This is a genomic window from Pseudoalteromonas sp. C8 (assembly GCF_011378685.1).
Classification (GTDB): Bacteria; Pseudomonadota; Gammaproteobacteria; order Enterobacterales; family Alteromonadaceae; genus Pseudoalteromonas; species Pseudoalteromonas arctica.
Map to the genome: position 1 here is coordinate 57,672 of NZ_WTKT01000004.1, position 57,671 is coordinate 115,342.

Genomic DNA, 57,671 nt, shown 5'->3' on the forward strand with positions numbered 1-57,671 from the left:
TTAGTAGCGACGTGGGGAAGTATATAATAAGTATATTTATACGTTATACCCGCCGCGTCCATATCGACAAAATCACCTAGGCCCATTTCTCGCAGACCCGCAAAGTCTGGCTTTGGTATTTGGTCTACAACAACGTAATACGCGTTTTTTAAAACGCTCGGTAGGATAAAACCCATAAAATTCATTACTGAATTTATCACAACTCACTTTTTGACTACTGTATTTTAAATTTGTAGCGTCAATCCAATTTTCTATTTGTTCTAGCACAGCTCCTCTCCTAAAGTACAAATGCAACACACCATGTGTAAACCTTAATCTAATATTGTAGTAAGTTTTTTAACCAGCACTTTTAGTATTAACACCTCGCAACTAGCGAAGAAAATAGAACGCATAGAGTATCTAAACAAAAAGCTCTAAATCAAAATTATCATATAAGCATAACCAGTCTATAAACAGTAAAAACCTTTTTTATACTTTTTAAAGTGTTATTATTTGTAACTAAAACAGTAACACTTAAAATCATATATAATTTTACTAATACACTCTTTCGCATGAAAATAATGCGTTTCAGTCCCATTGTCTTACTTGTCATATTAAGTAATACAGCAAATGCTGAAAATATAAAACCGTTCACATCAGATGGCTGTAGTGCTTTTCCGGACGGCACGACAAAAGATAAAAAGTTGTGGCTTGCATGTTGTAAAGCGCATGACTACGCCTACTGGCAAGGTGGCACTTATTGGCAACGTTTAGAAGCAGATAAAGCCTTGCAACAGTGTGTTATTGAAGCCGGCGAAACGAGTATAGCGAACCTTATGCTTGCTGGAGTTCGATTTGGTGGCAGCCCTTATATACCATCGACTTTCAGATGGGGCTATAGTTGGCCCTATCCTAGGTTATATAAAGCATTAACAGCTGATGAAATTAAGCAAATTGTTGCTTTAAAAACGGTATTAACTCAAACCAATTAACACATTGTGAAAAACTGGGTTATGCAAATAATATCAAAAGGAATTGAATCACTATGCTTATACTGCTAAGTATCATTTTAACTTTGTTTCCAACGGTAATATCTTATTTTGTTTCACGTAATTACGCTAAAAAGGCTAAAGCGACTAATAAAGGTGCTTACATCAGAGCAGTGCTTTGGCCTAGTGTTTTCTCGTGGACACTATTTGCTGCTGTTGGGCACGGCGCAATCATCTTCCCCTTACCTTCAACGTTTGCGGTCGTGTTATATGTGTTTCTATATGACGAACGTGGTATCTATTTTCATCCTCACATATTTTTAAGCCCAACGATTCCAATAGCCGTTTATTTAATAAGCTATTTCAAATACAAAAAAGCGGCCAATAAAGAGCTAACGCCCTAGCCCACTGTTGGCTCATAAGTATCTTGTAAGGTCCAAAGCTGCACTTACTCCTGCTGTACACTTCTTTGCTGTGAAACTACAACGTTATTATCTGAATACAATTGTGTAAATAACGGGTCTGGTAAATTAATAAAGCGTCATTACCAAAAATAACGAGTTTACTTATGCACCCAGATATACAAAAAAATCTTAAAGTAAAACCTGCTCACATCGTCTCTTTTATTGTGTTTTTACTAGTTTCAATGTCTACGCTTACCGCTCAGGTATATGCCGCTGATGCTGTATGGCCTTCAAAAACCGCTTACAAATATGCAAATGTAAACGGTAAAAAGATATTTTACCGAGAAGCTGGCATCCAGCATAAGCAAACCATTGTGCTTTTACATGGCTATCCGTCGTCTTCACACAGCTACCGAGAATTGATCCCGCTTTTATCAGGTCGTTATCATGTAATTGCACCCGATTATTTAGGCTCAGGATACAGCGAACGCCCAAACCCAGAAACTCAAAAATATACTTTTGAATTACTAGCTCAATACGTTGAAGGGTTACTAACAACGCTTAAAGTAAAGCGCTACAGCCTATATATACAAGACTTTGGAGCACCTGTAGGCTTTAGAATGTTGTTAAATAATCCTAATAAACTTGATGCACTTATTGTACAAAATGGTAATGCGTATTTAGAGGGGCTAACCCTACCGAGGCAAGCATTTTTTAAAGCCGCGAATGAAGATAGTTCAAAAGCGCAGAGTGATAAAATTTATTCGTTCACATCCGAGCAAGCCATTATTAATAAGCAGTATTTACGAGACGTACAAAGTAACCCAGAAGTGATGAGCCCAGATAGCTGGACGCACGATCTTCACTTTTTACAAACCAAATCCGATAGATTAATTCAGGTGCAATTGCTACAAGATTACTACAACAACCTTCTCGACTATCCAAAGTGGCAAGCTTATTTACGCAAGTACCAACCACCAACGTTAATTGTATGGGGTAAAAACGACCCTGCGTTTATAGCCGCAGGCGCTAAAGCATACTTAAAAGATATACCGAACGCTGAACTGCATTTACTCGATTCAGGGCACTTTAGCGTTGAAGAAAAACCAGTAGAAATTGCAAAGTACATTGTCGATTTTATGAATAAGCTAGCTCAATAGTAAGCCTTTTCTTTTGGTTTAGTATTTATAGCAAACATAAAAAAGCGCTGAGGGTATAAACCATCAGCGCTTTATTAAGCTCAAGCTAAATCCACAAAAATCACATTTAATATGGATAAGTTATGCTTTTATGTATTTAACCTTCTTCTTCAATAAGCGACTCTAGTAGGTCGTGTATTTCAGCTTTAAGCTCTTTGTCTTCAATTTTATTGGCGCTGACTTTAGCATTTTGAAGGTTTTTAATAGCTTCATCTTTTTGTCCAAGCTCAAGCTGTAATGTAGCCATTGAAAAAGAAACCGACGACATGTGATCTTTGTTATTAATCGCAATCGACTTTTCTAATGCTTTTTCGTAAGTAGTAATTGCCTCTTCTAACTCTTCGGTAAAATCAGCTAAGGTTTCCCATTGTACAGGGTGATCTTTTGAGGTGTTTTCGTTTTCAATACAAATAGCTTTTAATTGAGCAAATAACGACTCAAACTTTTCACGGTTATTTTTGTTAGCCGCCGCCATTAAATCTTCTGCAAGGTCGTGTACCGCTTTGTATATTTTTGTATTCATCATCACTGGTTATCCTTTAATGCAGCTAAACTCATTTACTCACTCAATTTAGCTAAAATGTATCATTACAGTCATTATAAAACGTATTTAAACAACTGATTTATTTAATTTGGTGTATAGCGTAATAATACATTAATAATGAACATCGCGTAGGCGTTAAACACACTGCAATTAAACTTTATCGAAATTACTCTTGGTAAACTTACACACTGAATAAACTTGCAACCCAATCCAACGTAAAAATGGTCGTAAACACTTTAAGTGCAATGACAACTAAAAATAATAGGATGATTGCCGCTTTAGCTTTGCTACTTTTAAGATTGTTCCAATACAATAACTTTGCATTAAATTCTGTTTTTAACTTAGTGACAGCCTCTTTCATAATAACGCCCTGCTTAGGTATCCGCGCTCAGCAACATTTAACAATCACACAGTTGCTCAAGCGGGGTTTGTAACATTTTTCGCTACCTTTAGAGTAAACCATTAAATAAAGCCTGTACTATATAAAATGTAACAAGGGGTTTTAACAATAGTTATTGTATCTAACTATTGTTTACACACCCAAAAATTAAAGGATGGGTAAATTCAGTAGAGCGTTAATAATAAATTTGGTGCTACACTAATAACTAACTTAAATTCGTTAACAGCCAACTAAATTAGCCAATTATGAAAGAATGCAACCAGTGTGGTAAATGCTGTATTAAATATGGCGGCGGCGATTTAAGCGCAACAAAAGAAGAAATAGATTTATGGGAGCTTTTTAACCCCGAAATTTATGAATACGTTAAAAACAACGAAATTTGGTTTGACCCAAAAACAGGCTTAAGACTTCAAGTGTGCCCATTTTTAGAAATTGCGCCTAAAAAAGATCCTCTCGCTAAAAACATGTACACCTGCAGTATTTACCTCGACCGCCCAGAAGACTGCCGCCACTACCCTAGTCTTATTTCAGAGATGATCCGCGACGAATGCGAAATGATTGAATCTGTAGATATAACAAATCAGACAAGAGCGCAGCATAAACTAGATGCGATAATGATAGATAGCCGCTATTAAATACATAGATTTACCGGCTAGCGCTATGAGTTCTTCGGTCAAATAGATAAGTTTCCTATTCACAAACCTATTATTTGAATTTTTATAATATTGGCTTAATCGTCATTTTTAGATTATTCATCGCAAAATACAAAGTTATACTATAACATTGTTGATTCGTTAATTTTGCGGTGTTATATTATATCACAACATAATAACCACGAACCAATATATCCATGACAAAGTTAACATTAATCTCCTCTGCTATTTTTTCTGTTTTATGTTCTCAATCAGCTTTGGCTGCAACTGTTACTGGCAAAGTAATGGATGACAAAAATCAACCAATTAAAAATGCCTCTATCCATGTGCATGGCAAAAACCAAAGCGTTAAAAGTAATGATTTAGGCGAGTTTGCTATCGATATAGATGCAAACAGCCAATTACATATTAGTAAAGACAACTACATAGACTCTCGTATTGCTGTTACCGAATCTTCAAATAATCTGTCTGTGTCACTTAAACCAACATCGGTTGAAACAGTGGTTGTTTATGCCTCTGCACTTCATAAGAACAGCCTAGAAATGATATCGCCAGTAAGTGTGCTCTCAGGTGATGAATTAAGAAATAAATCTAAACCAACACTTGGCGAAACTCTTAAAGGTTTACCAGGCGTAAATGCAAGTTACTTTGGCCCTGTATCATCAAGCCCAATTATACGTGGTTTAGATGGCCCTCGCGTTAAAATCACACAAAATGGATTAGATGCCAGCGATGCGTCGCGAATTGGCCCAGACCACGCGACATCAAGCGACAGCCTAGCGGCAGAGCAAATTGAAGTGTTGCGCGGTCCAAGTACCCTACTTTATGGCTCTGGTGCAATTGGTGGCGTTGTAAACGTGGTTGATAACCGTATTCCTACTAGCAATATCGACGAGCTTACAGGCGCTGCTGAATACAGCCACGATACGGTGTCAAATTCAAACACCGTAGCAGCAAAACTTGAAACAGGTAATGAAGGCTTTAACTTTCATTTTGATGGTACTAAGCGCAGCGGCGATGATTACCAAACACCGACCTTTACTATTGCCGACGATGATGGCGATGTTGAAACCGAAAGCTCGGTAGAAAATACTTTTATTGATAGCGAAACACTCAACTTTGGTACCAGCTATGTTGGCGATCACTTAACGATTGGTTTTTCTTACGGTAGCATTGATACTGATTACGGTATTCCTGGGCATGAGCATCATCACGATCACGAAGGTGAAACTGAAGAAGAGCATGCAGAACATGAAGATGAAGCTGCTGAAGAGCCAGTTTACGCACATTTAGAGCAAGACCGCTGGCAAGGGCTTGTAAGTTACGCTCTTCATAATAACTGGATTGAAACCATCAACCTACGTGTTGGCTATACAGATTATTCACACAGCGAAATTGAAGATGGCGAAATTGGTACTACTTTTAAAAATAAAACGACTGAAGCACGTTTAAATGTAGAGCATAAGTTTGCTGATTGGCACGGAATGATGGGCTATCACTACAGCGATTCTGACTACGATGCAATTGGTGAAGAAGCATTTACACCCGCGAGTGTAACTACAACTAACGCATTATATTTACTAGAAGAGCGTGAATTTGGCGACGTGACAATAGAGCTTGGTGCACGTGTAGAAGATTACAAAATTGAAAGCAAAATCACGGCACACGAACATAGCCACGATGAAGTAGAAATAGATCATAGCGACGAAGAAACTATTGGATACAATAGAAGCTTTACCAATTTAAGCGCCTCTGCCGGTGCCATTTGGCAATACAAGCCGGGTCATAGTATTGCGACAAGTATTTCTCATTCAGAACGAGCACCACTTTCGGCAGAGCTTTTATCAAACGGTTTACACATTGCAACTGGCACTTACGAGCTAGGCCTTGGTTACAACATTGAAGATAATGAAGCGCATTTTGAGCCAGAAAATATTAAGCAAGAAACCTCAACAAACCTAGATTTAAGCTTTAGACGTTTTAGCGGAGACTTTGGTTACACCGTTAACTTTTTCTATAACGATATTAAAAACTTTTATTTCCAAGAAAATACGGGTTTAGTTTACGATGAAGAAGATGGTTTAGAATCAGCTATTGGTGCACATGACGATGCTGTTGCGGTTTATCAGTTTACAAGTAAAGACGCAGAGCTTTATGGAATTGAGTTTGACGCACATTACCAAGTAACCCCAAGCGCTATGGTTAAAGTATTTGGTGACTCAACCCGTGCAAAACTAAAAGACGACGAAGGCAACTTACCGCGTATCCCTGCCAATAAATTAGGCTCTGAGTTACAGTACGATTTAGGTGACTTACAACTAACACTGACGGGTACTCATTACTTTGATCAAAACGATGTAACTGCATTTGAAACAAAAACAGACGGCTATACGTTATTTGATGCACAAGCTAATTACCAATTAGGTTTAGGCAGTGTAGATGCACAGCTTTATATAAACGTGGATAACATTACTGATGAGTTAGGCTTTGTGCATAGCTCATTTATTAAAGATAAAGCCCCACTACCAGGCAGAAACTTCCGCTTTGGTGTTCGTGGTTATTTTTAATAATTAAAAATAGTTTTTAGTTTATATATTTACAAACCGCATTTTATTAATGCGGTTTTTTTATTTTTAGAATATATAATATCAACACGCAGTTATACTTAATCGATTTGAAGGATTAAACCTGATGCTAACTGCGTTAAGAATTTCTGATATACGACTGCATGGATGCAGGAAGTAGAGCAATGCAAGAGCAATTAGTGGTAAAAACTAAACAACGAAATTTTTGCCCTGTTATCGACACAATTTTCTTAGCGAAAAACAGATCACTTAATTAAGCTAATTGGTATAAAACTCTTAAATTACAAACACAAAAAAGCCGTATTCAAGTTGAATACGGCTTTTTAAATTCTTAAATTAAAATTTATTTAATTTAAGAAATGATTTCGTGTAGCTCAACATCAAATACAAGCGTTGAGAAAGGTGCGATTGCAGCACCTGCGCCACGTTCACCATAAGCAAGCTCATGAGGAACGTAGATACGCCATTTAGTACCTACAGGCATCATTTGTAATGCTTCAGTCCAGCCTTTGATCACGCCACCAACTGGAAATTCAGCTGGTTGACCGCGCTCGTATGAGCTATCAAACACAGTACCATTAATAAGTGTACCGTGGTAATCAACACGTACTGTAGACTCAGCTGTTGGCTTTTCGCCTTCGCCAGTTGCTAGTACTTCGTATTGAAGACCAGACTCAGTTACTGTGATTTCAGGACGTTTTGCGTTTTCTTCTAAGAATGAAATACCTTCTGCAGAAAGTACTTTAGACTCTTCTTCACGACGAGCTTGAATCTCTTCGTTTATTTTTTCAAATGCAGCTTGGATCTCAGGGATCTCAACTTGAAATGCGCTACCAGCGTACGCATCTTTCATGCCTTCAAATACTGAATTTAGGTTTAAGCCTTCAAAAGGATTAGACTTAAGTTGCTCACCCATTTGTAAGCCAATACCGTAACTTGCTTTTTCAGCATCTGTAGTAAAATTATCTGACATAATGTGTTTTTCACGTTTTGTTAGTTAAAAGACGCGACTATGCTATCACAAAATAAACCGCGTTTGGGGCTAGTTTTTGCTGAGTTTTAGCTTAATTAGGCCAACAATATAACTACAAAGCGGCAAACTGAATAAAATTCCAACAAGTAGAGGCATTGTTAGTAATCCTGATTCACCAAACAGTAAAAATGGCACTACAAGCAGCCCTATACAACCAATAAAAACAGAGCCAATAACTGGCCAATGCTTATCGTATTTGGTAATAAGATGGGCAGCTAAAACATTAAAACCAACACCATAAATTAAACCGGTAATTAATGGATACTCTGGTTGAGCATCTATAGCCATTTTTACTAATAAGCTAATAGCACTTTGATAGCAGTAACCAAATACAGTCCATAATAAAAGATGTTTTATTAATTTCTGCGAGGTTGGTAGGTTTGTTGCTTTAGTCATTTAGAAACTCCACAAAGCAAAAAACCGCCCATAAGGCGGTTTTTTTAAATAATGGTGGAGAGATAGGGATTTGAACCCTAGATGGGCTATAAACCCATGCCGGTTTTCAAGACCGGTGCATTCGACCACTCTGCCATCTCTCCGCACGGCGCGAATAATATGGCTAAATACATAACTTGTAAAGAGCTAAATAGAAATTAATATAAAATATTAACATATTGGATAAAATAGACCCACTTTGTTCTTTTGTTAAGCTCTTCACTTTAATAAAAGTGTAGTTAATGGACTAAAGTTAAACACATTAATAATATTGTTTAGGTCTACGTGCAATCCAAGAGCAGATTAAACAAGCCAATATACTCAGTGCGGTAAAGGTAACGCCTTGAAAAATTAAATCGAATCGATTTAAATCATCACTTGGTACTACAACAAACATAAAAGCTGGTAGCACACTAAGCGATAAAACGTAGCAACATACTTTAAATGCACGCCCAAAGTCGAAACGTTTGGACTGGTGCATCCACCATGTTAACAACACAAGCATACCCATCGCTGAACCGGCTATAAAATGTGATGCATTTGTGCTCATTGCAACATACAGTGTTACAAAAGCACCAATGATTCCCCAAATTGACCATGCTAGCCAATTCTCTTTTTCACGTAAAAATAAATTTCCCATAGTTTTCGTCTTCTTTATCGTTATTTTTATTAAGACTTTCCATAATGTATCAAAAAACAACCGATTAAAAAACAAACTGAAGAAGATTTAGTAAATTTAGTGCTTCCAAGCGCTTCTTACAGCCAAGTCATTAACTTTTAAATAATACTCTTTGTAACCTTAATGAATTATGACTATGTAAGTTGCGCAAAGTTCATACTATTTCACAAATTACTAAAATAGTGTTCTGGCTTATGGCGAGGCGACTTTTTACAATCGACTTCGGGTGTACCTATATATAAATACCCTACTATTTCATCTTGCTCATGTAAGTTAAGCGCTTTTTTAACCGCGCTACTTTGTGCAAAGTAGCCTGTGCGCCAAACACCGCCTAACCCTTGGGCAAATGCAGCTTGTTGCATCGCTAATACACTACAGCCTGCGCTTTGTACTTGTTCTATTCGAGGAACTTTTGGGTGTTCTTGATATTTAGCAATTGCTATTACAATCATAGGCGCACGAAGGGGAAGCTCTTTAGCACGGTTAATTACTTTTTCTTCTTGTTGCTCTGCCACTGCACTTTGATGGTAAATTTCACCCAGTTTATTGCGTGCATCACCTTGAGCAACAATGAACTGCCACGGTGCTATACAGCCATGATCAGGAACACGTAATGCTGCTTGCTTAATTATGTCGAGCTGCTCAGGCGTAGGGCCCGGCTCTGTTAGTTTAGAGTCTGATTGGCGGGTAAGTAAAAGCTCGATAGCGTTCATAACGATTCCTCAAAATTCAAAACGCTAGAGTAACATTTAAACCCTTAAAAAATAAATACCGAGAAATTAAAATGCAAAACGGCCGCAAAGGGTTAAGCTATGCGGTCGTTAGTAAAGTAGATTAAATACGTTATTCTTTTACAATATTTCGCCTTAACCAGTAATCTATACTAACAAAACGCCCACCGCCCATAAAAAACAAGCTAAGAAGCATAGCAAAATAAATTGCCGAAAATTCTATACCGTTGTTTAAAATAGACGGCTTGCCCTTTTCGTATAGATAATCAGGAAAACCGTGTTCTTCAACTAAGCCACGAATTTTACCTATTCGGTCTTGTACTTCTAGTGAGTTTTCAAGGCTCTCTTTAGCGCCCGGAATTGATAACCAATCGAGCACTTGCGCAGCACTTGTTTCTGGATTAGTTGGTGCTATTGCAAACCAACCATTATGCCAATGCACTGAGGTTGCAGCGACAACCATTGTGAACATAAGTGGGATACTGACCAAGCGAGTTAAAAGGCCAAGTAATAAAAACCAACCTCCTAAAAATTCACTCCAGCCAGCTAAAAAAGCTAGTAAGTCAGGAAACGGTAACCCTAAACCCCATTCATTATTACCAAACCATTGAACTACATCTGGAGATGCTAAAAAGTTATCAAAGAAACCTTCTGTCTCACCGCTTATAGCAAGTTTGTTATAACCTGCAATGATCATAACAGGGGCTAAAATCAAGCGAAATAGCAATGCAGGTAAACCATCTAAAAATGATAGTTTACCCAATATTGCATCATAAAGATTGGTTAGTTTATTCATGCGTATCCTGTGTGTTCAATGTTTATTAAGTTATAGACTATAAACAGCAAAGACCACACGAATTAATAAACTATTTCAATTTGTTTACAAAGCTTAAATACTTCTAGCGACCTGAAGTGCTTCAAAAATAGCGCGTTTGGCATCAATAGCAGCAGCTAGTTTAGCGCCGCCTATAACATGTACCTTTGCGTTATCTGTGTAATTTTCTAGCACTTCGTTATTAGAAACCTGGCCAATACAGGCAATAACAGTGTCTACTGGCAGTACTTGAGTTTCACCAGCAACATTAATAGTTAGTCCGCTTTTATCAAAGCTTTGGTATTGGCAATCAGCAATTTGCTTAACGCCATGCTGCTTAGCAACTTGGCGATGTATCCAACCCGTTGTTTTACCAAGCTCGCTACCAAAACGACCCGCACTGCGTTTTAACATATACAATTGACGTTCGTCTTTATGTGGTTGGGCTTCACACTCAATACCCCATTGCGTTTTAAACTCGCTAATAGTTTGCGATTTATGTTCGCTTAAAAACGCAACCATATCAAAACCAATACCACCGGCACCTAAAATGGCAATTGATTTACCAAGCTCTACTTCGCCGCGTATAACTTCGTCATAAGCAAACACACGCTTATCATCGCTACATTTAATTGATGCTTCACGTGGGCGAACGCCAGTTGCAAATACAATATCGTCATAGTTTTTAAGCATTGAATCGTCGTAAGCTTTACCAAGCTCTACAGTTACTTTTAATCGCTCAAGCTCATTAGTGAAGTAAGTAAGAGTATGGTTAAAGTCTTCTTTACCTGGTATTTGCATAGCTAAATTAAATTGGCCACCCATTTGCGGTTTTTGGTCAATTAGCGTGACGTTATGCCCTTTTTGAGCCAAGTAACAACTTGCCGATAAACCAGCAGGGCCTGCGCCGACTACTAATACATTTTTAGCTTTGGTTGCTTGCTCTAACGGGTAATCTAGCTCAAATGCAGCTTGTGGATTAACTAAACACGTAGCACGTTTATTTTTAAATACGTGATCTAGACAACCTTGGTTACACCCTATACAAATATTAATTTGCTTAGATTGATTATTTGCGTATTTATTAAAAAACTCTGGATCGGCAAGTAGCGGCCTTGCCATAGAAATTAAATCAGCCTCGCCTGCATTTAAAATATCGTTAGCTATTTCTGGAGTATTAATTCGGTTAACAGCAATAACTGGCACGCTCACCACGTCTTTTAAACGTTTTGATGCTTCTTTAAATGCACCTGGCGGCACCATACTCGCAATAGTCGGTACACGCGCTTCGTGCCAACCAATACCTGTGTTAAAAATATCAACGCCCGCTTTTTCAAGCTCGGTAGCTTGAATGACAACTTCCTCTGGCGTTGAGCCGTTTGGAATTAAATCAATAACCGACAATCTAAAAATGATTAAGAATTGCTCAGATACTTTTGCTCTTACAGCTTTAACTATTTCAAGCGCAAGTCGCATTCTATTTTCTAGGCTGCCACCAAATTCATCTTCACGTTTATTGGTGTGCGGCGCCATAAACTCATTAATCAAATACCCTTCAGAACCCATAACTTCAACGCCATCGTAGCCGGCTTTTTCAGCCATATAGGCAGAGTGCGCAAAGTCTTTAATTGTTTTTTTAATCGAGCCAAGCGTCATAGCTTTAGGTTTATAAGGATTAATAGGTGCTTTTATTGCACTTGGTGCCTGATTGAATGGATGGTACGCATAACGTCCAGCATGTAATAATTGCAAACAAATTTTTCCGCCGTGTTTATGCACAGCATCTGTGTAAGCGCGGTGCTTAAATACATCGTAATAACTATTAAATGAAGATGAAATAGGTGTTAATTTGCCACGTAAATTAGGGCTGTATCCGCCCGTAATTAACATTGCAGTGCCGCCTTTTGCACGTGCTTCGTAAAATGCACGTAAGCGTTTGCGGTTATGCCATCCCTCTTCAAGGCCTGTATGCATTGAGCCCATAACTAAGCGGTTACGTAATTGTGTGTGTTTTAATTGTAATTGTTGTTCTAACATCTTGTGTCCCGTTAACTGGTCTAACCTGTATACATTAGCTAATTCTGCTTTAATGGCAAGTAATAAGCAATATGTGCCTTCATTTAATTAAAAAAAGCTATAAAAACATGTATTAATAGCACCTCATAAACACTTCGTTACGATTTAGCAGTTAAATTTATTTTTATTCTAGGCTAAGATGGAACTAATGTATTAACTGTACCAAATTAAGGAGCTATTTTGATAGCAAAGGTATTTAAAGGTATTTGGGCTGGAATTAACTTTTCTCGTCGTTTAATACTCAACATTCTGTTTTTATTACTGGTAATTGTTTTCTTAGTGTCACTCTCAAGTGACGACGATAAAATAATAGTTGAAAATGGCTCTGTGCTTAGGCTTAACCTAAATGGCCCTATTGTTGAAGAAAAAACATACATAGATCCGGTCGAAGCTGCAATTAGTGATGCTACTTCTGGTTCTGAAGCGCCAAGCGAAATATTACTCGACGATATTGTTGAAGTAATAAACGAAGCGACTAAAGACGATCGCATTACGGTGATGCTGCTTGATTTACAAGAAATGCCTAAAGCGCATTTAAACAAACTTAAGCAAATTACCAATGCTATCGATGCATTTAAACAAGCTGGCAAAAAAGTGATTGCATCGGGTTATTACTATACCCAAGCACAATACTATATTGCATCACATGCTGATGAAATAGCTATGCACCCATACGGTAGCATAGGTATTGAAGGTTACGGCATGTATCCGCTTTACTTTAAAGATGCACTTGAAAAGCTTGAAGTAACGCAGCATATTTTCCGTGTTGGTACATTTAAGTCAGCAGTAGAACCTTTCATTCGTAACGACATGTCTGAAGCAGCCAAAGAAGCTAACCGTGTTTGGTTAGGCGCTCTTTGGAGCGAATACAAACAAGATGTTGCTGCGGTTCGCCCATTTGATGAGTCAAATTTCGACGAGACAATGGACGTATATCTTGAAAAAATGAAAGCTGCAGATGGCGATGCAGGTAAATATGCACTTGACCACCAGTGGGTTGATTCTTTAAAAACAAATCAACAAGTTCGCAAACAATTAATTGATTTAGTTGGCGCACAAGAAGATGGCAAAACATTTAAGCAAGTTTCATTTCGTGAATACTTAAGCTTGGTTAAACCACCGATTGAATTTGATAACCCTATTACCGAAAAAGTCGCCGTTGTAGTTGCTAAAGGTACAATTGTTGATGGTGAGCGTAAAGCTGGCGAAATTGGTGGCGACTCTACAGCAGCCCTACTTCGTAAAGCACGCCTTGATGACAAAGTTAAAGCGGTTGTACTGCGCATTGATTCAGGTGGCGGTAGTATGTTTGCCTCTGAAGTTATTCGTGCAGAAGTATTAGCGCTTAAAGCTGCTGGTAAGCCTGTTATTGCCTCTATGAGCTCTGTAGCTGCATCAGGTGGTTATTGGATTGCCTCTGCTGCAAACGAAATCTGGGCAGCACCGAGTACTATTACAGGTTCAATTGGTGTATTTGGTACGTTTATGACATTTGAAAAAACCTTATCTAAAATTGGTGTTTATTCAGATGGCGTTGCAACAACCGAAATGGCTGGTTTTTCTATCACTCGTCCCCTAAACGAAAAAATGGGTCAAGTAATTCAGATGAGCGTTGAAGAAGCATACGGTCGCTTTTTAAACGTTGTCGCTGATGCCCGTAATATGACGCCTGAGCAAGTTGATAAAATTGCCCAAGGCCGCGTATGGATTGCATCTCAAGCACTTGAACTGGGTTTAGTAGACAAACTTGGTGATAAACAAGATGCTATAAAAGCAGCCGCAGCACTTGCAAAACTTAATCACTATGAAGTTAAAACCATTAAACAAGATTTAAGCTCGCAAGAAAAAATGATTCAAAACATTTTTGGTAACGCGTCTATTAAATCGATGCTTGGTTTACAAACACAAAAAACATCTGTGTTAGCAACGCAAGCTAACTTGCAAAGCGTTATTAACCAATTAAGTACTGAAGTTGAAAACCTTAAAGATTACAACGATCCACAAGGTGTATATGCACGCTGTTTAGTGTGTAACGTTGCACAATAAAAGTGCATAGCTTTACCTAATCAGCTGTATTTAAAGTTACTTAACGTTATACTAAGCCCAGTTTTTTTACTGGGCTTTTTTTATGAAACGTAAACGCATTTATATCGCTTATACTGGCGGTACTATAGGTATGAAAAAATCGAGTCGAGGTTATATTCCTGCTGAAGGTTTTTTAACAGAAACCGTAGTGAACAACGCAGAGTTTAACCGTGATGAAATGCCTTTGTTTGATATTCACGAATACTGCCCTCTTATAGATTCTTCAGATATGTCTCCTGAGCATTGGCAACTTATTGCTGATGACATTAAAGATAAATACCAAGATTATGATGGTTTTGTTGTGCTTCATGGCACCGATACAATGGCGTATACAGCCTCAGCACTATCGTTTATGTTCGAAAATCTAACTAAACCTGTAATTGTAACTGGCTCACAAATTCCGCTTTCTCAATTACGCTCAGATGGCCAAGTAAACCTTCTGAATGCAATGTATCTAGCGGCAAATTATCCAATTGCAGAAGTAAGTCTATTTTTTAATAACCAACTGTTTAGAGGTAACAGAGCAACTAAAGCCCACGCCGATGGATTTAATGCATTTGCGTCGCCTAATCTTGACCCCTTAGCGTTATCGGGTATTAGTATTCAACTTATTAAAGGCCAACTTAGTCCTTATGTTGAAAATGAGCTGCAAGTTACCCCTATTACACCTCAACCCATTGGTGTGCTTTATTTATACCCTGGTATTAGTCAAGAAGTGGTTAAAAGCTTAGTTAACGGCAATATTAAAGCCCTGGTGTTGCTTAGTTTTGGTGTAGGTAATGCACCGCAAGATCCTAACTTTTTATCAATACTTGAAGAGGCAAGTAAACGTGGCGTCGTTATTGTTAATTTAACCCAGTGCTTAAAAGGCCATGTAAATATGGGCGGCTATGCAACGGGTAATGCACTGTTAAATATTGGTGTTATTAGTGGGTACGATATGACCCTTGAAGCATGTTTAACTAAATTACATTATTTATTTAGCCAAAAGCTAGAAGTAGAGACGATTCGTCATTTAATGCAAGACAATTTACGTGGTGAGTTAAGCCGTTAAATTTCGCAGGACTAAAATACAAAAGGCACGCTAAATAGCGTGCCTTTATCGTTTTAAACAACTGTTTATTATCTAACTTTAGCGTCGATATCTACTAGGTCAGTTAAATGGCATGTTTCACCGCTATGGGTTTTAACGCCGTGCTCACCAAAGTAATCACGCTGGGCTTGAACTAAATGCCCATTACTCGGTGTGGTTAATGTTGCTAAATACGTTTGTGTAGCACCCAATACAGGGAATGCTAAACCAGTCATTATTGCTTGTCCGGTAATTTTGCGCAAAGAGTTAGACTCTTTCTCAAGGGTATCAATAAATTCAACACCTTGTGCAACGCTATCAAGGTAGTCAGCACGAATAATACAACCAGCACGCCACGTTTGAAGCGTTTTAGATAAATCAACTTTCCACTGATGAGTACGTGATGCACCTTTAATTAACGCTAAACCTTGGCGATACGCTAGTAAGCTTGCAAGTAAGAACGCTTCTTTTAGCTCTTCTAAATCAATTTCAACATTGTTAGTTGATTTAGATGCATACGTCATCTCTTGTGCAGCCGTTGTATTACATGCATTAGTTAAATGACGAGCTTGTACAGCAGCAACAAGTGAAGGAACTGCAATACCAAGTTCTAGTGCATTTTGCGCAGTCCAAAGACCAGTACCTTTAGCGCCAACTTTATTATCAATTAAGTCCGCAAGCGGTACATTATTATGATTTTCAAGTGACAATATGTGGCTAGAAATAGACAGTAAGTAGCTATTTAATTGACCTTCTGACCAGTCATTAAATATCTCAGCCACTTCTTTTGGAGAACGATTAGTGCCTAAACGAAGTAATTGGTACACTTCTGCAATAAGTTGCATAAGTGCGTATTCAATACCGTTGTGAACCATTTTTACAAAATGACCACTTGCTGATTGACCAACACGTGCAAAACACGAGTCGCCATTATAGCTAGCAGCTACTTTTTCAAACCATGGCTCAATACGTTCCCAACCACCCTCAGAACCACTTGCCATCATTGCAGGACCATGGCGAGCGCCTTCTGCACCGCCAGAAATTCCCATAGTGGCAAATTCAAATTTATTTTGGTATTTAAGTTTACGCGTTATACCGTCTTTATAATTACTATTACCGCAATCGACTATCATATCGTCACAGTTAACGCCGGCCTCTACAAGTTCATTACAAACTGTATCAACTAACTCACCAGCAGGAACAAGTAATAAAATAGAACGAGGTGCCTCTAAACGCCTTACCATGTCTCTTAAATCAGAGACAATGTGAAGCCTATCAGCCATGCCTTGAGATTTAGCACAACTTAGTAACTCTTCACCCGCATGTGGGTTTTTGTCATAAGCGACTAGCGTTATCCCTTTTTCAATCAAGTTTAGGGCAAGATTTTTTCCCATAACGCCTAACCCTACTAATGCAACTTGCATCTAGTGTCCTCCTCGGTAACAACTATTTGGTTAGAAAATTCAGTGTATAAATTAAATAATACCGCGTACATTATACTCATACAGTCATAAAATACTAATTATGAGTCAATACAACATGCTTTTTTATTACAGATAAATAAGCTACGTAATTATATCAAACATCAATGGTCTCGGGGTGACTAAAAGCAAAGCTAATTGAAATTAAGATCATTGACGCATTCTGACACCGGTGTCATAATGATGACACAATAGTTTTGTATAAAATAGTGGCAAACCTTTGAAGTTTGCACATAACTAAAATATTTTATTCTAATATAGATATTTTAAGTCAACAAAATAACGTCAACATGCTTTCACCAAGCAAACAGGAGAAATTGATGCTAAGACGCACGAAAATAGTCGCTACCCTTGGACCTGCTACCGATAGAGATAACAACTTAGAAAAAATTATTATCGCTGGGGCTAATGTAGTACGTTTAAACTTCTCACATGGTGTTGCCCAAGATCATAAAGACCGTGCACAAGCTGTACGCGATATTGCAAAAAGATTAGGCAAGCATATTGCTATCCTTGCTGACCTTCAAGGCCCTAAAATCCGCGTTTCTACTTTTAAAGAAGGTAAAGTAACGCTTGCTGTGGGTGCAAAATTTACCCTTGATGCAAAAATGGAAAAAGGCGAAGGCGACATAAACTCTGTAGGTATTGATTATAAAGAATTACCTAACGATGTAAGCCCTAACGATTTACTACTTCTAAACGATGGCCTTATTCAATTAAGTGTTGATGAAGTAGCTGGCCATTTAGTGCATTGTACAGTCACTGTTGGCGGTGTTTTATCTAACAATAAAGGTATTAACCGTTTAGGTGGTGGCTTAACTGCTCCAGCATTTACTGAAAAAGACAAAGAAGATTTAATAACTGCCGCTGAAATTGACGTAGATTACATTGCCGTATCATTCCCACGTAGTGGCGACGATATGCGCTACGTACGCTCACTTGCTGAAGCTGCTGGTTCAAAAGCACAGTTACTTGCTAAAATTGAACGTGCTGAAGCCGTTGAAACCCAAGAAGCTGTTGATGACATCATTTTAGCGTCTGACGCTGTAATGGTTGCTCGTGGTGATTTAGGTGTTGAAATTGGTGATGCTGCTCTTATGGGCAAGCAAAAACTAATTATTCGTCGTGCTCGTTCATTAAACCGTACTGTAGTAACAGCAACGCAAATGATGGAATCGATGATCGATAACCCTATGCCTACACGTGCAGAAGTTATGGATGTTGCAAATGCTGTTCTTGATGGAACAGATGCTGTAATGCTTTCAGCTGAAACAGCTGCAGGTGATTATCCTGAAGAAACAGTTGCGACTATGGCACGCGTTTGTTTAGGTGCTGAATCGCAAAAAGAAACGCACGTTTCTAAACACCGTTTAGATAGTCGCTTTTCTAACAATGCTGAATCAATTGCGCTTTCTGCTATGTATGCAGCTAATCACTTAGATTCTGTTAAAGCAATTATCACACTTACTGAATCTGGTAGTACGGCTAAATTAATGTCGCGTATCAGCTCAGGCTTACCAATCTACTCGCTTTCACGTCATGCGAGTACATTAGGTCAAACAGCACTTTATCGTGGTGTTTACCCAGTATTTTTTGATTCTACAAAAACTGAAAAAGACGGTATGGTAAAAGCCGCGCTTGATACTTTAGTTTCTCAAGGGTCTTTACAGTCTGGCGATACAGTAATTATTACTCACGGTGACTCAATGGAAACTGTGGGCGCAACTAACACAATGAAAATTGTAACTGTTGCGTAATTAAACGCCGAATATAAAAAATGCGAGCTTAGCTCGCATTTTTTGTGTCTGTAATAAAAGCGTTAGCCTTAACTTGCTAACGCCGCTTTAACCTTATCTCGGTAGCTACGGCTCACTTTTAATTCTTGGCCATTTTCAAGTACTAATAAATACTCACCACTTACTTGTGTAACCAGTTTACTAATTTGTTTTGTATTTACTATTGCGCTGCGGTGCACACGCACAAATAACTGAGGGTCGAGCTCTTGCTCAAGCTCTTTCATTGTTTTACGTAGAATATGCGTTTGTCCGTCTTCACAGTGTAAACACATATAGTCACCTGCTGCATCAACCCATTGGATAGTCGCTACAGGTACCCGTATAATTTCACCCTGCTCTTTTACAGCAAGCGATTCTGGGTAACGTCTGTCTGTTAGCATATCGCCAGTGGCTAATTTTTTAAGTATTTCTTCGCAATTGTTACCAGTAATACCGGCTACAAAACTCGCTAGTTTTTTCTTATGGGCGTTGTCTTGCTGCGTTTTTAAGTAGGTATGCACTTTTTCTACCGCCTGTTTTAGTCTGTTATCATCAACGGGTTTTAAAATGTAATCGAGAGCATGAATTTCAAACGCTTTTACAGCAAACTGGTCAAAGGCCGTTACAAATACAATCGCTGGTAATGCTTTTGAGCTTTCGCTAAGGGCTCTTGCTACTTCAAAGCCATTCATACCTGGCATTTGAATATCTAAAAAAACCAAATCAATTTTCTCGCTTTGACACATTTCAATTGCATCAGCGCCTGAACTACACAATTTAATTACTTCAATATCAGAGTATTCTTCGAGCCTTACCGCTAAACCTTTTCGTGCTAACGGTTCGTCATCAACAATGAGTGTTTTTATTTTAGTCATTTTTCACAGCCTTCTCAAAAGGTACTCGCAGATTAACTTTTAATCCACTTGGCGTATTATGTGATAATACAAACGAATAATTATTTTCATACAACGTTTTTAATCTATCTTTGGTATTAGCGACACCTACGCCTTGAGCGTTAACTAATTGGCCATCGAGTATGTCAGTACCTGGGCCGTTGTCGCCCACTTCTAGTAATAACTCATTCGCAAATACCTGTGCTTTTATATCAATTACTCCACCTTCTGTTAGATGGGCAATAGCATATTTAATCGCGTTTTCTATAATAGGTTGCAAAATTAAGCTCGGTACTAAAGCCTCTTTAGCCTGCTCGCTTATATCTACATTTACCTTTAATCGCTCATCAAAACGTACACGTTCTATTTCTAAGTAAAGCATGAGTGCATGTAACTCTTGCTCTAGCGGTACTTTCTTTATTGGATCGGTATTTAATGTATAACGTAGAAAGTCACTTAGCCTTGCTACCATTAAGTTAGCATCTTTGTTTTCTTTAACCAAAATTAAAGTAGAAATAGCGTTAAGTGTATTGAATAAAAAATGGGGATTGAGCTGATACCTGAGCATTTTTAGTTGCGCTTCGTGTGCCATAGTTGTGGCCTTTAACGCTTTTTGTCGCTCACTTTGTAATAACTGATAATATTTAACGCCAAAGTACAAACCACTCCAACATAAAATAATATATACAGAATCTAAGCCTTGCTGCAGGTAATAAAACCACTCCTCTGGTCTATAACCATGGCGGTATATTTCCCACAAATTAAATTTTTGAACGACAGCCCATAGAGTGCCCGTTATATAAGAGGCACCAAATACTACAATCATTAATACCCAAGGCGAGGCATTCCAAATTTTACGGTAAATATACCTAAGCGGTACTGTCATTAAGCAACCAGCGTAAGCATTTAATAAAATAACAAATACGTATATATCACGCATTTCAAATACTTTAGAGCCAATATAATTTACTAACGCATAACCAATCCAGCCTGCAATTTGCAAAAGCCAAAAAAAGCGCTGTCTGTTATCGACTAAAGATTGCCAGTTCAAAATAGATGTTTACTCCGTATAGTTAAAGACTAATTCCATAAAATAGGCGCTTGTTATTCTTTATTATTTTTACCTATGTAGAGCTAATTTCAATAAAATCAGATAGTCTTATTATATAGATTTATGAGTTTGCATAGCACTACAGCCTACCTTGCTTTTTAATAGTCTTACCGCAAACAAATAGTAGATACACTAAAAAAGCGAAAGGTTATTCACCTTTCGCTTTTTAAATATAAATAGCTTTGTGTAAATTAAGCTAGTTTGTCTGATGCTACTTTGTATGTTGGATCTTCAATCACATTCACTTCAACCAAATCACGTGCTTTATGCAACAACTGCGTACAGTCTTTACTTAAGTGACGTAAGTGAAGTTGTTTACCTGCTTTTGTGTACTTATCAGCAAGTGTGTCAATTGCTTCTATTGCACTGTGATCAGATACGCGGCTATGCTTAAATTCAACAATTACATTTTTAGGGTCATTTTTAACATCAAATAACTCTGCAAAGTTTTTAACTGAACCAAAGAAAAGCGGGCCATGTAACTCATATACTTTAGCGCCTTCTTCATCAATATAGTTAGTTGTGTATATGTGCTTAGCATGCTGCCAAGCAAATACTAATGCAGATACAATAACACCTACACATACTGCAATCGCTAAATCGGTAATAACAGTCACACCCGATACAAGTACTATTACGAAAGCGTCTGATAGAGGCACACGCTTCATCATTTTAAAGCTGGCCCATTCAAACGTACCTAATACAACCATAAACATAACACCAACAAGTGCAGCTAGTGGGATCATCTCAATTAAGCTTGAAGCGAATATGATGAACGCAAGCAACATCAATGCAGCACTTATACCCGATAAGCGAGAACGACCACCTGAGTTAATGTTGATCATTGATTGACCAATCATTGCACAACCACCCATAGCACCAAACATACCACAAGTAATATTTGCAGCGCCTTGGCCTATACACTCTTTATTACTATGACCGCGAGTTTCTGTAATCTCGTCAATTAAGCTAAGCGTTAATAATGATTCAATTAAACCAATAGCCGCTAAAATAAGTGCATAAGGAAAAATAATTTGTAGCGTTTCGAAAGTAAACGGCACCATAGGAATATGAAACTGAGGTAAACCGCCTGCAATTGTTGCAGCTTCGTCGCCTGTCATTCCTTTTAAGAAATCAACTACAGTATGCGCTTCTAAATCCAAACCAATGACTAAAGCAGTCACTGTAATAATAGCGACTAATGTAGAGGGTACAGCCGTTGTTAGTTTAGGTAAAAACTGAATAATAGCCATGGTTAAAGCCACTAAACCAAGCATAATATATAACGGGTTACCCGTCATCCATTCTTGTCCGCCCATACCATCAGGCACTTTAAATTGTCCTAACTGAGCAAGAAAAATAACAATAGCTAAGCCGTTTACAAAACCAAGCATTACCGGATGAGGAACCATGCGGATAAACTTACCGAGTTTAAATACACCCGCGAGTATCTGCAGTATGCCCATGAGCAATACGGTCGCAAATAAATACTCAACACCATGATCAAGCACTAAACTTACCATAACAACAGCTAGTGCACCGGTTGCACCTGAAATCATACCAGGGCGGCCACCAAATATAGCCGTGATTAAACCAACGATAAACGCGGCATATAGACCAACTAAAGGTTCTACATTTGCAACAAAGGCAAACGCAACAGCTTCTGGCACCAAGGCTAGCGCCACAGTTAATCCAGATAGAATATCGTTTTTAGCAGAGCTAGGCGCCCTACTGAGTAAGTTAAACATTGAGTTCCTCAAATGGTGTAATGGGTATCAAAAAAAGCGCTAAATTCTACCAAATTAGCGCTCAGTTAACAATTGTCATTATGTGGTTAAACTAAACTAAAAGAGGTTTAGCTTTTAAAAGAAGTGCTTTTATAAAGGGAGGGAAGTACTGCGTTTTACACATGTCATTGTTACATTAGAATGTACTTCTTGTACATATTCTAAGCTTAGTAAATTATCGCGTACAAAGTGCTCATAACCTTCTATGCCTTGTGAAATTATGCGTAGCATAAAGTCCATTGTTCCGGCCATGGTGTAACACTCTGTTACTTGATCATAACTCATTATAAGTTTTTCAAATTCAGCAAGGTTCTTTTTACCGTGATTTGATAAGCGCACATGTGCATATACAAGCATATCAAAGCCAAGTTTTTTCTCATCTAAAAGAGCCACTTTGCTTTTTATATAACCATCTTGCTCTAGCTTGGCAATTCGACGCCAGCATGGAGACTGAGACAAGCCTACTTTATCAGCAATTTCTGCGGTTGATAAACTAGCATCTTGTTGTAAAAGTGCCAATATTTGGCGATCTACGTGATTTAGAGACATTTTATTTCTTATTTATCAAATAAACTGGTTAAATTATACAACCATTTTAAAACTCAGTCTGCTTATTTTTAATTTTTATGCAGTTTGCCAAACTTCAAATAAGTAACTTAACCAAACTTACCACTCACAAAAGGATTTGTTTGTTTTTCAAATCCAACCGTAGTGTCGCTCCCATGCCCTGCCAATATTTTAGTATTATCAGGTAAGGTTAGAATATGCGTCTTAATCGACTCTATAAGTTGTTCGCTGTTCCCCTTAGGGAAATCAGTTCGCCCTACTGAGCCTTTAAAAATAACATCACCTACAATAACGCATTCATTGTCTTGTTGATAAAACACAATATGACCAGGTGTATGCCCTGGGCAATGCTTCACTAAAAAGCTAAGTTTACCTACGCTCACGGTGTCGTTATGGTTTAGCCAAATATCCGGATAAAAAGGCTCAATGGGTTTAAACCCGAACATTTGTGCTTGCATAGGTAAGTTTTCAAACCAGAAGTACTCATCTTTTTGTGGGCCAATAATTTGTACGTTAAATTGATTACGTAAAATATCAGCCCCACCCACATGATCTAAATGCCCGTGCGTTAACCAAATAGCACTTAATTCTAGTTTATGCTCATTAAGGGCTGCTACTATTTTATCAGGGTCGCCACCTGGGTCTATGACTACGGCTTGTTTAGTTTCACTACACCAAATAATACGACTATTTTGTGCAAATGCAGTGACGGGTATGGTTATAATTTGCATATTAGATTTCTTTACTTTTTTGATCCGGGATAACAACTTCTTCTTCAAATGACATCAATATTGGGTACTTTAAGTACGCTTGATCATAAAATGGACTTTGCTCATATAACCAGTTTAATCTCGCATCAGCGTCGCTTGCGAACGATTTATCTTTAAGCTTTTCATCAAACTTAAGCGCTAGCTTTGGATTGTCTTTTAGCATTTGGCGTGCAAACGGAATTAGTGCATAGTTTTCCATATACTCAGTACGCTGAAAAATAGTATTAAATTCCCCCCATGCAAAAAACGAATCTGGTGCTTCAGGATGCAATAAATGCACAGCAAGCTCACCTGCTTTTTGTTGAGTATTGACTTGATACCAACCATCTAAATCTACATTTATTGCAGGGACATAATCAAAACTTGCTGACACTCTAAAACGGCCTTCAAATGGTGCTTTATCAAACGTGTAGTCTGCCACCTTTGCTACTTTTAAAGGTTGTGTGTTTGCCCCTTCAAGTTTATTAATAGAGACACCATGTAACTTTAGTTTCTTAATAATATTGCGATATACAGGCGGAATAAAAAAAGCTTTAGGTACTTCAACTGTATGTTGTACATCTTTTTGCCAATAAATAGGTAAGTCGGTATATGTATGTGCTTTACCCAAATACTTCACTTCATTTTGGCCTGAGAGCGCATTCATGCTTGATGAATACTCAATACCTTTAAACTGCGCAATCGTATCAGCTTGCTTGGCATAGCCACGCTTTACTATTAACTGTTTAGGAACAAATTCCTGTTCTTTTTTTACTGCATTAGCTAATTCATGACTGTGCTTTGATAGCGCAGTAATAGCACCATCTAAAAATACGTAAGTTCCTAATACACGTTGCTTGTAAGGCTTCAATGAATGATTTTCAACTAAAATAGTCGGTAATGACTTTAAATCACCCCAACCATTTGAAAAGCGCGGCGTAGCAACCCATCCCGCTAATCCTTTTTTAAAGTCGCGCTTGTCCATAACAAAAACAAGTGGCCCTGGCATGTGCCCTTGCTTAGCTAGCGTATCGTCAATCAGAGGCTTAAAAAAATGGTTTAGTGCATCAGATACCGCAGGCGACTCGCTTGAAAATACCGGATTGTAGCCATAAGTCACATCGTATTGGTAATCTGCGCCGTCGGTTACGTGTACATCAATATATAAATTTGGGTTGTAGTCGTTAATAACCTTTAGAACACTTCTAACTTCTGGGGTATCTAATTTAGTAAAATCACGATTTAAATTAAGGTTATTAGCATTTGTTCTAAAGCCCATTTTTGTAGGGCCCCGTTGATTGATGCGATTGAATGCACTGCTACGTTCGTGTCCATCTACATTTAAAATAGGAATAAATAATATGTTTACCTTTTTTAAAATGTCACGGCGCTTACCCGTCGCTATATCTCTGAGTAACATAAACATGGCATCTTTACCGTCTATTTCACCAGAATGTATTCCCGCCTGAATAAAAATAGTTGGCTTAGTGCTATTAGCCATTTGCCTTGCTTCAAAAAAGCCTTGCTCACTGGCAATCAACATTTTTATTGCACGCTTGCTATTACTATAGCCAATGGTTTGAGATTGAAACTGAGTAGGGTTTGCAGCAACTAACCTATCAACAAATGCCATTGTATTTGCATAATCTGGCGACGCTTCACCTGCTGACAGCTCAAAATCAGTAGTTAGCGGCCCTTGTTTTTGTAAAAGCTCTACGCTTTTCCCCTGCCACTCAATTAATGGAGGTAAGTGTGCGTCATACGCCACACTTGCAGATAAAACTAGTAAACTTGCAAACATAAAATTCTCTAACAAACGCCTTAATTATATAAACTATATCAACTAAATTTTTTATAATGAGGAAACTGCGGTGATTCAACAAAAAAATGCAGCCAACTACATGTCACTCATTCACACCTGTCTTTTAAGGCTATATAACATTATTAATGTACAGTAATTCATTACATAACTATTTATACCAACTCGTAAAAATACTTAATCAATTTAAGGGATTACATCTGACGCTAACAGCGTCAAAAATGTCTGATATACGTCTGCATGGATCCAGGAGAGTGAGCAATGATGGAGCAATTGCCAAGAACAACTAAATAGTGAATTTCGCCCTGCTCTAACGTATCTTTTTATCGATAAATAGAGCTCATATAAGCAGATGGGTATTAATTTGAGAAAACTAATTTAGCTCAGCTATAAAAAAGTGTAAGTTATTAAATTACAGGCACAAAAAAAGGAGCCATAGGCTCCTTTTTAATACTTATATGAAAAAGCTTAAGCGGCTAGGCCTTCTTTTGCTTTTTCTACAAGCGCTGCGAATGCAACTTGGTCATAAACAGCGATATCTGCAAGGATCTTACGATCGATTTCTACAGATGTCTTTTTAAGACCATTGATAAAACGGCTGTAAGACAGACCATTTTGACGTGAAGCAGCATTGATACGTGCAATCCATAATTGACGGAAAGTACGTTTCTTCGCACGACGGTCACGGTAAGCGTATTGACCCGCTTTAGTAACAGCCTGGAAAGCTACGCGGTAAACACGTGAACGTGCTCCGTAGTAACCTTTTGCTTGTTTTAAAACTTTTTTGTGACGTGCACGTGCGACAACGCCGCGTTTAACTCTTGCCATTTCTAAAAACCCCTATTAAGCGAACGGTAACATACGTGAAACTAGACCATGGTCATTTTTATGAACCATCATCTTAGGACGTAGGTGTAACTTACGCTTAGAAGTTTTCTTAGTCAGAATATGACGAAGATGCGCTTGTTTACGCTTGAAACCGCCAGAAGCAGTCTTTTTGAAACGCTTAGCAGCGCCACTGTGACTTTTTAGCTTATAAGCCATTGCAATAACTCCAAATTGTATTGCTTTTAAATTAGTAAGCAGGCGTGAGATATATTTCTATAGCTCCACTTTTAGGCCTAACTTACTGCCATGTTCCGGTGAAGACCCAGCATAAATGCCGCAATCTTACTTTAATACCGGTTAACTCAGGTGAATATTCGCATATTACTTGCAGACCTGAGCTAATTTCGGTGCGTATTATCGCTTAAAAATTATTTTTTAGCAACAGGCGCCATCATCATAACCATTTGGCGACCTTCAACACGATTTGGGAAAGACTCAACTACTGCAAGTTCTTCTAAATCGGCTTTGATACGGTTTAATAATTCTATACCAATTTCTTGGTGAGCCATTTCACGACCACGGAAGCGGATAGTAATCTTAGCTTTATCGCCAGCTTCTAAGAACTTACGTAAGTTGCGAAGCTTAACCTGATAATCACCTTCATCCGTACCAGGACGGAATTTGATTTCTTTTATCTGGATTTGCTTTTGCTTCTTCTTCTGCTCTTTTAGTTCTTTGCTTTTTTCAAAGATGAACTTACCGTAATCCATGATTCTACAAACAGGCGGCTCAGCGTTTGGACTGATCTCAACAAGATCAACACCCGCTGCATCGGCCATAGTTTGCGCGTCTTGTAATGACTGAATTCCAGCTTGTTCGCCTTCAATGTCAATTAAACGAACTTCTTGCGCTGTAATTTCTTCGTTAATACGATTTTTTTGAGCTGTTTGTTGCCCTTTCTTGCCGCCTCTAATAGTACGTTCCTCCAAGAATATCAATAATATAAGCGTGTAATTGGCTGTTTGTTAATGCCTTACACGCTCGATTTTTACTGTCGATTTTTAATTTCTTCGCTAATTTTAGCTACAAAATCATCGACATTAAATTTGCCTAGGTCTTCACCTGTGCGAGTACGCACTGCTACTTCTTGTTGTTCAACTTCTTTATCACCAACAACAAGCAAGTATGGAATACGCTTCAGTGTATGCTCACGGATTTTAAAGCCAATCTTCTCATTTCTCAAGTCAGCAGCGGCTCTAATTCCAAGTTTATTTAATTTTTGTACAACTTCTTTAACATAAGGAGCCTGTTTATCGGTAATATTCATAATTACCACTTGCTTTGGCGCAAGCCACGTCGGGAATAAACCAGCGTACTCTTCAGTTAAAATGCCAATAAAGCGTTCAATAGAACCTAAAATAGCACGATGTATCATTACAGGTGTACGACGTTCGTTATTTTCTGCTACATAAGTAGCGCCTAAACGACCCGGTAATGCAAAGTCTAATTGCACTGTACCACACTGCCACGCTCTGTCTAAACAATCGTATAAAGTAAATTCAATCTTCGGACCATAAAACGCGCCTTCACCCGGAAGATAATCAAATTCAATATCGTTTAGCTTAAGTGCTTCGGCTAAAGCAAGCTCTGCTTTATCCCACATATGGTCTTCACCAATGCGTTGTTCTGGGCGAGTAGATAGCTTAACTACAATCTTCTCAAATCCGAATGTTTCATATGTATCATAAACCATCTTAATACACGCTGAAACTTCGTCCATTATCTGCTCTTCGGTACAGAAAATGTGAGCATCATCTTGTGTAAAGCCACGTACACGCATTAAACCGTGTAGTGCACCTGATGGTTCATTACGATGACAACAACCAAATTCAGCCATACGAAGTGGTAAATCACGGTACGATTTTAAACCCTGGTTAAAGATCTGCACGTGTCCTGGGCAGTTCATTGGTTTAATCGCGTATTCACGCTTTTCAGACTCAGTGGTAAACATTGCTTCTGAGTATTTTTCCCAGTGACCTGATTTTTCCCAAAGTGAACGGTCCATCATCATTGGACCTTTTACTTCTTCGTACTCATATTCGCGTAACTTTTCACGTACAAATTCTTCAAGCTCGCGGTAAATGCTCCAACCATCGTTGTGCCAAAATACCATGCCTGGCGCTTCTTCTTGCCAATGCCATAAATCAAGCGCTTTACCAATACGGCGGTGATCGCGTTTTTCAGCTTCTTCAAGGCGTTTTAAATACGCTTTAAGTTGCTTTTTATCGCCCCACGCTGTGCCGTAAATGCGTTGTAGCATTTTGTTTTCTGAATCACCACGCCAATATGCACCCGCAACTTTCATTATTTTGAAGTTTTGGCAAAATTTCATGTTAGGAACGTGAGGTCCACGACACATGTCTACATATTCTTCGTGATGATATAACCCTGGGCGGTCATCTTTAGCGATGTTTTCGTCCAGAATTTCTATTTTGTATGTTTCGCCACGCGCTTCAAATGTATCGCGTGCTTCTTGCCAGCTTACTGTTTTTTTCACTACGTCGTAGTTGGTTTTTGCAAGTTGCAACATACGCTTTTCAATTGCTTCAAGATCATCTTGTGATAATGAATGTTCCATATCGATATCGTAGTAAAAACCGTTATCAATGGTAGGACCTATTGCCATTTTTGCGTCTGGGAAAAGTTGCTTAACTGCATGACCAATTAAGTGAGCACAAGAGTGACGAATGATTTCAAGGCCGTCATCGTCTTTAGCGGTAATGATCTCAAGACGAGAGTCTTCACTAATTAAATCACATGCATCAACACGGTCGCCATTAACACGACCCGCAATGGTCGCTTTAGCTAAACCAGGGCCAATATCGTTTGCAACATCAAGCGTGCTTACAGGGTTTTCAAAACTACGTTGACTTCCGTCTGGAAGAGTAATAACTGGCATTATAAATCCTTGCTACAGTGGTGACACCTACAATGTATCACGTGTATTTTTAATAAATTAAATGAGAATGACTCGACAACGCTTTTACGAATAAGCATTGACTAATAAATGTAGATGCAGAGTCTATTCAACTACAAAGATATATTGTCGCGTGCTGCGCATTTAATTACAAGTTTTAAGGGGTGAAATCCACCCGTTTTGAGCACAAAATGTAACTTTTAGAGCAAAAAAAATCATTTCATTAAAATATAAAAGCATCAACGCACTAATTACGCACCTACAACTATACCTACACTCGCATTTTAATGTGTGTTGCGTATAATACTGCGTAATTAAGTTATTTTAGAGAATAGACATGAGAACATGTGGTGTAGAAATTACCGGTAGTGATGTACTACTTTGTATTTTAAGTAAAGATAATGACGTATTTGATATTCGCGATGTGCGCCAAACACGCTTTACCTTAGGTAACGGTAACGACACTGAAGTAATGCGTAAATTTCAATTCGATTTTGCAAAACTAATGCAAGATTACCAAATTGATTCTGTTGCAATCCGTGAGCGTCAGCCTAAAGGTAAATTTGCTGGCAGCGCAAAGGGATTCAAAATGGAAACTGCGATTCAATTAATCGACAATTTAGACGTACGTTTATTTACCACAACTGAAATTAAAGAACAGGTAAAGCGTAATCCTATTCCTATTGATTTTGAAGAAACAGGTCTTAAAAAGTACCAAGAAAATGCATTTGTAAACGCTTACGTTTACATAATGAAAAAAACATACCGCAGCGACGAAATGTAAACTCATTACTCGTTTAAAAACGCGTACTTACATTGTAAGACGCGTTTTTTTGTGTCTAAAAAGTAGTATTAGCTTTTATTAATCTAATAATACATTAGTCTAACTGCACTTCTCTTTGTCGACAATATGTGTTTATTTTAACTTTGTAGTTTACATAACTCACACACATTTTCATGGAGAGAGCAATGCACACACACACTATTGCGGTAAAAGAAGTAGAACAAATAAATCACTTACCGTTATCGCAAAGCTACTTTAAAGGTATACAAAGCACACCTTTAACAAATTCGACTATCGGGGAGTACTTTGACTTTATTGTCGACAAAAATCCAGGGGCGTTAGCTGTTGTAGTTCATCACCAGGGTATTCGCTTAACGTATAAAGAATTTCAAAAAGAAGTTAATCAACTTGCTATGGGGTTGCTGGCACTTGGCGTGAAACCAGGCGAGCGTGTTGGTATTTGGTCTCCTAATAATATTGAGTGGTGCTTAACCCAATTTGCAACAGCCAAAATTGGCGCAATAATGGTTTGCATCAACCCGGCGTATCGCCCTAACGAATTACAATATGCCTTAAATAGTGTTGAATGCTCTACTCTAATCACAGCATCAAACTTTAAAGGCAGTGATTATTTAGAAATGCTCAATGGTTTGGCTCCAGAACTTGCAACTTGCGATAAAGACACACTTAATTTAAAAGCACTGCCCACTCTTAAAAATATAATCCGCATTGGCGATGAAGCATCTCCTGGTATGTACTCTTTTAATGATGTTATTAACTTGCCAACACCAGCACATGAGCTTGAATTAAAAGCAATAGGTGCAAACTTAAATGCTGAGCAAGACATCAATATACAATTTACATCAGGCACAACAGGCAACCCAAAAGGCGCAACGCTCACTCATAAAAACATTTTAAATAATGCGCTATTCGTCGCCGAATCTATGCACTTTACGAGCGATGACAAGTTATGTATCCCCATCCCGTTATATCATTGCTTTGCAATGGTATTGGGTAGCTTGTTGTGTGTTAGTAAAGGTGCAGCAGCCATTTACCCAGGCGATTCATTCGATGCAAAAACCACACTAGATGTAGTTCAACAAGAAGGATGTACAGCGCTGCACGGTGTACCTACTATGTTTATTAGTGAGCTTGAGCTAAGTAATTTTAACGATTATGACTTAAGTACTTTACGCACGGGTGTAATGGCAGGCTCTACATGCCCAGAGCAAGTAATGCGCAAAGTACAAACACAAATGAACATGCATCAAGTACTGATTGCTTACGGGCAAACGGAGTGCAGCCCCATAAACAACATTACCGAAACAGACTCTTCAATAGAGCGGCAAGTAACGACGGTTGGCCGCGCACTTGCCCATACCGAGGTTAAAATTATTGACGAGTTGGGTAACATTCAACAAATTGGTCAACCTGGCGAAGTGTGTAGTAAAGGTGCAGGTATAATGCGCTGCTATTGGAAAGACGATGCTAAAACAAAAGCCACAATAGATGAAAGTGGTTGGCTACACTCTGGCGATTTAGGTGTCATGGATACAGAAGGGTTTGTCACTATTGTTGGCCGTATTAAAGATATGATTATTCGTGGCGGCGAAAACATTTACCCGCGCGAAATAGAAGAAGTGCTTTACACCTACCCGGGCATTCAAGATGCTGCCATATTTGGTATAACAGATGAAAGGTATGGCGAGGAAGTGTGCGCTTGGATCCAACCAAAAGAAGACGCTGTGCTTGATGAGCAAGCAATTCGTGAGTTTTTAAAAGACAAACTAGCCTATTTTAAAATGCCACGACATATCCGTTTTGTAGAAAACTATCCAATGACAGTAACAGGTAAACTGCAAAAATTTAAAATGCGTGAGCAAATGCAAGAAGAGCTAAGCGACAAAGCTTTCTCCTAATTTTTCTCTACAAAAAATCTGAACTCTGAATAATAAATCTACCTCAAGTAACGATTAAAAAGCACAGCCAATTGGCTGTGCTTTTTGTATACTAAATTTATTATAAATCTAACATTCTCTTTTTTAAACGTTCTAAATCAATCGCACTCGAGCGCACTGTTAATTTAATATGGCTGTATTCATATTCTTCTTTAACAACACTCATACTCGATCGGATTTCGCCCACGATACCTTTGGCTGTGTACGGTATAACAATCTCTTCTTCAATCATGTCCTCTTGAGCAATGCCAATAATATATTTGTGCAATTTACTAATATCATCTGGATTACGCGTAGAGGTCATCATCGCATCAGGAAACTCATCCATTAGCGACTGCTGCTGCTCAGTACTTAATTGGTCTGACTTATTCAGTACTAATAATTTTTTGCTGCCTTCCACCCCAACTTCTGCCAGTACTTTATGTACTACTTCAAGTTGTGAACGAAAAGAAGGATCTGAAGCATCTACAACATACAACAATAACGATGCATCATGTGCCTCAGCGAGCGTTGAATGAAATGAAGCAACCAAATCATGAGGTAATTTTTTAATAAAACCAACCGTATCTGAAACCAATATACGAGGCTGCGTAATCGGATACAGCGCACGAACAGTGGTATCTAGCGTTGCAAAAAGTTTGTTTTCGCCTTCTACATCACTACCTGTAATTGCGCGCATCATTGATGACTTGCCCGCATTGGTATAACCAATTAAAGCCACTGAGAATAGCTCAGAGCGCTGCGTACGTCTGTCCATCATTACATCTTGAACACTAACAAGTTCGCGCTTTAATTCTGCTAACTGATCGCGCACCTTACGGCGATTAAGCTCAAGTGTGGTTTCACCCGCACCTTTACCCATTTGGCGTTCTTTATCACCTGTTGATGTTTCACGCAGTCGTGGCGCGACATAATTAAGGCGAGCAATTTCAACTTGTAATTTTGCAGTTTTAGTACGCGCATGACGGCTAAATATTTCAATGATAATACCGGTGCGATCAAATACTTCCACACCCAGCTGGTTCTCAACATTACGTAGTTGAGAAGGCGTTAAATCACAGTCAAATACCACTACATCAGCACATGCAAAATCAAGTTCGTCTGATGGAATTTCTGAGGATATTTCTGTTAAAGGGTCTTCATCAAGTAAATCATCTTCTTGCTCGTTTTCAACCATCCCTTTATTGCCGGTAAGGTGTGCTATTTCAGCTAGTTTTCCTGAGCCCAGTACATTAACTTTTTGGGTAGAACTTTGCTTTTGCGATTGTGTACCTACTACTTTAAAGCCTAACGTAGTTACCAAACGAGCAAGCTCTGCAAGCGACTCTGTTGCTTCGTCACCTTTAAATTGTGGTGTACTAATAGAAATAAGTAACGCATTAGGAAGTGATGGTTTTGCAGTTAGTTGCATAATTTTTTGTCTTAATGCACCTAAAGTGCAAACCTAATTTTCATTCGAAAGTAACTTGATCCTACGCTGTTATAGCCCAGCTTTATAGGGTTATAGTTCACTAATGGCGTTAATATTTAAAACTAACCATAATATACTCAATTTTATGGCTAGTTTTAAAATCACATTATATTAAAGCCTTATTGTTCAGCTTTAATATTAAACGACACCCTGCTCAATCATTGCATCTGCAACGCGCCTAAAGCCTGCAATGTTAGCGCCTAATAAAAGGTTTCCAGGCTCACCAAATTCTGTAGCGGTGTCGTTAGCGGTAACAAATATATTTTTCATAATTTGTTTTAGCTTTTCATCAACTTCTTCAAAGGTCCAACTTTGCATGCTCGCATTTTGCGCCATTTCTAATTGGCTTGTTGCAACGCCGCCAGCATTGGCGGCCTTACCTGGCCCATACGCAATTTTTGCAGCAATAAAGCAATCAATAGCCTCTTTTGTTGAAGGCATGTTTGCGCCTTCACTTACTAATAAACAACCGCCGGATAATAATGCGTTAGCGTCTGCCTGTGTTAATTCATTTTGTGTGGCGCACGGAAAAGCAGCGGCAGCATTAAAGCGCCAAACAGCGTGCCCATCTTTAGGGTAGTCAATTGCAGAAATATAAATAGCATCGGGGTGAGTTTTTTTATATACGCTCAAGCAATCACGCGATTGCTCTTTCAAACATTTAATAAGATTTAAATCTATACCCGACTCATGATACACAGTGCCACGAGAGTCGTGCAACTTACTGGTGTTGCCCCCATTTGATAAAGCTTTTCCATAGCATAAATAGCAACATTACCTGCGCCCGAGACCAAGCAGCGCTTACCTTGTAGGCTATCGCCGCGCGCTTGCAGCATGTAGTCAGCAAAATAAACAGCGCCGTATCCAGTGGCTTCTTTTCGTACAAGCGATCCACCCCACAATAAGCTTTTACCTGTTAAAACACCTTCATAGCGCCCAGTCAAACGCTTATATTGACCAAACAAGTAACCTATTTCTCTCGCCCCGACTCCAATGTCTCCAGCGGGTACGTCGGTTGTAGGGCCAATATGGCGATAGAGCTCGCTCATAAATGATTGGCAAAAACGCATTATTTCAGCATCTGAGCGCCCTTTTGGATCAAAGTTTGCCCCGCCTTTACCACCACCGATTGGTAAACCTGTTAAAGCATTTTTAAATATTTGCTCAAACCCTAAAAATTTAATTATGCTGGCATTTACACTTGGGTGAAAACGTAAGCCACCTTTATAGGGGCCAAGTGCAGAGTTAAACTCAATTCTGTAGCCTTTATTTACCTGAATATTGCCTTCGTCATCAACCCAGGGAACTCTAAACATAATTTGACGTTCGGGTTCAACTAAGCGTTGTATAATGGCATTTTTTTTGTATTTTTCTGAGTTTTCTAAGATAGGTTCGAGTGATTCAAGTACTTCTTCAACAGCTTGATAAAACTCGCATTGTGCAGGACTACTATTTTTTAATTGTGCGATTGTGCTATGGATATAATTCATAATTATTCTTCCGTGTTAATAATAAAAGTATTTATCAGATGTTAAAGTAAACGTGATCAAGTTTATGATTCATGCTTTAAGGTCTTAATTTAATATAATTAACTATTACCTTAGCATGAAAAATTAAGATATTTAACGCGAGCTACGTGAATTATTTTTGATTAGAAGTTTGATTTTTATTTATTAAAGATGAATTTAAATTCACAGATTTAAAATTAGAACAGTGCCAAGCGAATTTTTATATTTTCAAAAAGGAGTTTTAGAAGTATTAGGTTAGGTGTGGATTTTTTAAAAAATATAACAATTAATGGGCTTTATACTGCATTGCGCTCGCAAAAAACCCATTAACTAAAAGCTAATTAGCTAAAACCAGTTACTCAGCAGACTCTTCTGGACGGTGCTGCTTTTGTACGCCGGTTAAAAACAGGCGTAATATTTGATCGTTACAAACACGATAATGTTTGTTATCTACTTTTCGAGAAAATGCGCTTAACTCATGTTTACTTAAATCAAAATCAACAAGTGCAAGTGTTGCTATAACATCTTCTGCTTTCATGTTTAAAGCAATACGTAGCTTCATAAAGATAATATTGTTGTTTAGCTTTTTCTCAGGCTCTGGTTGCTCACCTTCGCGTTTGCCACGTTGGGTATTAATAAACCCATTTAAAAAGCTAGCAAACTCAGTATCACTTATTGGGGTAAAAGCCTCTTCACCTTCTTTAGTTAACCATGCAATTACTTGCTCTTTGGTGACCGTATGCTCTGCTGATGCAAAAACATTGACCATAGCAGTATCAGTTAAGTTAAAAGTGTAGCGAATGCGGCGTAAAATATCGTTATTAGTCAAAGTAAATCCCAAAGTGAGGTATAGCAACCAAGCAGTTATTGCTTAATTTTAAATAAGCACCTAGTTTAACAGGTTTACTAATACCACCCTATTAATTTTTATCTGAGCTTCTTATACCTAGTTACCAAGCACCTTGGCAGGATCTACGCGCGTTGCTTGCCATGCAGGATAAATAGTGGCAAGTATCGCAAGCACAAACGTAACAATCACTGTAATACCAATGTCTTCAAGTACTAATTTACTTGGTAAAAACTCTATAAAATAAACGCCCTCAAGTGGATTAGCTCCAAATAATTGGCTTATCCACGTAAAAAGTTCACTTATATTAAGCGCTAATACCACACCAATTAGTGTTCCTAGTGCCACGCCTACAAATGCTTGCATTAAGCCTTGCATTACAAAGGTGGCTAAAATAGTACTGTCTTTCGCGCCCATGGTTTTTAAAATTGCGATATTGCCTTGTTTTTCGCGTACTTCCATTACCAAGGAGGACACAATATTAAAACTGGCTACCGCTATAATTAAAAACACCACAATATAAACAATGGTACGTACCATTTGAATATCTTGATAAAGGCTGCCTTGGGTTCTAAACCAACTGGAAACATACACGTAGTCGTCAATAGTTTGGCCCACTTTTAGCGCTATTTGGTGCGCCGTAAACACATCATCAACACTTAACCGCAGCCCTGTTACTTGAGTTTCATCGTAACCCAATGTTTGCTGAGCTTTATTAAGATGTATAAACGCAGCGGTACTATCAATGGGGCCGCCCATTTCTATAACACCTGCAAGGTTAAGTGTTACGCGTTTAGGCGCTAATAATGACTGACCTTTTTGGCCTATTTGCGGAATAAGTAACGTAATGTTGTCGCCTACTTTTGCATCTAACTGTTTTACTATTTGCTTACCTAAAATTACATCATCAAGGCCTAACTGACTCACTAATTTACCACTGGTAAACTGATTTACTGCCGATACATTACTCTCGAGCGATGGCTCAACACCTCGAATTTCTATCGCTTTTAGCTGGCTTTTATATTGCGCCATCCCATTCACTGCAATAAATGGCGCAGCCCCTGTTACATGCGGTTGTGTTTGTAAATCCTCAACTTTTTGCGACCAATTCGCGATGGGTCTACTTGGTGCTACATATTCAACCTGCGGCACAACGCTTAGCAATCTATGTACTAGTTGTTGCTCAAAACCATTAATTACCGACAGCGCCACAATTAAAACCGCGACACCTAATAAAATACCAATAGTCGACGCTTTAGCGATAAAACTAACAAAGCCGTTTTTTTCATCTTTGTGGCCTGAATAGGCTCTAAAACGTTTACTTAAAAATGCACTAAGCAACATGCTGCGACTCTTTAATAGCTAATTTTCCATCGTCTAAATAAGCTATTTTGCCTAGCTTATCGGCAAGTTCTAAATCGTGTGTAACTACCACAAAACTCGTGTTTAAGCTTTGGTTAAGCTCATTAATTAAATCGTAAATTTTAATCGCATTTTGTTTATCTAAATTACCGGTTGGTTCATCAGCAAGCACAAGCGCAGGTTTAGTAACCAGTGCGCGGGCAATGGCCACGCGCTGGCGCTCTCCACCAGAAAGCGCAGACGGTTTATGCGAGCTGCGATGTGCAAGGCCGACTTTTTCGAGCATATCGAGCGCTTGAGCTTTGGCTTCTTTTGCACTCAAGCCTTTAATTAATAATGGCATAGCCACGTTTTCAACTGCGCTAAACTCCATTAATAAGTGATGAAATTGATAGATAAAGCCCAAATTTTGGTTTCTAAATGCGGCTTGCTCTGTTCGCGAAAGTTTTGCAACTTCTTGGTTTTTAATTTTAGCGCTACCTGAGCTTGCGGTATCTAATGTGCCAAGTATGTGTAAAAGCGTACTTTTACCAGAGCCAGAACTCCCCACAATAGCGAGCATTTCACCTTGCTGAAGCGCTAAATCGACGCCTTTTAATACTTCAACTTGGTTGCTGCCATCTTGATAAACCTTACTTAAATTTTCACAACTAATTACTAAATCATTCATAACGTAATACCTCTGCTGGTTTTACTTTTGCGGCTTTACGCGCAGGATATAAGGTAGCTAAAAAGCTCATAGCAATACTGGCAAACGCTATTATTACTAAACTCAAAATATCAAATTTTACCGGAAGCTCTATACCCGCCAGTAAGTTTAAGCCCACTAATGCAAGTAGCTCATTTATATATAAACTAAATATTACACCTAAAAATGCGCCTATTGCGGTACCAATTACGCCGTTATATAGGCCTTGCACCATAAACACTTTTTGCACTTGCGAAGGTGTTAAACCTAACGTTTGTAGTATGGCTACTTCACCTTGTTTTTCGCTTACCATCATGGTTAATGCCGATACAATATTAAATACAGCCACCAATACAATGAGGGCAAGCAACATAGACATAATGCGCTTTTCCATAGCAACGGCTGCAAATAGAGTACCTTGGGTACTGCGCCAATCACTATAATTATGATCTTGTAAAATACGCTGGCTTGCTTCAATAAACTCATCTAGTTCGAAAGGTTCGTGCAATAAAACACTTAAATTTGGGGCAGTGTTTTTATCCAGCTTTAACACCCGTTGTAGTGAAGCGCCACTCGTAAACGCAAGCGCCATATCTATCTCAGATCCGGTTTCGTATATTGCGGCAACTTTAAATAAACGCTGGCTGGGTACTCGCCCAAGTGGTGTATACGTTGAAGCATTAGGCATAATAACGCGAAGCTTATCACCCACGCTAACGCCTAATTTACGACTCAAATAACGGCTTATAGCAATGTTGTAATTTTTGTTTAATACAGTTTTCCAATCGCCTTGCACTATTTTATCGGTAATTCTATACAAAGAACCACTATCGTTATAAAGGCCTTGTAATAAAACGCCGTGCAAGTCTTTATTCGTTTGCAAAATAGCTTCACCGTGGCGATATAAGCTTACATGATCAACATAAGGAGATTGTTCGAGGTCGGTTTTTAGGGTGTTCATTTGGGTGGCAGTGTTTTTACCTGCGCTAACTTCAACATGCGGAATAAGTCCAAGCATATTGGTTTTTAGGCTATTTTCAAACCCGTTCATTACACTGCTTACCGTAAATAATGCCATTAAACCAATAGCGATACCGGCAATAGAAAAAAACGAAATAAACGATATAAACGCATTTCCTTTAGAGGAGCGACTATATCTAAGCCCTATAAATAAGCTAACCGGTTGAAACATATTATTTTTAACACTTATCGTAAAAGTATTGAGCAATAGTAGCACGAAAAAAGTGCCTTTGGGTATGGCGTAAAATGTAAGAAATAATTTAAAAATCTGATACTTGGCTATATTTACAGCAATACGTGTTTAACCATTAATTCGCGGTTAAGTTTTCAGCCCTTTAACTAAATAATCGAGCAATACCCGTACATTAGTGGCCACAAACTGCCTTGGTGGATATACGCCCCATACCCCTTCTTGCTGTGGTTGATAGGGTGTTAAAATAGGCACCAATTGCCCTGAGTTAATTTCGTTTTCAATGTAGTAGTCTGGGAGCTGTACAATACCGAGCCCCTTTTTTGCGCCATCCACCAGCGCCCAACCACTATTACACTGTAACCGCCCCGCTATTTTAATGTGTTTATCGCGCCCATTTTCGTTTACGCGCCAGTAGCTGCTATTACCAATTAAACATTCATGGCTGTTTAGCTCGCCTAAAGTATGCGGCTCACCAAATCGCGTTAAATACTGTGGCGCCGCGCACATAATAAAACGCCGCGCACTTAATCTACGCGCTTTTAAGCTCGAATCTTTTAAGTGCCCAAGCCTTATTGCTAAATCAAATCCGCCCTCTAATAAGTTTTCTTGCTCATTACTTAATGTGGCAACAACTTCGACCTCAGAATGATCCTTCATAAAGTTATGCACTATGGGCATAATAAAGCTCTCTCCGTACATAACTGGTGCTGTGAGCTTTATTTTACCTTTAGGTGTACTTTGTTGTTGAGCAAGACCTTGAGTTGCTTCATCCATAGCATGTTGTAAGTGCTTTATTTGATGTAAGTACACTTCGCCTTCTTTGGTTAAAACCACTTTACGGGTTGTACGAGTTAATAGTTGTGTATTTAAACGTTGCTCAAGCGCTGTTACATGGCGGCTAATATGCGCAACCGAAAGCCCAAGCGTTTTTGCAGCCGCAGTAAAGCTGCCCTCCTCCCCTACAGCTATAAACTCATCTATTCCATTCCAACGCGCCATTATTACCATACTGTAAAAGTGTTTTAATAAAATTGAGATTATCATTATTTGAGAAACAAATACAATAAGCACATCACCCAAGCAAATTGGGTCTACAATTATTTTTTAATAGCCAGTTAAAGGAAATAAAACACATGTCTGAATTTATTAAATCAAAAGCTGCCATTGCTTGGGGTCCTAATCAACCACTTAGTGTTGAAGAAGTTGATGTGATGATGCCTAAAAAAGGCGAAGTAATGGTAAAAATTACCGCTACAGGTGTGTGTCATACCGATGCATTTACATTATCAGGCCAAGATCCTGAAGGCATATTTCCTGCTATTTTAGGTCACGAAGGCGCTGGTGTTGTCTATGCTGTTGGCGAAGGCGTAACGAGTGTTGAAGTTGGGGATCATGTTATTCCTTTATACACTGCAGAATGTGGCGTATGTAAAATGTGTACTTCAGGTAAAACTAATCTGTGCTCAGCCGTGCGCGAAACACAAGGTAAAGGCCTAATGCCAGACGGCACTACACGATTTTTTAAAGACGGCCAACCAATTTATCACTACATGGGTACATCAACGTTCTCTGAGTACACTGTATTGCCAGAAATCTCACTCGCTAAAGTAAATAAAGAAGCATCACTAGAAGAGATTTGCTTACTAGGCTGTGGTGTAACAACAGGCATGGGCGCAGTTACCAACACGGCTAAAGTAAAGCCTGGCGACACTGTTGCTATATTCGGCTTAGGCGGTATTGGTTTGTCTGCGATTATTGGCGCAAAAATGGCCGGTGCTGGTCGTATTATTGGTGTTGATATAAACACCACTAAATTCGATTTAGCTACAAAACTAGGTGCAACTGATTTAATTAACCCAAAAGATTTCGACAAGCCAATTCAAGAGGTTATTGTTGAAATGACAGACGGCGGCGTTGACTATTCGTTTGAATGTATCGGTAATGTTGACGTAATGCGCTCAGCACTTGAGTGTTGCCATAAAGGTTGGGGAGAATCGGTAATTATTGGTGTGGCGGGTGCTGGCCAAGAAATATCAACCCGTCCGTTTCAACTGGTAACTGGGCGTGTATGGCGTGGTAGCGCATTTGGTGGTGTTAAGGGCCGTTCACAACTTCCTGAAATTGTTGAGCGTTACATGGCAGGTGAATTTGCTCTTAGCGACTTTATTACTCATACAATGGGCCTTGAAGATATTAATGAAGCGTTTGACTTAATGCACGAAGGCAAAAGTATTCGTACAGTCATTCATTACTAATAAACTGCATTCGTAAAATAGCTTATTAATAAGCCGTAATACTTTTAAGTTTACGGCTTTTAAGGATTAAGTATGTTAGAAAATATCTCAAGTGTAAAAGTGTCTGGCGGTTGGCATAAACAATATACTCACAGCTCGCAAAGTACACATAGCACTATGCGCTTTGCCGTATTTTTACCACCTGGCGCAAGTGAGACAAACAAAGTACCGGTACTTTATTGGCTATCAGGTTTAACCTGTACAGACGAAAATTTTATGCAAAAAGCCGGCGCATTTAAAAAAGCAGCTGAGCTGGGTATTGCTATTGTAGCGCCTGACACTAGCCCGCGCGGCGAAAACGTACCCAATGAAGACAGTTACGACTTTGCACAAGGCGCAGGCTTTTACGTAAATGCCACGCAAGCTCCTTACAACACTCATTTTAATATGTACGATTATGTTGTTAGTGAATTACCAGCACTTATTGAACAACATTTTCCGATTACAAGCACAAAAGCAATTAGTGGTCACTCTATGGGCGGGCACGGTGCATTAATGGTTGCACTTAAAAACCCGACTGCGTTTGTAAGTGCCTCGGCTTTTAGCCCTATTGTAAATCCGATTGAATGCCCTTGGGGTGTAAAAGCATTTACTGGCTATTTAGGAAATGATAAGGCGCTTTGGGCACAATATGATAGCTGCGAGTTGATGAAAAACGCAGAGCAAGCTCATTACTTACCCATGTTAGTGAGTCAAGGTGATGCTGATGGCTTTTTACAAGAGCAACTTAAGCCAGAAAACTTAGTCGCTATTGCTGATAAAAAAGGCTACCCGCTTACACTTGAAATGCAAGCAGGCTACGATCATAGCTACTTTTTTATAAGCAGCTTTATTGACCAACACTTATTATTTCATCATCAGTTTTTAACTGCATAGGCTCATTAGTGTGTAGGGATGACTTTTCTAACTCTACACACTCTTTCAATACTTTACTCACTTGCCTGCATACTTGTACCGTATTGTTATTGCCCTTACCTTTAATAAATTCAACTATAGCCATATCGGCTTCAACACCGAGTTTAGTAAAGCTAAACCCCTCTTTATCTTTTACAACAGGCCCCGCATTTACTGGGCCAGGTTGAGAGCGCGCTGCCCCATCTAAAATTATACCCGCAGCAGCGCAACCAATTAATACATTTGAAAATAGAATAATCAATAAAGTACGCATTATTAACCCCACCAATATAATTACCTAAATTATATACAATTTAAAAATAGCATTGTAAAAAAATGTAAGCCTTAGTGCTTAAATTCACGTATGAACTCTTTAATAAAACCAATTAATTGCAATATAAATATAATTAAAAAAGGAAGCGCTCCAATAATAGCAACGCTTCTGTTTAATGGTTCATTGTTTTGTACTAACAAAACAAAAGCGCATAAACCTAGTGCAAACGACCAAGCATACAAGCTCCATGTTTGAGCTTCACTTGCACCACTTAATTGGCGAATAACCAAAACAGCAGAGTCTGCTGATGTGGCTACAAAAATGAGTAGAAGCAATAAACTTGACCAAATTAATAGACCGGCTTGCCAGCCTAATTGCTCGAAAAATACAAACAGCCCTTGCGTATAATCGGCTTTAATAGCCTCTAAAATGCCTGCATTGTGAGTTTGATCCCACGCAATTGCAGAGCCCGAAAACACACTAAACCATATAATAGTCACAAAGGTTGGTACAAATACGACACCTAATATGTATTGCCAAACCGGCCGTCCTTGGCTAATTTTTGCCAAAAACACACCAACAAACGGACCCCAAGCTAACCACCAAAAATAGTAATTGTATGTCCAACCTGTTGCCCATGCTGGGTCATTAAGTACGCTTTCAAACTGCCATGTACCTGTGGTTATGAGCTGAATGTAATCCCATGTACCGCCTATTGCTATATCTATAATTGGCTGTATAGGCACAAAAATTAATAGCCATGCTATAAGTGCAAATGCTAAAAACACATTAAATTTACTAAGAGTTTGAATTCCTTTTTTAAGCCCCAACTTTGCAGAAATAGTATAAAGCAGCGCAATTAAAAAAATAATAATAAACCCCGAAAATAAAGCAGACTCAACCCCTAGCTCAAGCTCGAGCCCTTTACGCAGTAATAAAGTTGAATTAGCAATTGTGCCCACGACACCAAAAAATATTGCAAGTATGGCAATTAATTTAATGCTAAAGCTCAACTGTAACTGCCAAGCCCGATTAATAACGCCTTTAGTTGCACTGATCACAGGAGCACTAATATCGCCCGCTGTACCACTATTGCGAGTAAGCCCACCTAATACCAAGCCAAATACTGCATAGAGCGCCCATGCATGCGCGCCCCAATTAACTAGTGTAAGTGCCAAACCACTTGTTTGGTGGTTGGGATACAAGCTTTGCTTTAAAGGCGAATTAACCGTGTGTAGTGCAGGCTCTGCTACTCCCCAAAATATAAGTCCTGAGCCCATTCCTGCTGCAAACAACATAGAAAGCCAACCAAAGGTACTAAACTCAACAAGTGCTTGCGCTCCTCCTATTTTTCGTTGCCCTAATGGGCTTATAGCAATAGCTATCACGGAAAAAAGTAACAAGTTTACCAATATAAAAAATGGCGACCCTAAATAACCTAAAATTTTATTAATAGCGGGTTGTAAGTGCTCTGTGAGTAATTCAGGAAATAAAAAAGCAATAACAGATAACCCAACGCAAAATAGTAAGGCTGTTTTTTCAAGCTTAGTGGGCGTGCTTAATGTTTTATTTAAAGGCAAGAGATTCACATAGGTGTCTTTTAGTCTGGATAAAAGAATACGGGGCTTTAAAACTCAGATCAAATTAACTATTGCGTAAAATAGTAATAAAAACATGTAAAAGTTTCCTCAATAATTCTTGTTAAATACAGGTCTTAACAATAACTAATTGATTAATAGTCATTTATACCATGGCTTGCTGTTTGCTTATTATTAACAAAGTTAACCAGCACAGGCTCAATAATGGAAATTGATTTACAGTGGAATGAAATCATCGATAACTTAATACACTTAGGTATTGCATACCTACTTGCACTACCCATGGCATACGACAGAGAGCGTAGTAATGATGGCGCAGGCCTTCGTACCTTTCCTCTTGTTGCTGTTGCATCGTGTGGGTATGCATTAATTGCTATGTCGGTTTTAGATGGCGCAGAAGCTCAATCAAAAATGTTGCAAGGCATCATTACTGGTATTGGTTTTATTGGCGGTGGCGCAATTTTGAAAAATAACAAATCAACCTCCGGCACAGCAACCGCAGCAAGTATTTGGAATATGGGTTTAATTGGTATAGCTGTAGCCTACAGCCGCTACGAAATAGCAATTTTACTTGCCATTATTAACTTTATAACGCTTAGGTATGTAAAAAAGTTTAAGTAACAGTTTTTTTTAATAAGTATTGCAGCAAAATTCCAATGCATTATTTGAATAGCCAAAACTTATTAATGCAATAACTCCCCATAATTTATATGTGGGGAGTTACAATTTTTATAAAAAGCTTTCACCGCTTTGCTTAAGTGTAATTGTTTGTGCTTGAGCGCTTTTTATTAATAATCCACAACGCAAATCATTTTTCGAAATAACAATTTTATCAATTGTATTAGTGTCATAGTCAACGACTTTGTTTTCGCATCTAAGTTGCACTTTGCTCAGTGGTAATTCTGATTCTAATTTAACTTCAGACTTCGACATCATAGGCATTACAGCTTGTTCTGAAGCTAAACTAAATTGTTGCTTAATATCTCCCGAGTTTTTATAAATATCGTTCACTTGAGTTAACAACTGTTCCTTGTTTTGCTCTGTAAAGGTTATGGATTCAATATTGCCTAGTGCATCTATTGCATCATAAGCACGTACATAATCTTGTTTTGATATAAACCACTGTAAAGCGTTTTTAATCACACGTTTTTGAATTTGATCCGGTAGATTAGCTCTAAATAAAAACGCTTCGTAGATATGCTGATCAAAGCTCTTCCAGTCTTGCACAAAATAACTGTGCTGGCTTTTAAGCCATGCAAGCAAAACAATCTCAACCGTATTTTTTGTATGTTCATTTTCTAATTCATCGATACGGCTTTTAGCTTCATCGTATTTCTTTTCGTCGATTAATTTACTAGCTTGCTCATAATCATTAAAAAAGCCGCGAGACGCTTTATCGTTTGAAAAATTAATATGTAAATTTTGCGAACTTACAGTAATGGTTTTTGCTACAGGGATAGTCTCACCATTTAATTTTGCACTTTTGTAGTTGAGCTTAGACACGTAATCCATTACTTCTCTTTGGTACTTTTTTTGCCCAACCGTAGCTACAATTTCTATATCACTAACCTGCCCGCTTTTATCAACCACGTAACTGCTCAAATTAATCCCCTCTAACCTCGAAGCGCGCGAAGAAGTATTAGTGAGCTGATCGTAGTTTTTATTAATCACTTCTGCAGGAACAAAGTCATCTGCAAAAACAGAGAGTTGAGTAAAAGTACAAGTTAAAGAAAGCGCTAATATGAGTTTTTTCATCAGTTTTATCCATCCTAGATAGTGTTTATATAATAGAAACAAACGTTCAAGATAAAAGCAAGTGTAAATACAAAAAATTAGTTCATTTAATGAGCTTCACTTAGAAAAAACTTAATAGATAAATATATTTGAGGCATTAAAAAAGGCGCTTAAAAAGCGCCTTGCTAACAAGTATGTGTGCTTAAAACATATCTTTATAGGAGCAATGACCTTAAGTGCTTGAAATCATTGATTTTCTAAAGACTTCTTTTTTAGTGGGGTCATCCAGCGCCCAAACTGGTTCAGCATCGGGGATGAATTTGCCATACACTTTACGAATCATTGCGGTGTCAATATGCCCTAAATGGGCGGCTACTGTCGACTCAGGTTCACCAGCTTTTAGCATCCAACTGGCGAAGCTATGTCGAGTTGCATATGGTCTCAAGTAGGCTAAGCCAGCCTTATCAAGTGTCTGCTTCCAATGTTTCTGCGTGAACAGTCTCGACGTTGTGTAAGGGACTCCCCTGCTCGTCACCCATGCTCTCTCGGAATCGTGCGTCTGCAATTCTAGTTCTAAGGCCAATCTCGCGGAAGATGGAAGGTAGATTTTCCTTGCTCGGCCACTCTTCGGTGATTGCTCTGCCCCTGTTTGGGTTAAAGTGCGTTTCACAGTGATATACGGTAGACATACGTCCTCCCTCCTTAGTGCTGATGCTTCGCCTGGTCTTAATCCTGACCAGAACATAAATGTGACTAATCGCTTACGACTTTCGCTGTTGAAGGCCTTCGCTATCCGTTCGGCTTCATCAATTGTAAAGACCTCAGTCGAGTCTATGCTCTTGTGAAGTCCCTCCATTGTTAAGGCCTTGGACTTTGACTCCACGCCGTCCAGCATACGGCCAAAGTTATCGGATTCGATAACTAATGACCTAACTGCTCGTGTAATGGCAAATCGAACAAGCCACAAGCGGAACGATGCGAACTCTGTTGAGGGCGACATTTTAATTATATCGTCGCGCAAACGCATAGCCTCTGTGGGTGTAATATTTGCCGCGTCTATATGCCCGAAATGCTCAATTACCCACTCGGCCCTAATGCTGTACGTATTATGAGTAGAGCCTTTGACCTTGCCACGTTTGGCCTCAATGAAATGCTCACGAATAATAAACTCCAACCGGCGCTCGTCCTTTTTCAAACTTGGATCATTTGGAAAGTACCGAGATAAATCAAATTGACCAAGCGTAATGTCACGCCTTATAGCGTTTAGCATTTGTTCGGCAGCCTTGATATTTGCCTTAGTCGGTGGTATTCCTAGCGTTCGTCGCCACTGGTTCTTTTCATTTGGTGGGCGAAAAGCAATGCGTAGTTTGTCTCTATGCACTGTTACACCCTTGGGTAAATCTAAATCACTCATACGGCTATACTCCTGATAGTGATTACCCCCCACCGAGTAGGTTAAAGCACGGGGATCATGGTGTCTATTTGTTTGGGCATAAAAAAGCCCCGCCTATTGAGGCGGGGTTATTAAACCAATCGGTCTATTTGAGAGCTTTTTTAATCATAGCGTGTAGCTCGTCATCCCATTTTGGCTTTGAACTCTTAACAAGCTTTTCAGACGCAAACAACGCGATTTTTACAAGGAACTCTGTAGTTACTAAGCGAGTCATCAAGAACGCTAACAGTTTACTCAGCATTGGTCTCTACCTGAATTACGGGCACAGTTTCCACAAGCTCTGCCAAACTTTGACCTTCAAAACCGACACGTTTAGCGATTGTGCCCAACACTTCACTTAGGCCTTTGGCCTCGTCCAGTGAGTCAAGAACACGTGCTTTTAGTCGCATGATTTCTGCTTGTGCATTTTGCTGTTCTTCCATTATTACTCGACTCCAATTACTTCTAGTTTGCAGTGTGTTTCCGCTGCTGTTTCGGCGGTTAGGCCCGTGTACGTCTCAGAATCTAATGTGTAGCTAGCGAAATCTGAGTTGTAAGTAGTAGGGTCAATCAGAATATACGGCGGTGAACCTGCGTCCTTATCTTCCTGAGCAGGCCAATAGCCAATGCGGTAGTTAAGACTAAAGTTAGCTGTCTCATTGTTTACAGTGCCGATAGCCTCACGAATGTCATACGTAAAGTTTTCGCCAGTGTTCGCGGTGAACTCTGAACGAAGAACTTGGAATACTGCTGCTGCGAACGTAGTGCCTTGCGGGTCTGTGAATGGTGCTGTGAACATTTTAGAACCTCTTGTTGTTATTGAGCTGCGAGTATAACGTGTTACTACTAACTAAAATAGTAGTAACACTGTTAAACCTATTTAAAAGGAAAGTCCGTTTTTACGCGGGCAACGGCCTCTAGCCAGTTGTCCTTAGCTTCATCAGTCTGGTCAAACTGCCACTCCATGAACAGCTTATCAGTTAGGACATAACCCTTTTGACGAGCCTTGACCATCTTAGCGTTATGCGCCTCGATGGTTGGCACAACAGCCCCCCACGTATCGGTGTTTGGGTCATAGATTTTACCCATGTACTTGAACGTGGGGTCGAAATCTATTTCGTACCAATTTTCTAAGTCTTCTGGTACAGGCCACACTTGAACTGACCTACACGTTGCAATATCGACATACGCCTTATCAAACACTTCTTCGGTCTTCGGGGCATGATTAACAATCATTATACTTTCTCCACAATGTTCACGCCCCATATACGACGGATAAGGCTGTTTTCGCCGCGCTCGATAAGACTACGCTTACCTTGCAGCGACACACGCCAGTATTTATCGTAAAGCGGGCTAGATAGCATGAATTGCTTATCATCAAATTTACCTACGTCGGCTGTTATCGTGTACGTAGGGATCAAAGTAATACCCATAACATCGTCATTATCTTCTGAACCTTCAACGGCCAAGAACTCGTATTTGTCGTAGTCGTCAGCCAGCGTAATGTTACCATTCGCAAGACCCGCAGCGTTGTAGTAAAGCGATGTGTAATCGTACTTCATTTCAATACGCTTGAACGCAGGCGAACTACCCGTGAAGCTACGTACCAAAATAGCCATCGAAGTACCACTAAGGCGAGTTACACGTATGGTGTACCTCTGACCACTTGCTGCATAGTTATCACTGATTTGGTCATCAATATGTATAGAAGAACTTCCTTCCCAACGACCATAACTAGGTGAGCCATACTCGTTGTCTAGATGCTGAAAAGATGTGCCTGTGTAGGTACGGTTAACGATTCGAGTATTGGAAGTTGTACCTCGGAAAACCTCTATGCGCCAGTTAGGTGTCGAGTAGGCTTGTTTTCCTGATCCGTTATGGTAACTCGTTGAGCCACTTACAACCCATGAGAGATTAACCTTTCCACCTAGAACTGTTATAGCGGGCAGTACGTAAGTACCCCCCGTGTTCAAGGATTTATCAGTACCACTTTGCGTACCACCTGCCACAGTACCCACGTAATACGGGTTTATCTGTCTACGAGCCTCGTCTTGGATGGACTCAATATCAACCGTGTTTTTAGATAATTTACCATCAAAGAAACCGTTACCCTTTGTATCCACATAGAATATTGGCGAGATTTCCTTGCCTGCTGAGTCAGTCCTAGATAAAGCTATAGGGCGCACAGCATCAGGGGCGATTTTAAGGCTAGTGTATGAACCACCATTGTTTACTAGGCTATTAACCTGTAGGTGTCTTGCGTTGATAGCGCCCGCACCAATCCAGCTAGCCGTGATAGTGTTTTCAAGCCCAGCAGGCGGCGTAGATGGGAGGAAGTCATCGTACGTAATAACCCTTGAGATGACACCCGTAGTAGCTTTAGCATTCACGACCCCGTTAAAACGGGCATGCCCATTCATCGCTAAGTAAGTACCAATAACGCCATTTTGCTTGAGAACGAGTTGGTGTTTATTACCACCGTCTATTTCACTACCGTAGTGGTAGCCAAGCCCATAATGTTTAGCGTGAGTACGCCAGTCAGATCCGATAGTCCATATCATTTGATCCTTGCTAGAGCCCAATGTTGCGTAGTAACCAACGATGCCCCCCTCGCCCGTTGGATTAGTGCTATAAAGCTGCTGCTTAAAGCGGATACCACCATCCGTGTTTATTGCCTGTAATGAGTTAGTGCTTGATGAGAATAAAGCTTTGCCCCCATAGGTGCGAACCCATTCGCTGTCGATCATATGGAGGCCGCCACCGTGCGAACTAAAGTAGATACCGTCGTCACTGTTAGTCCTTATCCATGTGTCACCACTATTTATAAACGTGTGTGCCCCTCGTCGTAACCCCCCATTAACGTCAACCACGCCATTAACTATAAAATCGCCATTACGCCTGAACGCCGCTATATTGCCTCTGTCTCCCCCTGCTATGCTATATGCACCGCCCGCCGTACTTGTCTGAATGCGCAGCTCGCCCTCGTCGGCATTAGCCTCAAAGCGAAACGACCCCTTAGACGCGTTCTTACTTACTATGGCTACGTTTGCGTTGCGCGTTGGGTGCTTAAAAATACCCGCTACTTGGTTAGAGCCTATGGATGAAGCCTCTGCTATGAGCTGCCCTGTAGTAACTACCGATCCCTCATTATTTATAAGTGTCCCGCGCGTATGGTGGGTAAGTCCCTTGCTTCCTGTTATAAAACGAGCTATGTCACCCGTTCCCGATTGGACGGCGTAGAACGCTGGGTTGCTAGAATCACGATGCACGTACAAATAATCACTTGTCGGAGATGTCGTACCAATCCTTGCGAACGAGGTTGCATGTAAACCATCAAGTTTATCAGCATCTAGGCCTGATCCACTGCCCATATTATCCGTGTGGAAAAACTCTTGCCATCCACCGCTGCTACCAGAGCTGACGCGCTTGAACATCATACGGTTAGTGTGGAATGAACACGCTATATCGAAGTAATAGCCCCCACCATTCGCATGGTTAGCGGTGATATGATACCACCAATCATTTGTGGGGTTTTCCAAGGCAGTGTTGTCCGTACCCTCACCACCGCCCCCCGACACATTAGAGGCTTGTAGTCCTGAGCGACCATACACCACCTGATTATCGTACTCTAGGAGGTCAGCCTTAGCAGCTGTGTCATATTTGCCCAGATACTTTGAGTCCGCTTCAGACTTTATAGCGAAATGACTAGTGTTGCCCGTATGGTATATATTATTGCCGCGATACTTTATCTCTGACATATCAAGCCACAACACGCTAGTTAAACCCGTAGTCACGCCTTGCTTGACACCGCTACCTAGCTCAATGCTCATAAACGGATTACTACTAGAGTCCGTGTTGACCTCAATACGCGCGGCATTACCATCCATCATCGGTCTACCGTTGGCGTGGTTAAACGCTACGTTTGCGTTACCATGTCCATCGTTAGCGGCTAATGCGACTTTACCGCTCATAACGCCAACAATGCTACCCGATGTAATTGCGTCACCTGAGGAAGGGAGATAGCGGCCATTCGCCTCACTTTTAGAGTACACATCAACAAAATCACGAACAGCAGCCATGTTAGAGCAGAATCGAATGTAGTTGTCAGTCGTACTATGCCTAAAGGCAATTGCCCCATGTATAGAGCTGTCATTTTGGTACGTAGACCTGAACAAACGACTTGTCGTGTCACCGTTTGAGTTACGCAATGCAATCGAATTAGCCGCGCCTGATGATGAAGCAGATTTGCCAGCTAGCTTGTCAGCATTTGCCGCTGTGGCGGTTTTGCCTAGATACTTGCTGCCTAGCGATACGCCATTTTCATAAAAGTTAACTGAGTGGACTTCTTTAAACTTCCACGAACTTGTGCCCAAGTTACTTTTGTTATTAGCATACGGCAGTAAGCCCGCACTAGTTGTACGCACCCAACTATTTGAGCTAGCAGGATTGTTAGCAGGAAACATGCGCGGGTATGAAGAACTGCCCGATGTGTCGATACCCAAATAGCTTGGCTGCTCTTTTACATCTTTCCAGCGAACGTCTGTTATGAACCCACCACTTGATACCGTTGGTTCTGAAACACTAACAGCAAAAAACAGCTTGTCAGCATAATTGTAAGAGACAACACTTTTAGGATTAAACGTAATGTTCGAGATGGTGAACTCGTACGTGTACTCTAATCCTTTAGTCGGCGCGGGTAAGATAACTTGTTCCGAGAAGTTAAACGATGTGCGGTAAAGTCTGTGACCACCTTCCTCTGTTGAGTAATTGATGTTAGCTGACAGACGAATTGTGGCTTTACCCACTGTAAAGTTATGCGCCGCGCCGTTTAGCTTCATTGTCACATCAAATGCTACGTCTTTAAGGCCTGCTTCATTAGGGCCACTAACACTAAAGTTCATCTTTTGGGCGCTACCACCCGACTTAAGAGCGGGAACTGAGATTTTCTTGTTAAACCCAACACCCTTTGAAGTAACAGATTGTGTGCCCCCTAGTACGACACCATCAGGGCTAACACGTACTATGCCATCTTTAAACGCAGGGTCAATCATGTGTTCGCGGATTGCACCAGGCGGCATAGTAATGTCGTCCGAAAGTATAGCAATACCATCAACCGCTAAACGCCCACTGTCGATTGTTTCTGCTGATAATTGACGAATAACGGCTTCGTCAAGGTACATGTAGTTACGGTCTTCTGAGAAGTAGAACGGGAACTTAGACTTGTCCAATTCGCTACTACCATTCCAGTTAGGCGGCACGATAGCAATTTCATCCGCTTGGAAGTAAAGCTTACCACCCGCGTCCACACCACTGCCTTTAGACAGTAAATGAACACCCGATACTTTACCGTTAGCATCAGCTTTGATTACACGTTCGGCCTTAAGGACATTCGTTTGGGTATCTGTGTATGCACGGGCTATATCTTTGGCCGAAGCCACTGCCTTACCTTGGCTAGCATTCACCGACTCAATACGACTAGCATTAGCATTTGACGCTGTTTCGATAACACTTACGCGACTGTCAACGGCGTTAACCTCTGTAACATCACGGATTTCTAAGTATTCAATATCTACTACAGGTGAGCCTTTGCCAACATGCGAAGCGATGAACATAAGGCGCACATAGCGCGTACCCTCACGAAAGTTTCGTGAACTCATGCCAACGCCCGTCATTATGGCCGAGTATTCGCGCCATGTTCCATCGGTCGGTAATATCTTAGGTGATGCTGCGGCGTAAAGGTACGTTCCAGCTCCACCACTAGGGCGAGCGACTTCTTTTTTGTTTGCATCATAAGGCGCAACACCCGCATACAAACGATTTGAGTTATCAGACGAGTTTACCGCTTGGCGGGCACGTACACGGATCTCATAACTACGGTCTGGGTTAACTTGAAAGAACTCACGGGAGAAACCATCGCGAGAACCCGTAACTCTAAACCCTGCTTTAAGGTTCGCAGCACCCGAATCCGCGCTACTATCCAAGGCTGAGTGGACATCTGGGACAACATTGTTAGCTGAATTAAGCGTGTATTCTGACGACTTGGCCGCAATGCTTTCGACCATTGATATGCGGCGCGCTTTGTCCAAATCAGATGTTTCGAGAGTAGACACACGATTAGTTGCGGCATTAACTTTACTGTCAGCCGAGTTCGCTTTGGCCTGTGCCTTAGCTGCATTCGATACACCGGTATTTGCGGTGCTTTGTGCTGTATTTGCTTTGCTGACACCACTAGTCGCTTTCGTTTCAACAGTGCTTAAACGTGATGCGTGTGTTGTGCTGGTACTTTCCAATGTAGACACACGATTCGATACCGCAGTAGCATTTGTTGTTGCTGTATTAGCTGTGCCCTGTGCAGCTTCTGCCGCGTCCTGTGCCGTGTCCGCTTTAATCGTTGCGGTGTTAGCCTTACTTTGTGCAGTGTTCGCTTTACTGACACCAGTAGTCGCTTTTGTTTCTACAGTGCTTAAGCGTGACGCATGAGTTGAGCTTGTGCTTTCCAGCGTTGATACACGGTTCGTTACCGCAGTAACCTTAGTGTTTGCGGCATTCGCCGTATTTTGTGCCGCATTCGCTTTACTGACACCACTGTCCGCTGTGTCCTGTGCATCATCCGCTAGGTTTTTAGCTGTATTAGCTGAACTCTGTGCTGCATTCGCTTTACCCACGCCACTGTCTGCCGTGTCCTGTGCATCATCCGCTAGTTTTTTAGCTGTATTAGCCTTACTTTGTGCAGTGTTCGCTTTACTGACACCACTATTTGCTGTGCTTTGTGCCGCATTTGCTTTACTGACACCCGTAGTCGCTTTCGTTTCTACAGTGCTTAAACGTGATGCATGGCCTGTGCTAGTTTCTTCAAGAGTACCAACACGGTTCGTTACCGAAGTTACCTTAGTGTTTGCTGAGTTAGCTGTACCTTGCGCTGCATTAGCTTTACTTACACCACTGTCCGCAGTGTCTTGCGCCTCATCTGCTAGGCCTTTAGCTGCGTTCGCTTTAGAAACACCACTGTTTGCTGTAACTTGTGCTGCATTTGCCTTACTCACACCACTGTTAGCAGTACTTTGCGCCACATTTGCTTTACTTACGCCACTCTCCGAAGTGGTTTCAACACTAGTGAAACGTGTTGCGTAGTCTTCGCTCGTTTCTTCAAGCGAGGTGACACGGTTCGTGACTGTATTTACTTTACCATCAGCCGAGTTCGCTTTGGCCTGTGCAGCATTTGCTTTACTTACGCCACTGTCTGCCGTGTCTTGTGCATCATCTGCTTTAGTGGTTGCAGTGGTTGCCTTAGTCTCAACATTAGTTAAGCGCGAAGCATGACCGGTACTCGTTTCTTCAAGCGTTCCGACACGGTTCGTTACGGCCGTTACTTTAGTCGTTGCCGAATTAGCTTTGGCCTGTGCAGTATTTGCTTTGCTGACACCACTGTTCGCCGTAGACTGAGCCGCCGCTGCTTTACCAACACCCGAATCCGCTGTGTCTTGTGCGTCATCAGCCTTAGTAACCGCTGTAACTGCTGTGGTTTCTACTGTAGATAAACGGGACGCATGACCTTCGCTGGTTTCTTCCAACGTAGATACACGGTTCGTAGCGGCTGTTGCGATAGTGGTTGCAGCATTCGCTTTGGCCTGTGCCGCATTCGCTTTGCTAACACCACTGTCTGCCGTGTCCTGTGCATCATCCGCTTTAGTAACTGCGCTAGTTGATTTGGTCTCAACATTAGTTAAACGTGACGCATGGCCTGTGCTAGTTTCTTCAAGTGTTCCAACACGATTCGTTACGGTAGTAACCTTCGTATCAACCGAATTAGCTTTAGCTTGTGCCGTATTTGCTTTACTAACACCTGAGTTAGCTGTGCCTTGTGCCGCGTTCGCTTTACTGACACCACTGTCCGCTGTGTCCTGTGCATCATGTGCTTTGGTGGTTGCCGTCGTTGCTGTGGTTTCCACATTGGTTAAACGTGACGCATGGCCTGTGCTGGTTTCTTCAAGCGTTCCAACACGATTCGTTACAGAGGTTACTTTAGTGTTCACTGCGTTGGCTGTACCCTGCGCAGCACCAGCGTCTAGAACACCACTATCAGCCGTGGCCTGTGCCAAGTCTGCCGCATCTTGAGCATCATCTGCTTTAGACTCTGCGGTAGTCGATGTGGTCTCAACATTAGTTAAACGTGACGCATGGCCTGTGCTAGTTTCTTCAAGCGTACCCACACGATTCGTTACTGACGATACTTTTGCTGTAGCTGAGTTCGCTGTGCCTTGTGCCGTATCGGCCTTAAATACACCACTATCTGCCGTGGACTGAGCGGCATCTGCTTTAGTAACGGCACTCGTTGATTTGGTTTCAACGTTAGTTAAACGTGACGCATGGCCTGTGCTGGTTTCTTCAAGACCTGTGACACGACTCGTTACGGTCGCTACCTTAGTGTTCGCCGCATTTGCTGAGCCTTGTGCGGCATCTGCTTTAGTGACTGCGCTCGTTGATTTGGTTTCAACATTAGTTAAACGTGATGCATGACCTTCGCTAGTTTCTTCAAGGCCTGTGACACTGTTCGCTATAGTTGCCACTCTCGTATTTGCTGCGTTTGCTGAGCCTTGCGCGGCATCTGCTTTATCTACTGCGGTAGTTGATTTGGTTTCAACATTAGATAAACGCGACGCATGACCCGCGCTAGTTTTTTCAAGCGTAGTAACACGTGCTTTACTCGCACCATCGCTAGTCTCAAGAACAGTTACACGTTGGGCTTGTTCATCCGTCGTTGTCTCAAGGTCAGTGATAGCCGAACCATGCGAACCCGTTAATGATGAAAGACCTGTAATGTCGTTCTGAACGTTACCGATTGCGGTAGCAGCCGATGCAATTTTAGAATCAGCCAATGCAATATTAGACGTAAGGCGCGTGTCCGTAGACTTAATAGTTGCGTCTAGCCCTTCGACAGCCGTATCAATGCGCGACACTCCATCTGTAATGCGCTCGTCAGTAGTTACAATAAGGGCATTAGCTTTATTTAGCGATACAGTGAAGTTATGTTCCGCAGTCGCAAGTGCCGAGGCTAGGCCACCATCTGCGGCTTTAAGGCGTGACTCTACATCATCGACCGCGACGGTAATGTCATCTTGTTTGGTGAGTATTTCATTGAGGACTTCTGGATCAACGTCTTCACCGTCAGTGCCTTTGATTAGCGACCAATCGAAAATACTTGGGTCAGCTAGTTTGGGTTGTTCAGTAGTTTGGCCTACTGCGAAGCCTATATATTCTTTGCCCTCTGGCAATAGGCTTATGCCGTTACCTTGTTCATCATCAGCGTAGGCTTTCCACACATGGTAAGCGGGGCCTACGGCCTCTGCATTCAGGTCGATTACGTGCCAAGCACCCTCTAACCTAGAATAAAACGCCGTATGGTCAACCCATACCGCGTTTCTCTTAACTTTTACCGATGCGACTTGTTGCCAAGTCCCATTTACTTTTATAGCCGACATTGAAGATTTCCATTAGGGAGCTGCGACAATCCAAATGTCACCATCTTTACCCTGCCCCGCACTCGGCGCAGTGGTGGAAACGGTGACTCGATTCCCTAGCTTCTCTAATGTGTCACTGACTTGTGCTGCAAGTCGAGTGTTTGTGGTTGCTGACACACTGCGCATAATACCATACAACATGTTCGATTTAGTAATTAAGTTGTACGGTCTATCAATACGAATTGTAGAATCATCAATGACTTCGGTTACTTCGTAGACACGGTTATCGAGTGAAAACATATCGCCCTCAACAGGTCTATTTGCCGCTGATTTCCAATACGTCCCAACACCCTTTACCACATCGCTGTCTTTCGTCATTGTGATAACACCCGTTCTGTACCATCTGCTAGTGCTCATAGAAAATCTACCTCGTACATGTAAAGGCCTTTCACGCTATTGAACGTGTTGCCCGATTTGAATACGTCCGCAAC

Annotated in this window: 48 protein-coding genes, 1 tRNA gene and 2 pseudogenes (2 of these 51 cut by a window edge); 13 read left to right on the forward strand and 38 right to left on the reverse strand. The window is 40.2% G+C overall.

What is annotated here, in order from left to right; all coding sequences use genetic code 11:
• Window positions 1-267: pseudogene (locus GQR39_RS05420) on the reverse strand (hypothetical protein) (it extends 207 nt beyond the left edge of the window).
• A 293-nt stretch (window positions 268-560) separates the two neighbouring features.
• On the opposite strand from GQR39_RS05420, the gene GQR39_RS05425 reads away from it, so the two are divergent.
• The 3 genes from GQR39_RS05425 (at window position 561) to GQR39_RS05435 (ending at window position 2,532) form a co-directional block, all read left to right on the forward strand.
• Entirely contained in the window at window positions 561-971 is a 411-nt protein-coding gene (locus GQR39_RS05425; RefSeq protein WP_121954991.1) for a hypothetical protein, read from the forward strand.
• A 53-nt stretch (window positions 972-1,024) separates the two neighbouring features.
• A complete protein-coding gene (locus GQR39_RS05430; RefSeq protein WP_024590144.1) occupies window positions 1,025-1,372 on the forward strand; it encodes a hypothetical protein in 348 nt (115 codons plus the stop codon).
• A gap of 164 nt (window positions 1,373-1,536) precedes the next feature.
• Window positions 1,537-2,532: an alpha/beta hydrolase gene (locus GQR39_RS05435; RefSeq protein ID WP_165735007.1), complete on the forward strand. Its 996-nt coding sequence runs from the start codon at window positions 1,537-1,539 to the stop codon at window positions 2,530-2,532.
• 136 nt (window positions 2,533-2,668) lie between these two features.
• On the opposite strand, the gene GQR39_RS05440 is transcribed toward GQR39_RS05435, so the two are convergent.
• Together GQR39_RS05440 and GQR39_RS05445 are read right to left on the reverse strand one after the other, a co-directional pair.
• A complete protein-coding gene (locus GQR39_RS05440; RefSeq protein ID WP_024590143.1) occupies window positions 2,669-3,097 on the reverse strand; it encodes a hypothetical protein in 429 nt (142 codons plus the stop codon).
• 199 nt (window positions 3,098-3,296) lie between these two features.
• The gene (locus tag GQR39_RS05445) at window positions 3,297-3,476 is read right to left on the reverse strand and encodes a hypothetical protein (RefSeq protein WP_024592379.1); all 180 of its coding nucleotides are present in this window, start codon (window positions 3,474-3,476) and stop codon (window positions 3,297-3,299) included.
• A 284-nt stretch (window positions 3,477-3,760) separates the two neighbouring features.
• Between GQR39_RS05445 and GQR39_RS05450 the strand changes: the two genes are divergently transcribed.
• Entirely contained in the window at window positions 3,761-4,150 is a 390-nt protein-coding gene (locus GQR39_RS05450) for a YkgJ family cysteine cluster protein (protein ID WP_024590141.1), read from the forward strand.
• A gap of 215 nt (window positions 4,151-4,365) precedes the next feature.
• Window positions 4,366-6,735 (forward strand): TonB-dependent receptor, encoded by a 2,370-nt coding sequence (locus GQR39_RS05455; RefSeq protein WP_165735008.1) that lies wholly within the window; start codon window positions 4,366-4,368, stop codon window positions 6,733-6,735.
• Between the two features lie 370 nt (window positions 6,736-7,105).
• Here the strand turns inward: GQR39_RS05455 and GQR39_RS05460 are convergent, their stop codons facing one another.
• The 7 genes from GQR39_RS05460 to GQR39_RS05490 form a co-directional block, all read right to left on the reverse strand.
• The gene (locus GQR39_RS05460; RefSeq protein WP_007586200.1) at window positions 7,106-7,726 is read right to left on the reverse strand and encodes an FKBP-type peptidyl-prolyl cis-trans isomerase; all 621 of its coding nucleotides are present in this window, start codon (window positions 7,724-7,726) and stop codon (window positions 7,106-7,108) included.
• A 69-nt stretch (window positions 7,727-7,795) separates the two neighbouring features.
• Window positions 7,796-8,182 (reverse strand): hypothetical protein, encoded by a 387-nt coding sequence (locus tag GQR39_RS05465; protein ID WP_024590139.1) that lies wholly within the window; start codon window positions 8,180-8,182, stop codon window positions 7,796-7,798.
• Window positions 8,183-8,234: 52 nt separating this feature from the next.
• Window positions 8,235-8,325, reverse strand: a tRNA-Ser gene (locus tag GQR39_RS05470).
• Between the two features lie 158 nt (window positions 8,326-8,483).
• Window positions 8,484-8,861, reverse strand: a complete 378-nt coding sequence (locus GQR39_RS05475; RefSeq protein ID WP_007582705.1) for a hypothetical protein — start codon at window positions 8,859-8,861, stop codon at window positions 8,484-8,486.
• Window positions 8,862-9,064: 203 nt separating this feature from the next.
• Entirely contained in the window at window positions 9,065-9,613 is a 549-nt protein-coding gene (locus GQR39_RS05480; protein ID WP_024590138.1) for an NAD(P)H nitroreductase, read from the reverse strand.
• A 130-nt stretch (window positions 9,614-9,743) separates the two neighbouring features.
• Window positions 9,744-10,427: a DoxX family protein gene (locus GQR39_RS05485; protein ID WP_007582701.1), complete on the reverse strand. Its 684-nt coding sequence runs from the start codon at window positions 10,425-10,427 to the stop codon at window positions 9,744-9,746.
• A 93-nt stretch (window positions 10,428-10,520) separates the two neighbouring features.
• Window positions 10,521-12,482: an NADPH-dependent 2,4-dienoyl-CoA reductase gene (locus GQR39_RS05490; RefSeq protein WP_165735009.1), complete on the reverse strand. Its 1,962-nt coding sequence runs from the start codon at window positions 12,480-12,482 to the stop codon at window positions 10,521-10,523.
• Window positions 12,483-12,701: 219 nt separating this feature from the next.
• On the opposite strand from GQR39_RS05490, the gene sppA reads away from it, so the two are divergent.
• On the forward strand, window positions 12,702-14,567 hold the full coding sequence (sppA, locus tag GQR39_RS05495; protein ID WP_165735010.1) for a signal peptide peptidase SppA: 1,866 nt from the start codon (window positions 12,702-12,704) through the stop codon (window positions 14,565-14,567).
• A gap of 82 nt (window positions 14,568-14,649) precedes the next feature.
• Window positions 14,650-15,660 (forward strand): asparaginase, encoded by a 1,011-nt coding sequence (ansA, locus tag GQR39_RS05500; protein ID WP_007582693.1) that lies wholly within the window; start codon window positions 14,650-14,652, stop codon window positions 15,658-15,660.
• Window positions 15,661-15,728: 68 nt separating this feature from the next.
• Here ansA and gndA read toward each other — a convergent pair whose 3' ends face one another.
• Complete coding sequence (gndA, locus tag GQR39_RS05505) at window positions 15,729-17,102, reverse strand: NADP-dependent phosphogluconate dehydrogenase (protein ID WP_010554474.1); 1,374 nt, start codon at window positions 17,100-17,102, stop codon at window positions 15,729-15,731.
• A 377-nt stretch (window positions 17,103-17,479) separates the two neighbouring features.
• Between gndA and pyk the strand changes: the two genes are divergently transcribed.
• On the forward strand, window positions 17,480-18,916 hold the full coding sequence (pyk, locus tag GQR39_RS05510; RefSeq protein ID WP_007582689.1) for a pyruvate kinase: 1,437 nt from the start codon (window positions 17,480-17,482) through the stop codon (window positions 18,914-18,916).
• 68 nt (window positions 18,917-18,984) lie between these two features.
• Here pyk and GQR39_RS05515 read toward each other — a convergent pair whose 3' ends face one another.
• From GQR39_RS05515 to thrS, 10 genes are all read right to left on the reverse strand, one after another.
• The gene (locus GQR39_RS05515) at window positions 18,985-19,809 is read right to left on the reverse strand and encodes a LytTR family DNA-binding domain-containing protein (RefSeq protein WP_007582688.1); all 825 of its coding nucleotides are present in this window, start codon (window positions 19,807-19,809) and stop codon (window positions 18,985-18,987) included.
• The gene (locus GQR39_RS05520) at window positions 19,802-20,878 is read right to left on the reverse strand and encodes a histidine kinase (protein ID WP_165725850.1); all 1,077 of its coding nucleotides are present in this window, start codon (window positions 20,876-20,878) and stop codon (window positions 19,802-19,804) included. The genes GQR39_RS05515 and GQR39_RS05520 overlap by 8 nt, the downstream gene beginning before the upstream one ends.
• A gap of 251 nt (window positions 20,879-21,129) precedes the next feature.
• A complete protein-coding gene (locus tag GQR39_RS05525; protein WP_010554472.1) occupies window positions 21,130-22,686 on the reverse strand; it encodes a SulP family inorganic anion transporter in 1,557 nt (518 codons plus the stop codon).
• 129 nt (window positions 22,687-22,815) lie between these two features.
• Entirely contained in the window at window positions 22,816-23,274 is a 459-nt protein-coding gene (locus tag GQR39_RS05530) for an Lrp/AsnC family transcriptional regulator (protein WP_007375323.1), read from the reverse strand.
• A gap of 107 nt (window positions 23,275-23,381) precedes the next feature.
• Window positions 23,382-24,023 (reverse strand): MBL fold metallo-hydrolase, encoded by a 642-nt coding sequence (locus GQR39_RS05535; RefSeq protein WP_024592375.1) that lies wholly within the window; start codon window positions 24,021-24,023, stop codon window positions 23,382-23,384.
• A gap of 1 nt (window position 24,024) precedes the next feature.
• Window positions 24,025-25,842, reverse strand: a complete 1,818-nt coding sequence (locus GQR39_RS05540) for a M14 family metallopeptidase (RefSeq protein WP_165735011.1) — start codon at window positions 25,840-25,842, stop codon at window positions 24,025-24,027.
• Between the two features lie 486 nt (window positions 25,843-26,328).
• Complete coding sequence (rplT, locus tag GQR39_RS05545) at window positions 26,329-26,688, reverse strand: 50S ribosomal protein L20 (RefSeq protein ID WP_002960711.1); 360 nt, start codon at window positions 26,686-26,688, stop codon at window positions 26,329-26,331.
• A 15-nt stretch (window positions 26,689-26,703) separates the two neighbouring features.
• Window positions 26,704-26,904, reverse strand: a complete 201-nt coding sequence (gene rpmI / locus GQR39_RS05550; RefSeq protein WP_002960713.1) for a 50S ribosomal protein L35 — start codon at window positions 26,902-26,904, stop codon at window positions 26,704-26,706.
• 212 nt (window positions 26,905-27,116) lie between these two features.
• Window positions 27,117-27,677 (reverse strand): translation initiation factor IF-3, encoded by a 561-nt coding sequence (gene infC / locus GQR39_RS05555; protein ID WP_002960714.1) that lies wholly within the window; start codon window positions 27,675-27,677, stop codon window positions 27,117-27,119.
• Between the two features lie 59 nt (window positions 27,678-27,736).
• Window positions 27,737-29,647, reverse strand: coding sequence for a threonine--tRNA ligase (gene thrS, locus GQR39_RS05560; protein ID WP_007582683.1), 1,911 nt, complete (start codon window positions 29,645-29,647; stop codon window positions 27,737-27,739).
• Between the two features lie 355 nt (window positions 29,648-30,002).
• On the opposite strand from thrS, the gene GQR39_RS05565 reads away from it, so the two are divergent.
• Together GQR39_RS05565 and GQR39_RS05570 are read left to right on the forward strand one after the other, a co-directional pair.
• Complete coding sequence (locus GQR39_RS05565) at window positions 30,003-30,449, forward strand: DUF3010 family protein (RefSeq protein ID WP_007582681.1); 447 nt, start codon at window positions 30,003-30,005, stop codon at window positions 30,447-30,449.
• A gap of 185 nt (window positions 30,450-30,634) precedes the next feature.
• Complete coding sequence (locus tag GQR39_RS05570) at window positions 30,635-32,368, forward strand: AMP-binding protein (RefSeq protein ID WP_165735012.1); 1,734 nt, start codon at window positions 30,635-30,637, stop codon at window positions 32,366-32,368.
• Between the two features lie 100 nt (window positions 32,369-32,468).
• Here the strand turns inward: GQR39_RS05570 and hflX are convergent, their stop codons facing one another.
• From hflX to GQR39_RS05605, 7 genes and pseudogenes are all read right to left on the reverse strand, one after another.
• A complete protein-coding gene (hflX, locus tag GQR39_RS05575; RefSeq protein ID WP_024592374.1) occupies window positions 32,469-33,818 on the reverse strand; it encodes a GTPase HflX in 1,350 nt (449 codons plus the stop codon).
• Between the two features lie 198 nt (window positions 33,819-34,016).
• Window positions 34,017-35,368, reverse strand: a pseudogene (gene gdhA / locus GQR39_RS05580) (NADP-specific glutamate dehydrogenase).
• A 373-nt stretch (window positions 35,369-35,741) separates the two neighbouring features.
• Complete coding sequence (locus GQR39_RS05585; RefSeq protein ID WP_002960721.1) at window positions 35,742-36,215, reverse strand: DUF1456 family protein; 474 nt, start codon at window positions 36,213-36,215, stop codon at window positions 35,742-35,744.
• Between the two features lie 117 nt (window positions 36,216-36,332).
• Window positions 36,333-37,577, reverse strand: a complete 1,245-nt coding sequence (locus GQR39_RS05590) for a lipoprotein-releasing ABC transporter permease subunit (protein WP_165735013.1) — start codon at window positions 37,575-37,577, stop codon at window positions 36,333-36,335.
• A complete protein-coding gene (gene lolD, locus GQR39_RS05595) occupies window positions 37,567-38,265 on the reverse strand; it encodes a lipoprotein-releasing ABC transporter ATP-binding protein LolD (protein WP_007375330.1) in 699 nt (232 codons plus the stop codon). The genes GQR39_RS05590 and lolD overlap by 11 nt, the downstream gene beginning before the upstream one ends.
• Window positions 38,258-39,475 carry a lipoprotein-releasing ABC transporter permease subunit gene (locus tag GQR39_RS05600; protein ID WP_165735014.1) on the reverse strand — a complete coding sequence of 406 codons (1,218 nt, stop codon included), beginning with the start codon at window positions 39,473-39,475 and terminating at the stop codon, window positions 38,258-38,260. Before GQR39_RS05600 ends, lolD begins: the two co-directional genes overlap by 8 nt.
• 147 nt (window positions 39,476-39,622) lie before the next feature.
• Entirely contained in the window at window positions 39,623-40,495 is an 873-nt protein-coding gene (locus GQR39_RS05605) for a LysR family transcriptional regulator (RefSeq protein WP_206007772.1), read from the reverse strand.
• A gap of 134 nt (window positions 40,496-40,629) precedes the next feature.
• On the opposite strand from GQR39_RS05605, the gene GQR39_RS05610 reads away from it, so the two are divergent.
• Entirely contained in the window at window positions 40,630-41,751 is a 1,122-nt protein-coding gene (locus GQR39_RS05610; RefSeq protein WP_007375333.1) for an S-(hydroxymethyl)glutathione dehydrogenase/class III alcohol dehydrogenase, read from the forward strand.
• A 72-nt stretch (window positions 41,752-41,823) separates the two neighbouring features.
• Window positions 41,824-42,666, forward strand: a complete 843-nt coding sequence (gene fghA, locus GQR39_RS05615) for an S-formylglutathione hydrolase (protein WP_121954832.1) — start codon at window positions 41,824-41,826, stop codon at window positions 42,664-42,666.
• On the opposite strand, the gene GQR39_RS05620 is transcribed toward fghA, so the two are convergent.
• Together GQR39_RS05620 and GQR39_RS05625 are read right to left on the reverse strand one after the other, a co-directional pair.
• On the reverse strand, window positions 42,620-42,958 hold the full coding sequence (locus tag GQR39_RS05620) for a hypothetical protein (protein WP_010554463.1): 339 nt from the start codon (window positions 42,956-42,958) through the stop codon (window positions 42,620-42,622). The genes fghA and GQR39_RS05620 overlap by 47 nt on opposite strands.
• A 71-nt stretch (window positions 42,959-43,029) precedes the next feature.
• The gene (locus GQR39_RS05625) at window positions 43,030-44,547 is read right to left on the reverse strand and encodes a BCCT family transporter (RefSeq protein ID WP_346774490.1); all 1,518 of its coding nucleotides are present in this window, start codon (window positions 44,545-44,547) and stop codon (window positions 43,030-43,032) included.
• Between the two features lie 213 nt (window positions 44,548-44,760).
• Between GQR39_RS05625 and GQR39_RS05630 the strand changes: the two genes are divergently transcribed.
• Complete coding sequence (locus GQR39_RS05630) at window positions 44,761-45,177, forward strand: MgtC/SapB family protein (RefSeq protein ID WP_024590122.1); 417 nt, start codon at window positions 44,761-44,763, stop codon at window positions 45,175-45,177.
• Between the two features lie 108 nt (window positions 45,178-45,285).
• On the opposite strand, the gene GQR39_RS05635 is transcribed toward GQR39_RS05630, so the two are convergent.
• From GQR39_RS05635 to GQR39_RS05670, 8 genes are all read right to left on the reverse strand, one after another.
• A complete protein-coding gene (locus GQR39_RS05635; protein WP_165727436.1) occupies window positions 45,286-46,311 on the reverse strand; it encodes an energy transducer TonB in 1,026 nt (341 codons plus the stop codon).
• 211 nt (window positions 46,312-46,522) lie between these two features.
• On the reverse strand, window positions 46,523-47,704 hold the full coding sequence (locus tag GQR39_RS05640; RefSeq protein WP_165735016.1) for a tyrosine-type recombinase/integrase: 1,182 nt from the start codon (window positions 47,702-47,704) through the stop codon (window positions 46,523-46,525).
• Window positions 47,705-47,973: 269 nt separating this feature from the next.
• Window positions 47,974-48,165 (reverse strand): hypothetical protein, encoded by a 192-nt coding sequence (locus GQR39_RS05645; RefSeq protein WP_165735017.1) that lies wholly within the window; start codon window positions 48,163-48,165, stop codon window positions 47,974-47,976.
• A gap of 2 nt (window positions 48,166-48,167) precedes the next feature.
• Window positions 48,168-48,521, reverse strand: a complete 354-nt coding sequence (locus GQR39_RS05650) for a hypothetical protein (protein WP_165735018.1) — start codon at window positions 48,519-48,521, stop codon at window positions 48,168-48,170.
• A 77-nt stretch (window positions 48,522-48,598) separates the two neighbouring features.
• Window positions 48,599-48,958 carry a hypothetical protein gene (locus GQR39_RS05655; protein WP_165735019.1) on the reverse strand — a complete coding sequence of 120 codons (360 nt, stop codon included), beginning with the start codon at window positions 48,956-48,958 and terminating at the stop codon, window positions 48,599-48,601.
• Window positions 48,958-57,201, reverse strand: a complete 8,244-nt coding sequence (locus tag GQR39_RS05660) for an alanine-zipper protein (protein WP_165735020.1) — start codon at window positions 57,199-57,201, stop codon at window positions 48,958-48,960. The genes GQR39_RS05655 and GQR39_RS05660 overlap by 1 nt, the downstream gene beginning before the upstream one ends.
• A gap of 12 nt (window positions 57,202-57,213) precedes the next feature.
• Window positions 57,214-57,597: a hypothetical protein gene (locus tag GQR39_RS05665; RefSeq protein WP_165735021.1), complete on the reverse strand. Its 384-nt coding sequence runs from the start codon at window positions 57,595-57,597 to the stop codon at window positions 57,214-57,216.
• Window positions 57,594-57,671 carry the final stretch of a hypothetical protein gene (locus GQR39_RS05670; RefSeq protein ID WP_165735022.1) on the reverse strand. It continues 1,872 nt past the right edge of the window, so the window shows 78 of its 1,950 coding nt (coding positions 1,873-1,950); its start codon lies beyond the right edge, outside the window; its stop codon occupies window positions 57,594-57,596. Before GQR39_RS05670 ends, GQR39_RS05665 begins: the two co-directional genes overlap by 4 nt.

Bases quoted from the DNA above. Each gene is read 5' to 3' on its own strand.
- GQR39_RS05425 (WP_121954991.1), top strand. From the start codon at position 561: ATGCGTTTCAGTCCCATTGTCTTACTTGTCATATTAAGTAATACAGCA.
- GQR39_RS05430 (WP_024590144.1), top strand. From the start codon at position 1,025: ATGCTTATACTGCTAAGTATCATTTTAACTTTGTTTCCAACGGTAATA.
- GQR39_RS05435 (WP_165735007.1), top strand. From the start codon at position 1,537: ATGCACCCAGATATACAAAAAAATCTTAAAGTAAAACCTGCTCACATC.
- GQR39_RS05440 (WP_024590143.1), bottom strand. From the start codon at position 3,097: ATGATGAATACAAAAATATACAAAGCGGTACACGACCTTGCAGAAGAT.
- GQR39_RS05445 (WP_024592379.1), bottom strand. From the start codon at position 3,476: ATGAAAGAGGCTGTCACTAAGTTAAAAACAGAATTTAATGCAAAGTTA.
- GQR39_RS05450 (WP_024590141.1), top strand. From the start codon at position 3,761: ATGAAAGAATGCAACCAGTGTGGTAAATGCTGTATTAAATATGGCGGC.
- GQR39_RS05455 (WP_165735008.1), top strand. From the start codon at position 4,366: ATGACAAAGTTAACATTAATCTCCTCTGCTATTTTTTCTGTTTTATGT.
- GQR39_RS05460 (WP_007586200.1), bottom strand. From the start codon at position 7,726: ATGTCAGATAATTTTACTACAGATGCTGAAAAAGCAAGTTACGGTATT.
- GQR39_RS05465 (WP_024590139.1), bottom strand. From the start codon at position 8,182: ATGACTAAAGCAACAAACCTACCAACCTCGCAGAAATTAATAAAACAT.
- GQR39_RS05475 (WP_007582705.1), bottom strand. From the start codon at position 8,861: ATGGGAAATTTATTTTTACGTGAAAAAGAGAATTGGCTAGCATGGTCA.
- GQR39_RS05480 (WP_024590138.1), bottom strand. From the start codon at position 9,613: ATGAACGCTATCGAGCTTTTACTTACCCGCCAATCAGACTCTAAACTA.
- GQR39_RS05485 (WP_007582701.1), bottom strand. From the start codon at position 10,427: ATGAATAAACTAACCAATCTTTATGATGCAATATTGGGTAAACTATCA.
- GQR39_RS05490 (WP_165735009.1), bottom strand. From the start codon at position 12,482: ATGTTAGAACAACAATTACAATTAAAACACACACAATTACGTAACCGC.
- ansA (WP_007582693.1), top strand. From the start codon at position 14,650: ATGAAACGTAAACGCATTTATATCGCTTATACTGGCGGTACTATAGGT.
- gndA (WP_010554474.1), bottom strand. From the start codon at position 17,102: ATGCAAGTTGCATTAGTAGGGTTAGGCGTTATGGGAAAAAATCTTGCC.
- pyk (WP_007582689.1), top strand. From the start codon at position 17,480: ATGCTAAGACGCACGAAAATAGTCGCTACCCTTGGACCTGCTACCGAT.
- GQR39_RS05515 (WP_007582688.1), bottom strand. From the start codon at position 19,809: ATGACTAAAATAAAAACACTCATTGTTGATGACGAACCGTTAGCACGA.
- GQR39_RS05525 (WP_010554472.1), bottom strand. From the start codon at position 22,686: ATGTTTAACTTACTCAGTAGGGCGCCTAGCTCTGCTAAAAACGATATT.
- GQR39_RS05530 (WP_007375323.1), bottom strand. From the start codon at position 23,274: ATGTCTCTAAATCACGTAGATCGCCAAATATTGGCACTTTTACAACAA.
- GQR39_RS05535 (WP_024592375.1), bottom strand. From the start codon at position 24,023: ATGCAAATTATAACCATACCCGTCACTGCATTTGCACAAAATAGTCGT.
- GQR39_RS05540 (WP_165735011.1), bottom strand. From the start codon at position 25,842: ATGTTTGCAAGTTTACTAGTTTTATCTGCAAGTGTGGCGTATGACGCA.
- rplT (WP_002960711.1), bottom strand. From the start codon at position 26,688: ATGGCAAGAGTTAAACGCGGCGTTGTCGCACGTGCACGTCACAAAAAA.
- rpmI (WP_002960713.1), bottom strand. From the start codon at position 26,904: ATGGCTTATAAGCTAAAAAGTCACAGTGGCGCTGCTAAGCGTTTCAAA.
- thrS (WP_007582683.1), bottom strand. From the start codon at position 29,647: ATGCCAGTTATTACTCTTCCAGACGGAAGTCAACGTAGTTTTGAAAAC.
- GQR39_RS05565 (WP_007582681.1), top strand. From the start codon at position 30,003: ATGAGAACATGTGGTGTAGAAATTACCGGTAGTGATGTACTACTTTGT.
- GQR39_RS05570 (WP_165735012.1), top strand. From the start codon at position 30,635: ATGCACACACACACTATTGCGGTAAAAGAAGTAGAACAAATAAATCAC.
- hflX (WP_024592374.1), bottom strand. From the start codon at position 33,818: ATGCAACTAACTGCAAAACCATCACTTCCTAATGCGTTACTTATTTCT.
- GQR39_RS05590 (WP_165735013.1), bottom strand. From the start codon at position 37,577: ATGTTGCTTAGTGCATTTTTAAGTAAACGTTTTAGAGCCTATTCAGGC.
- lolD (WP_007375330.1), bottom strand. From the start codon at position 38,265: ATGAATGATTTAGTAATTAGTTGTGAAAATTTAAGTAAGGTTTATCAA.
- GQR39_RS05600 (WP_165735014.1), bottom strand. From the start codon at position 39,475: ATGTTTCAACCGGTTAGCTTATTTATAGGGCTTAGATATAGTCGCTCC.
- GQR39_RS05605 (WP_206007772.1), bottom strand. From the start codon at position 40,495: ATGGCGCGTTGGAATGGAATAGATGAGTTTATAGCTGTAGGGGAGGAG.
- GQR39_RS05610 (WP_007375333.1), top strand. From the start codon at position 40,630: ATGTCTGAATTTATTAAATCAAAAGCTGCCATTGCTTGGGGTCCTAAT.
- fghA (WP_121954832.1), top strand. From the start codon at position 41,824: ATGTTAGAAAATATCTCAAGTGTAAAAGTGTCTGGCGGTTGGCATAAA.
- GQR39_RS05620 (WP_010554463.1), bottom strand. From the start codon at position 42,958: ATGCGTACTTTATTGATTATTCTATTTTCAAATGTATTAATTGGTTGC.
- GQR39_RS05630 (WP_024590122.1), top strand. From the start codon at position 44,761: ATGGAAATTGATTTACAGTGGAATGAAATCATCGATAACTTAATACAC.
- GQR39_RS05635 (WP_165727436.1), bottom strand. From the start codon at position 46,311: ATGAAAAAACTCATATTAGCGCTTTCTTTAACTTGTACTTTTACTCAA.
- GQR39_RS05640 (WP_165735016.1), bottom strand. From the start codon at position 47,704: ATGAGTGATTTAGATTTACCCAAGGGTGTAACAGTGCATAGAGACAAA.
- GQR39_RS05645 (WP_165735017.1), bottom strand. From the start codon at position 48,165: ATGGAAGAACAGCAAAATGCACAAGCAGAAATCATGCGACTAAAAGCA.
- GQR39_RS05650 (WP_165735018.1), bottom strand. From the start codon at position 48,521: ATGTTCACAGCACCATTCACAGACCCGCAAGGCACTACGTTCGCAGCA.
- GQR39_RS05655 (WP_165735019.1), bottom strand. From the start codon at position 48,958: ATGATTGTTAATCATGCCCCGAAGACCGAAGAAGTGTTTGATAAGGCG.
- GQR39_RS05660 (WP_165735020.1), bottom strand. From the start codon at position 57,201: ATGTCGGCTATAAAAGTAAATGGGACTTGGCAACAAGTCGCATCGGTA.
- GQR39_RS05665 (WP_165735021.1), bottom strand. From the start codon at position 57,597: ATGAGCACTAGCAGATGGTACAGAACGGGTGTTATCACAATGACGAAA.